The organism is Nocardia sp. NPDC004573, from assembly GCF_053602135.1.
On record NZ_JBSGDA010000008.1, the window covers coordinates 230,341 to 286,992 of the forward strand.

A 56,652-nucleotide genomic window follows, 5' to 3' on the forward strand; every position below is an offset into this window, starting at 1 on the left:
CGCAGTGCGCGACGCCAATCGACCAGCCAATGCCGCGTTCTCCGGCGGCATAGCGTTCAGTCTGGAAATCTCCGCGAAGCCGATCCATTCGGGCTGTTCCAGATTCCGAGCACACCGAAGCCCGGCATCCGCTATCCCTGACGCAAGGTCAGGGAATCCCACACCCTTTACGAGAAACCTGGCATTGAAGGTCAACTCGACGAACTCCGGCCCGCCGAAATAGAAGGCATCCCGCAACAGATCGGCCATGCCCGGCGCGAGTGCGGCGTAGTCGGCGTTATTGCGCAAGATCGTCGATCGGGTAACAGCTTCACGCACGGCATCCCGAGGCCGTTCCGGCTTCCGACGTTCACCGGCGGAGATCTCGAGATAAGCCGACCTGATCTCCGGGATGGCGGCCATGGCCACAGCCTTGGCCGGATCGGTCGGGTCGCCCGGCTGCCCCAGCAGTTGCGCGACGGTGACGTTCAGCGCACCAGCTATGGCGACTTGGGTGGCACGCCGGTCCAACGCACGCTGCCCACTCTCGATCTGCGAGATGTAGCCCTGCGTCAACCCGGCCCGATCCGCAAGCACCTTTTGGCTGATTCCACCCCGCCGCCTGCGCCAGTACCGGATGCGCTGTCCGGTGTGCTCCATACCCCGAGATTAGGTCGTCACGGGGACCGGTACCAGCCCGATCATCGGGCGACCCGCGCCGCCTTCTCCTCTCAGAAGAAATGGCACTGGTCGGGCGGGAGGACACGCACTATGCACAGGCCGACGATGCCGAAGAACAGGACGCTCGCGATGGCCCCTCGGACCGCGTCGACGATGCCCGGCGGCACGTCGACCACCGCGACCGGTTCGGCGGTGATCTCGGCGGCTGCCGCTGCGGGGACGGCTGTCGCGGCCGTCAGGGCAATCGTCGCGGCGGCGATGACGCGCATACCGGCATGCTTCATGGTCGACTCCTCGCTCTCGGCCCCGACCGTCTGACGAGCCTACGTCGGTCGGCGGATCCCGGGCAGCCACCAATTCCGGTGGCTATCGGAGCGCGGCGCCTACCCCACGCCGTTGTCGCTCGTGGAACCGTGCCACAGAGGGCATGCTGGCACACCATGAAGCGGACGACGGTGAAACTGCCGGACGACTTGGACAGCCGAGTCCGGCACGAAGCGGCCCGGCGGCAGATGACCGTTTCCGATTGGACCCGGGAAGCGATCACAGCGCATCTGCCAGGTTCGGGCGAACCCCGCAGCTTCGGGGCCGCCGGAGCGGGACACAGTGGGCGCTCGGACATTTCGGAGCGAGTCGAGGAAATTCCGCGCGGGGAGTGGGACCGATAACCCGGCTACTCGTCGACGCAGGCCCGCTCTATACCTACGTCGATGCCGACGACGCACACCACACTCGCTGCCTGGACTTACTCCAACACCACCGAGGTCCCTGGTGGTTGCGACCCTGGTCATAACGGACGCGGCATATCTGATTGCGACCCGGCTGGGGACGGACGCAGAAGTCCGGTTCCTCGGAGACTTCGCCGAGAAACTGTTCGAGGTCGAGCCGGTGCACCCGAGCGATTGGCTGCGCATTGCGCAATCGACCTCGAAATATCGCAATCTGCCATCGCTGGGGTCTTCCAGCGACCCCGAGCCCCTACCCCACGTCCCGGCGCAGCCAGGTGACCTCGGCTCCGGATTCCGTTCCGTAGCGGTAGATCTCGAGGTCCTCGTCCCACGCCGTGCCCAAGGCGCGGTCGATTTCGGCGGCCAGGTCGTAGGCGGAGTACTTGCCGAGTTCGCGGGTCGCTTGCAGCATGGCGCGCAGGCGCATCTCGCCGATCATGACGTCACCGTTGGCGCTCGTGGAGCCGTGCCACAGACCGAGGCCGGGGACGAAACTGTAGCGCTCGCCGTCCACGCCGTCGCTGGGATCCTCGGTCACCTCGAAGCGCAGAACCGGCCAGGAGCGCAACGATTGAGCGATCTTCGAGGCGGTGCCGACCGGACCGATCCACTCACTGGTGGCGCGCAGTTGACCGTCGGCCGGTTGGGCGGTCCAGCGCAGTTTCGCCGGGGCGCCAAGGGCCGAGGTGAGTGCCCACTCGACATGCGGGCACAGCGCGGCAGGCGACGAGTGGATGTAGACCACACCCGCCGTCGCGTCCGCGAACTGACTCGATGCGCGCACCACCAACACCTCCAGCTTCGACGAGGACCGTCTTCCCCAACGATTCGTCGAACTGGCGTTGCCTGAGTGTACTGGAGTGCCCGAAGTTACACGTGTTACTTCACGACCGTGTTGCGCGCGGCTGTCGCCTCCGCGATCACGGCGTCGCTCAGCGGTGGCCAGGCCGCCCGCGCCCAGTCGCCGAAATTCTCGTCGCTCAAGGCGAGACACGCCAACCCCGTTCTCGGGTCAACCCATAAAAATGTCCCGGATTGGCCGAAATGTCCATAGGTTTGTGGCGAATTCGTGCCACCGGTCCAGTGCGGTGACTTGCCGTCGCGGATCTCGAAGCCCAGTCCCCAGTCGTTGGGACGCTGGGAACCGAAGCCGGGCAGCACGCCGTTCAGGCCCGGGAACTGCACGGAGGTGGCCTCGGCATGCGTCTGCGCCGAGATCAACTCGGGGTTCAGCAATTCGGCGGCGAAGCGGGCCAGATCCGCCGCGGTGGACCGCGCCGCGTGCCCCGCCGGACCGGCCAGCACCGAAGCGGTCATGCCCAGCGGCTCGAACACCGCGTCGCGCAGGTACTCGTCGAATGCGATCCCGGTCTGCGCGGTGAGGAATTCGGCGAGCACTTCGAAACCCGCGCTGGAGTAGATCCGCCGAGCCCCGGGTGAAGCCTGGACGTCGGTGGTGTCGAACGCGAGCCCGGACGCGTGCGCCAGCAGATGCCGCACCGTGGCGCCGGGCGGGCCCGCGGGCTGATCGAGTTCGACCGCGCCCTCCTCCACGGCGACGAGCACGGCGTACGCGACGAGAGGCTTGGTCACCGACGCGAGCGGGAACACCCGCTCGGCATCACCTTCGCTCGCGACATCGCCGTCGGCGGTGACCACCGCGGCCGCCGCGTGCCGGACCGGCCATTCCCGAATCTGCTCGAGTGAACGCACCCCTCGAGCCTACGAGAACCTGGTCGCTACGATCGACTCGCCATGAGTGAAAAGCCCACTGTTCACGGCGACGTAGCACCCGGTTTCGAACCGGTCGCCGACGCCTTTCGCCGCAACTTCGAGCACCACGGCGAGATCGGCGCCGCCGTCGCGGTCTACGCCGGTGACCGCCCCGTGGTGGATCTGTGGGCCGGCTTCCGCGATCGCAGGCGCACGCTGCCGTGGGAGCGGGACACGATCGTGCCGGTGTTCTCCTCGACCAAAGGCATGGCGGCGTTCACCGTGGCCACGGCGGTAGCCAAGGGTCTGCTCGAGTACGAGCAGCCGGTGGCGAAGTACTGGCCGGAATTCGCCGCCCACGGCAAGGACGCGATCACCGTGCGCCAGCTGATCGACCACCAGGCCGGGCTGTCCGGCCTCGGCGAGATCGTCCGCCTGTCCCAGATCGCCGACCTGGACGGCCTCGCATCCATTCTCGCCGCGCAGAAACCGGCCTGGCGGCACGGGACCAGGCACGGCTATCACGCGATCACCCTCGGTCTGTATCAGGGCGAGCTGCTGCGCCGCGTCGATCCGGACCGCCGCACGCTCGGCCGGATCTTCGCCGAGGACATCGCCGCTCCGCTCGGCGTGGACTTCTTCATCGGCCTGCCCGCCGAGCAGAGCATGGACCGCATCGCCGCGATGTCGGCCACCCGCGGTCTGGACGTCGTGCGCTACGAGCGCGATCTGCCGCTGCGGATCGGTGCGGAGATCTACGCCAAACGCGGGTTGTCCTACGCCGCGCTGACCAACCCGCGCTGCGGGGCTCCGGCACGGGCGACTCGGCGCGAGTTCCTCGAGGTGGAGCTGCCGGGGTCCAACGGAGTGGGCAACGCTCGCGCGCTGGCGAAGGTCTACGGCGCGGCCGCCGGTCGCACCGGCGCGCTCCCGATCGACGACGCACTGCTCGACCGGCTCGCCGCGGCCGAGACCGCCGACGACGTCCCCCCCGAAGACCTGGTGCTGCACACCAAGAGCCGCTATCACCTCGGCTTCCGCAAATCGCGCGGAACCTTCCGCTTCGGCTCCGACCAGCGCGCCTACGGCACCACGGGACTCGGCGGCTCGTTCGGATTCGCCGATCCGGCAACGGGTCTCGGCTTCGGTTACACGATGAACCGGCTGGGCCTGGCGGTCCTCGACGACGTCCGCAGCCGGAACCTGCGTTCAGCCCTGCGTCGCTGCCGGATCTGAGCCCCGGCGGCGCGCCGGACTTCGCACGATTCCCCCTCCTGCCTACACTGGCGAAGCCCGGGCCGACAGTCACCGACCGTGGAATCGAGGGACCTCGTGGCAGACCGACCGGCCACCGTCGATGCCTACCTCGCCGCGTTCCCCGCGGACGTGCGGGAGATCCTGGACGCGATCCGGCGTGCGATCCAGACCGCCCTGCCGGATGCCACCGAGGCGATCAGCTACGACATCCCCACCTTCCGCCTGCACGGCCGCAACGTCGTGCACTTCGCGGGCTGGAAGCAGCACGTCAGCCTCTACCCGATCCCGGACGGCGATCCCGCGCTGGAACGCGAGCTCGAGCCGTACCGGGCGGGCAAGGGAACGCTGCGTTTCCGGCTCGGCGAACCGGTGCCGTACGAGCTGATCGCACGGATCGCCACCGCGCTCGCCGAGCGGCGGTGAGGCGCTCTACCAGTCGGCTTCGGTGTACTTGATGATCCCGCGAATGTTCTTGCCGTCCAGCATGTCCTGGTAACCCTGGTTGATCTCCTCGAGGGAATAGCTGCGGGTGACCATGTCGTCCAGGTTCAGCTGACCGGACTTGTACAGCGACAACAGGCGCGGTGCGTCCTGACGGGCGTTGCCGCCGCCGAAGATGCAGCCCTTCACCGTCTTCTGCAGCATCGACAGCAGGAAGCTGTTCAGTTTGACGTCGTTCTCGTCCATCCGGCCCATCGAGGTGACCACCAGGGTGCCCGCCTTCGAGGTGAGGATCAGGCCCTCCTCGATGTACTCGCCGTGCATCTCGCCCATGGTCAGGATGACCTTCTCGGCCATCCGGCCCTCGGTGGCCTCCATCAGCGGCATGATCGCGGCGGCCATGCTCTCGTAGGTGTGCGTGGCGCCGAACTTCTGCGCCTGCTCGCGCTTCCACGGGTTCGGGTCGATCGCCACCACTTTCGAGGCGCCCGACAGCACCGCGCCCTGCAACGCGCTCATGCCGACGCCGCCGATGCCCGCGATCACCACGGTCTCGCCGGGGGCCACCTGGGCCACGTGGGTGGAGGAGCCGAAGCCGGTGGGTACGCCGCAGCCGACCAGGCAGGCGACCTCGAACGGGATGCTCGGATCGATCTTCACCACGGAGGCGTGGTGCACCGTCATGTACGGCGCGAAGGTGCCCAGCAGGCACATCGGGATGACGTTCTCGCCGCGCGCCTGGATGCGGTAGGTGCCGTCGCTGATCGCCTGGCCCATCAGCAGGCCCGCGCCCAGGTCGCACAGTGCCATGTGTCCTGCCACGCAGGCCGGACAGCGGCCGCAGGCGGGGATGAACGACAAGATCACGTGGTCGCCGACCTGCAGGTCGGCCGGGCAGTTCGGGCCGAGCTCGGTGATGACGCCCGCGCCCTCGTGCCCACCCATGACGGGGAAGGACGGCATCGGGGTCGCGCCGGTCACGATGTGGTGATCGGAGTGGCACATGCCGGCGGTCTCCATCCGGATCTGCACCTCGCCCGCGACCGGGTCACCGACCTCGATCTCCTCCACCGACCACGGCTGGTCGATCCCCCACAGGATCGCGCCCTTCGTCTTCATTCCTGTCGACCCTCTCGCATGCACGTGCTTATATGTGACTGCACCCACAGTACGAGAAAAATGTAACGCGTTCTAGTGTCGGTCGGAAAATTCGTCGGCAGAGCGTGACCTTCACGCCGAACGCGTTACAGTTCCGCGACGCGTTTCACCCGCGCACGTCGTGCACGTGGTGCACCAGATCGTGCAGGATGTACCGGGCGAACGACTCCACGGTGAACTCAGCCCCGTCACTGCGCGCACCGCGCAGACCGCGCCGCTCGGGCGGCACCGATTCGAACGATCGCGCCGCCCGCGCCGCCGCCTCGGCGAACTCCTCGGCCACCCGGGCCGGATCCTGCTCGTTGTAGCGGTCGGCTTCAGCGGTCGCGTCCTGATCCCAGTTCTGGAAGCGCGGCGGCTCGCCCTCGGGGTCACCGGCCAGCATCAGGCCGAGGCGAGTGTCGGACATACGGCACACGTCGCGCACGTGCGCGCCGTATTCCAAAGCCGACCAGGTCGATTCGTCCGGCCGCACACGCGCGCCGGGGCGGCCGAGCACCGCGGCGAAGCGGACGGCCGTCTCCCGGATCAGGGCGGGCACGGCTTCGTAGGTGGTCGCGACGGCGTCGAAACCGCATTCGGGACAGGGGCGGCTCAGCACCCAGGTCCAGTCCTTGGCATCGGGAACGATCGGCATGCGCTCAACCTAGGCGTGGCCGGACAGCGCCTTCCACCGATATTCGGTCAACTATCGGGCACATCCCGACAGTTCACTCCATCAGCCGCTGCGCCCGTTCGAAGAGTTCCAGCGTGATGGCGTGCAGGAAATCGCCGACCTGCTTGGGAGCCTTGCCCGCGAACGCGCGGGCATGCGTGCCCTCCAGCACGATGCCGAGCTTGAAGCAGGCCAGCACGGTGTACCAGGACATCGCGCTCAGGTCGCGATCGGAGAACTGCCCGTAGTGCGCGATCATCTCCTCGGCGGTCGGCAGCCCGCCGACCGCGCCGAGCTTGCCCACCAGCGCAGCGCCGGTGGTGCCCGGCTCCGGGCGGGTGGCGATCTGCCAGCCGAGGTCGAGCAGCGGGTCGCCGATGGTGGACATCTCCCAGTCGACCATCGCCGCGACCTGCGGGCCGTCGAAGGAGAACATGATGTTCGCCAGATGGCAGTCGCCGTGCAGGATGCCCGGCGTCCACTGGGCGGGGCGGTTGCGATCCAGCCACTCGCCCACCGCCGCGACACCGGGGATCTCCGGGCCGGGGTAGCCCTCGTTGGACGAATACGACTCCAGTTCACCCAGCCAGCGCGGCACCTGACGCTCCAGGAAACCTTCCGGCTTGCCGTAGTCAGCCAAGCCGAGCGCCCGGTAGTCCAATGCGCCGAGCCGCGCGATGGCCTCGACCGCGGACAGACCCATCTGCCTGCGAATCTCCGGATCGCCCGCGTGCAGTTCGGGCAGTTCGTTCTGCGGATTGAAACCGTGGATCGGCTCCATCAGATAGAAGACCGCACCGAGCACCGACTCGTCGGTGCAGGCGGCGATCACCCGGGGGGCGCGGACCTCGGTGCCGCCCAGCGCGCCGAGCAGCCGCGCCTCCCGCCGGATCACGTCGTTGCTCTTGGCGCGCAGATGCTTCGGGCCGCGGCGCAGCACATACGTCCGGCCGCCGCGCGTGAAGCGGAGCATGATGTTCTGCGTTCCGCCGCCCAGCGCGGTCACGTCCTCGAACTCACCCCCGGACAGACCCTGCTCGTCCATCCACTTTCCGACGACGGCGAAGTCGACGACCGAGGGATCCACATCGACCGGTTGCGCAACAGACATGCCCCACATTGTGCACCACCCGCCGAACCAAACTGAAGGCAGACGACAACAGTTTGCCCCGACCGGCGCGGCGTAGGGTTTCGGGCACCATGCACACGCTGTTGATCGACAACTACGACTCGTTCACCTACAACCTGTACCAGCTGATCAGCGAGGTGAACGGCGTCGAGCCGACGGTCGTGCGCAACGACGAGGCGCGCACGGTCGCCGAACTCGGTCTGGAACGCTTCGACAGCATCGTCGTCTCGCCCGGGCCCGGACGGCCGTCGGTGGCGCGCGACATGGGCATCTCCGCGGCGGTGATCCGCGAGACCGATCTGCCGTTGCTCGGAGTGTGCCTCGGTCATCAGGGCATCGTGGTCGCGGCGGGCGGCACGGTCGCCGAGGCGCCTGCCGCCAGGCACGGGTATCTGGATCGCATCGAGCACGACGATCGGGACCTGTTCGCCGGAATCCCGCAGGGCTTCACGGCGGTGCGCTACCACTCGCTGTGCGCGCTGCGGCCGCTGCCGGACGACCTGGAGGTCACCGCGCGGTCCGGCGACGGCGTCGTGATGGGCGTGCGTCATCGCAGCCGCCCGCAGTGGGGCGTGCAATTCCATCCCGAATCGATCGCCAGCGAGTACGGTGCGGCTCTGCTGCGCAACTTCGCGAAACTCGTCGCCGCGCACCGAAGTGCGCCCGCGTCAGCGATACCGAGGCCGTCGATCGCCCGCGGGCCTGCGGCCGCGGCGGAACCGGCGGCCGAGAGCGCCCCGCTTCCCGCCGCGGCCGCGCCGCTCGCGGCCGAGCAGTTCCCCGCCGCGGCGGTGGAACTCGAGCGCCCTGCCGATCGGGCGTCCTCCTCCGTACGCACCGCTCCGGCCCGGCTCGATTCACTTGTGCCGCGAACCTTCCGGCTCCAGCGCGCCGTCCTGGAGCGGCCGATCGACACCGAGAGCGCGTTCGTGCAGTTGTACGCCAATTCCCCGACGGCGTTCTGGCTGGACAGCGAGCATGTCGAACCCGGAGCCGACCGGTTCTCCTTCCTTGGCGACGCGAGCGGTCCACTCGCCGAGGTGTTGCGCTACCGGGTTGGCGACGGCGAGGTGACCGTGGAGTCGTCGGACGGGCATCGGCGTACCGCACCCGGCGGCATTCTCGATTTCCTGGCCGCCGAGTTGCGCGCGCGCCGGCTCGAAGTGGCCGATCTTCCCTTCGATTTCGCCGGTGGCTACGTCGGCTATCTCGGCTACGAGGTCAAGGCCGATTGCGGCGGCGCTGCGGTCCATCGCGCCCCGACTCCCGACGCCCAGTGGATCTTCGCCGACCGCATGGTGGTGGTCGACCACGTCGGCGGGCGCACGCACCTGCTGGCGTTGAGCGACGACGGGGAGACCGCCCGAGCCGCCGCCGACTGGCTGCGCGACACCCGCGAAACCCTGGACACCCTGCCGACCTGGACGAACCCGCCGCCGCTCGAGCTGCCGCCGGACGGCGACGCCGTCGCGCCGCTGCTCACCCGCGGCCGGGAGCGCTATCTCGCCGACATCGCGGTCTGCCAGCAGCGCCTGCATGCCGGGGAGTCCTACGAGATCACCCTGACCGACAGCGCCACGATTCCCGCCGCCGCGGCCGACGGCCTGGACTTCTACCGCACATTGCGCCGGTGCAACCCCGCCCCGTACGCCGCCTACCTGCGCTTCGACGACCTCGACATCGCCTGCTCGTCGCCGGAGCGCTTCCTGAAGGTCGATCGCCGCCGCATCGTGGAGAGCAAGCCGATCAAAGGGACCGCGCCGCGCGGCGCGACGCCGGAACAGGACGAGCGCCTGCGCCGTGACCTGGCCGACAGCCCGAAGACCAGGGCGGAGAACCTGATGATCGTCGATCTGCTGCGCAACGATCTCGGCCGGGTCTGCGAAATCGGCAGTGTGTACGTCCCGAAGCTGATGGTCACCGAGCAGTACGCGACCGTGCACCAACTGGTGTCGACGGTGCGCGGCAGGCTGCGGCCGGAGGTCGGCGTGGTCGAGTGCCTGCGCGCCTGTTTTCCCGGCGGCTCGATGACCGGCGCGCCGAAGCTGCGCACGATGGAGATCATCGATGCGCTGGAAACCGAAGCGCGCGGCGTGTACTCGGGCACGATCGGTTTCCTGGGCCTCGGCGGCACCGCGGACCTGAACATCGTGATCCGCACCGCCGTGCGCTACGGCGGACGCTGGCGGATCGGCGCGGGCGGGGCCATCGTGCTCGATTCGGACGCCGCCGACGAGTATCACGAGGTCCTGCTCAAGGCGGCCGCCACGTTGCGCGCGGCCGCCGACCACGCGCACCGTTGAACGCGAGCGCCGGTCCTGATCATTTGCGCCGTCTGGCGGGCTTTCGCCGGGGCGGTTCCTCGGCGGGCGGTTCCGGTGCGCTCAGGCCGGTCAGTTTGCCGAGCAGGGCGACGCCGGGCACCTTGGCCAAACGACCGAGCACGTCCTCGCCGAGGGAGATCATCGCCTCCAGCCGGGGCAGCAGCCGGTCGTAGGCCGCGAAGGCGGGATCGGCGAGGGCCAGGGTGCGGTCGAGCCGATCGATGGTGGAGTTGAGCCGATCGATCGCGGTCGTGAGGTTCTCGATCAGTCCGGGCAGTTGCGCGACCAGTTGAGCGGAAGCGGGCGGCAACCGCACCGCCGTGTCGAACGCCGACGTCGCGGTCAGCTGAGCGGCTTCCAGCGCTTGGCCCGCGGCCGTCTGCGCCGCCTCGACCGCCGCTTGGGCGGCGGCCAGGACGTCGGCGGGGCCGGGCACGCGCCCGCCGGGCAACTTGGGGGTCGGCGGCTTACGACCCGGGCGTTTCGGGTTCGTCATGGGGACCACTGTGCCGCACGCCCCGCCGAACGAGGTCCCCTCGCGCGTTCGGCGTGTCGGAGGGCCGTGGCATAGTTCGAGCACCATGAAACTCAGCAAGGGCGCGAACGCAGCGGTACCGACATCCCTTCTAGCCGTGGTTGTTTCATGGCGATCGGAGCACGCTGTGGACGCGCACGCCTTGCTGCTGGATGCCTCGGGAACGGTGCGCTCGGACCGGGACCTGGTGTTCTACAACGCGCCTCGGCACGTCTCGCAGGCGGTGACGCTCGATCAGGAGCCCGTGCCGGGCACCGCGCGGTTGAGCGTCTCGCTTCCGCGCACCGAAGCGGACATCGACCGGATCGTCGTCGCGGGCTCGGTGGCGGAGGGCACTTTCGGCGCTGTCCACGGCTTGACCGTGGCCGTGCACTCGGTCGACGGGGTGCTCGTGAGCTTCGAGATCGATGACGCGGACGCCGTCGCGGCGCTGATGTTCGGCGAGTTCTACCGCCGCGACGGGCAGTGGCGGTTCCGCGCCGTCGGCCAAGGGTGGGCCGGCGGATTGGCGGGGTTGGTCACCGAGTTCGGCGTCCAGGTGGAAGACTCCTCGGCGCCCGCCCGCACCAGCCATCCCACCAACCCGTTCCGGGTGCGCCGGCCGATCGCGGCTTCGACCGCGCAAGAGCGACTTCCGACCTCTGCGGCCGGGTCGGAACCGGCTTCCGCCGACCGGCACGCCCCCGGCGCGCGACGCTTCACACACGGATCGTTCGGGCAGGGCTCCCGGAACGGCGATTCCCGGACCGACCAACCGGACGTCACCGAGGATGTGGCCGCACACCGCGGCGCCGAGACCGGAGCACTGCCGGGGCGGCCGGACGCCCCCACCTCGCCGCGCACCGAATTGCTCGATCGCGCAGGCACCTCTCCCCTGTCGCGGCCGCAGACCGGCCGTCCGGTAGACCTCGAACGCCACAGCCGGAGCACCGCACCGCTCGCTGCTCCCCCGCATCCCGAATTCGCGGACTGGCACCCGGATCCGGACAATCCGCAGGTCATGCGCTGGTGGGATGGCACCGAATGGACCGAGGACAGGTATCTGCGCCCGCCGCCCGACGGACGCCACTGCGCGCGCTGCGGAAACACGCTGCGCCGCAAGCTCTTCGGCGGGTTCGCGCCCTGCCAGCGGTGTGCGCGGGAGATCGAGGAGTACCTCACCCACTGGCACTCGCGCGCGTGGCGGGTGCTCACCGGCCACGGTCCGCGCGGCCCCGAGTGGGCGTCGCTGTGGGCGTCGTTGCGGTATCAGCGCGTCGACGCCGAAGCCGGACGCGCCGCGTTGCGCGACGCGGCGCTGAGCTACGTGGAGCGGCTGGTCACCTTCGCCTTCGCCGACGGCGAGGTCAGGGACGCGGAACTCGAATTGTTCGATCAGGCGGTCACCGAGCTCGGGCTCGGCGGGCCGCTGATCGAGGACCTGCGCAGACGAATGCATCGCGGCAACACCCTCTACCGGCTGCGCACGGGCGACCTGCCCGTGGTCCGCACGCCCGGCCTGCACCTGGACCCCGAAGAGCAGGTCCACCTGGACCTGCCCGCGACGCACGTGCGTCAACTCGCGCGCGGCCCGAAACTCACCGAGGGCAGGCTGATCGGCAGCAACAAGAAGCTGCGTTTCGTCGGCGCCGACACCGGTATCGAGATGCCGTGGTCCCGGGTGGTCTCCGTGCACGCCGAACAGCGGGCGGTGGTGGTGGCGGCCACCTCCGCGCGCGGTGGCGCGACCTTCGCGGTCGACGACCCGGACTATGTCTGCGCCGCGCTGGAAGGCGCGCTGCGGGTGGCGAAGCGCCTCGTCCTCACCCCTGGCCAGCGCGACACCCGCAGTATCCCGCAGGAGGTGAAGGCGCAGGTGTGGCAGCGCGACGGCGGCCGGTGCGTCGAATGCGGCGACGGGCACTACCTGGAGTTCGACCACATCATCCCGCTCAGCCGCGGCGGTGCGACCAGCGCGGCGAACCTGCAGATCCTGTGCCGCGCGTGCAACCGGGCCAAGGGCGCCCGCATATAGCGGATCTCATTGCGCGAGCAGGCCGGCGGTTCGGCCCAGGTCGGCCAACATCGCGTCGAACAGGATCTCCGGGTTGCCCAGCGGGATCGGGTAGTTCCCGAACACCTCGAGCGTGACGTGGCCGTAGAGCCGTGCCCAGATCTGGATCATCAGGTAGGTAACCCCGAGATCCAGCTTCTCTGCGGGGAATTTCTGGCTCGACTCCGACAGCGCGGCCAGCAGTTCGGTCTGGAAGTGCACCAGATCGTCGCGCAGCTCCGGCGGGATGACGTCGGTCGGGGGCGTGACGATGTCGTAGTTCGCCAGCAGCCTGCCCGCCGCGGCCAGGAACACCCGGCCGAACGGCTCGTCGAAACGGCGCAGCGCGCGGGCCTGCCCGGCGCCGGGCGAGGCGAACACCAGGGTGAACTCCCTGGTGTGCGTCAGCGCCCAGCGCCGGAAGCCACGGCAGATGGCGAAGAACTGCGCGGCGCCGTCGTCGGGCAGCGTGGCGAGCTCAGCGGTCAGGTCCTCGGCCAGGTCGGCGCAGAAGTCCAGCCGCAGCCGCTCCAGCAGGTCTTCCAGCGAGTCGTAGTACCGGTACAGCGCGGGCGCGGTGACACCGAGTTCCCGCGCGATGGCGCGCAGCGTGACCGCCTCGGGACCGCGCTCCACCAGCAGCGCGCTGGCCACCCGCCGGATGTCGGTGTCGGTCACCACCGGCGCGCGGCCCCGTGGTCTGGACTGTTGCACCGATCGATTCAAGCGTATTCGACTTCCCAGCGCTTGATCCCGTTCAACCAGCCCGACCGCAGCCGCACCGGATCGGACACCTGCCGCAGGTTGGGCATCACGTCGGCGATGGCGTTGAACATCAGATCGATCTGCAACCGGGCCAGGTTCGCGCCCACGCAGTAGTGCGTGCCGGTGCCGCCGAAACCCACGTGCGGGTTCGGATCGCGCAGCACGTCGAAAGTGAACGGATTCTCGAACGCTTCCTCGTCGAAATTGGCCGAGCTGTAGAACAACCCGAGCCGCTGGCCCTTCTCGATCTCCTGGCCGCCGAGCACGGTGTCCTGGGTCGCGGTGCGCTGGAAGGCGGTGACCGGGGTGGCCCACCGGACGATCTCGTCGGGCGCGGTGCGCGGGCGCTGCTGCCGGTAGATCTCCCACTGCTCGGGGTGGTCGACGAATGCCTTCATGCCGTGGGTGATCGAGTTGCGCGTGGTCTCGTTGCCCGCGACCGACAGCAGGATCACGAAGAACGCGAACTCGTCCGAGCCGAGGTGCTCGCCGTCGATGTCGGCGTTGACCAGCTGGGTGACGATGTCCGCGGCGGGGCAGGCGCGCCGCTGCTCGGCCATGTTCCAGGCATAGCCCATCACCTCGGCGGTGGCGGCGTGATGGTCGCCCTCGAATTCCGGGTCGTCGTAGGAGATCATCTGGTTGGACCAGTCGAAGATCTTCTTGCGGTCCTCCTGCGGGATGCCGAGCAACTCGGCGATCGCCTGCAGCGGCAGTTCACAGGCGACCTGTTCGACGAAGTCGCCGCTGCCGGACTTCTTGGCCTCGTGCACGATCCGCGCGGCGCGTTCGGTCAGCGCGGCGCGCAGGCTCTCCACCGCGCGCGGGGTGAAGCCCTTGGAGATGATCCGCCGGGTCTTGGTGTGTTTGGGCGGGTCGAGGTTGAGCAGCAGCATGTCACCGAGCATGTCGATCTGCTCGCGCGTGGTCTCCTCGTTGAACCGGATGATCGCGGTGTTCTCGTGCGAGGAGAACACCTCGGGATTCTTCGAGATCTCCTTGATGTGCGCGAGCTTGGAGACGACCCAATACCCGCCGTCGTCGAAGCCGCTGGCCCGATCGGGCTGGGCGCACCACCACACCGGGGCGGTGCGGCGCAACTCGGCGAACTCCTCGATGGGCAGGCGGGTGGCGAGCAGGTCGGGGTCGGTGAAGTCGAATCCCGTCGGGATCGACGGCGTCGTCACGGTCACGGCTAACTCCTCCGGCGGTCTGGGCGCAGACCCGCCGACGATGTGCGAACACGGTCAACAGAGATGCAACCACAGAACGCCCCCTCGTGAACACTGTTTAGTAAAACCCGTTTACTTTTTTCGTCGCCACCCCGGATGCTGGTCCGAGGCGAGCACGGATCACAGCACCGGCAGCAGCGGCGGCGGACGCCAACGGCCCTGGATGGCCTCCGCCTTCGGCGCGTACATGCGCAGGGTCAGCGAGAATTGCCCGGACTCCGGGATCGGCAGCCAGTTTCCGGCAGGCACGGCCGGGCCGGGGTCGCCGAACTGCAACGCGATGTCCAAGGAGCCGTCGGGGTTGAGCAGCACCGGATCCGGATGGCCGACCGTGTATATCTCCGCGGGATTGGGCACCAGATAGTTGTCGGCGTCGTATGCGGTCAGCGACCAGAAATTGTCGACGGGCGGCAGTTCGCCCGGCGCGAAGTGCAGCCGGAATCGGCCGGCGCCGTCGCCGGTGGCGGTCGACGCGAACAGCGTCGGATAGAAGGCGTTCTCGGCCAGGCTGGCGCCGAGAGCCACCCGGGCGATGGCGGCGCGCAGCAGGTAGTTGACGCCGTACCGGCCGACGTCCGGGTCGACGAGCCAGCCGTTCTCGTTGACTGTCCGCGCGCCCAGATACACCGGGATCTGCTGCTGGGCGGTGCCCACCGCGGCGGCGAGCTCGTCCTCCGAGAGACCTTCGACCGCGCCGCCCGGCCGGATCCCGATCGTCGCGAAGCGCCGCATGGCGGGCTCGTCCTCGCGTGCGGGCGGGTTCACCGCCAGCAACGCGCACATCCGATCGAAGAACACCTTCGGGTCCATCTCCCCCACCCATTCCGGCGGTGGCTGCACACTCGCCTGCCATGGTGGAGCGGCGGGCGCAGGCGGCTCGGCGCCCGCCACCCACGCACTCAGCGGGACCAGTCGCAACCGCTGCTGGATAGCGCGCACGGCCGGCAGATCGGGCTCGCCGTCGACCTGGATTCGCACGATCAGCCACACCGTAGGCGTGGGCATCGGCAAGGGCGTCAATCCCTCGGGCAATGCCCCCGACCACCCCGGGCCGGTCACCGCGTAGGTGTACGGCGGCGACGCCGACTGCGCCTGCGGACGACGACCACTGGGGTTGTGCACGTTGTTCGTCCAGGCGTCCAGCACCTGCGCCAGCCAGAACCGCCCCCGGTCCATGGCGGGGACGCTCAGCACCATCGGCTCGTTCGCCAGGTCGAGCCACGCGGTCGAACGCAACGTGTCCCGGTCCAGCCGCACCACTTCTCGCTGCGCCGGAGTCGGCAACGCGGCCGCGTGCTCGAACCGGTTGACCGGCGTGGACGCCTCCGCCGCGATGCGGGTGACGTCCATCAGCACCAGCGGATAGCCGAATACATAGGCATCTTTGGCGATCGTCACGGCGTCATGGGGGACGGAGTTGTCGTCGCCGGAACGGCCGCATGCCGCCCAGCCGAACGCGGCCACCGATGTCGCCGCGATGCCGAGCGCCGTGCGCCGCGACATCGTGAGCTTGCCCTCGGTCCTCTCGTCCATAATCCTGCTCCGCTTCCGATCCTATCGGGCACCGCGCGATGCGCGCCGGAGGATAACCGGACATCAGGGCACAACAGCAGGTCAGCGGGCCGATTTCAAGCCGAGGACCGCGGGCGGGCGCTCGGGAAGCCGAGACGACCCGGCACGACGGCCGGATGTCCGGGCGCTCGAGGTCGGCGCGCCTTTCGCGGCATGCGCACGGTCGCGGCGACGACACGCCGGAGGATCGCGCCGCGGTCAGAACTCCAGAACGGTGTTCATGATGGTGCCCGCGCTGGTGGCGACCACCCCGCCGAGCATCGCGCCCGCGATCATCTTCGGCGACTGCAAGCCGCCGCCGCTCCACTTCTCCCAGGCGAATCTGCCGCCCGCGTAGATGATGCTGACGATGCCCGACGCGAGCGCGAACCAAGTGAGATACCGCACGAACTGTAAGAGCTTGTCCGCCAGGGGCGGCGCCTCCGGGGTCGGATTGCCGATCTGCGCCAACGTCGTGAACGAATCGCCGACCGACGCCAGAATGATGCTCACCGTCTACTCCCTCTACGCTCGAATACAACTCTGCCGCCGACCAGCCCCTTTTCGAAAGCTGTTCGACCACCGATGAATTCGGCCACGAACCAGGATACGGGCACGGAGCGCGCCACGGTGGGCGCACTGCGCGGAACCTCCGCCGCCCACGGCGGCACGGGCGGGCGGACCCGGGATCGGGCTACCCCGGCGGGCACACCGGAAACACGAACTTCCCTGCGCTGCACGGACCTGACTGCATCGCGGCGAGCGAACGGATACGATCTTCTCAGCGAATCCCTTGCCCCTGTCCCGAATCCAGAATGAGCGAACGACGATGATCCTGGCCGCCGCTTACGACACCCTGGCGCAGATCGGCAATCCCACTCCAGAAGCACCGCCGATCTCCGACAAGTTCCTCCAACTGGTCCGCTACCTGACGTGGTTCGTACTCCTGTCGGGCATCTGCGGCATCATCTACGCCGGTGGCCGCTTCGCCTGGGAGAAGTGGACCGGCGGCGGGCTCGAGTCGCCGAAGATGGTGGCGGGAGCCATGATCGGCGGGGTGATCGCCACCAGCGCCGGCACCATCATGAACGCCGTCATCGGCTGATCCGCGGGCTGGACCACTCGTCATAGCATTTCGCTATGACGGACGGGGATTTCTCCGTGGGCAAGGCGGCTTCGCGCGAGTGCCGACACGCGGGTCAGCGCAGGATGCCCGCGTTCCGCGCGGCGCGTAACCAGTCGGGGAACTCGCCGAGCAATCGGGCGTAGAGCTGCGCGTCGTCGACCTGATCGATGTCGTCGAGTGCGAAGAACCCCGCGTTGTCCACCGCACGGCCGGACAGCTCGTCCAGGCTCCGCAGCAGACCGTAGTTGGCCCGGCCGAGGCCGACGAACTGCCAGAAGGCAGGCAGCAACGCGGCTTCCCGCATGAGTGCCGCGATCTCGCGCTTCTTGGCGAAGCCGCCGTCGGTGAAGAACAGCACGAGGGTGGGGCGGCCGCCCGGGCGCAACGAGCCGATGATGTCGCGCATGATCGGCAGTTCGTCGTTGCGGCCACCGAGCCGGTCGTAGTCGATGCCCCCGTGGGTTCCGCCCAGATGCAGATAGGTCCGAGCCCACTCGTCACCGTGCTCGACGGCGATGTCGGGCAGCTTGGCGAACGAGACGGCGTAGAGGTACGCCTCCAGAGTCCCGTCGTCGTCGAGCTGCGTGGCCACGGGGATCATGCGCTGCACGACGCGATGCACCACGTGGTCGCGATACTGCCGCTGCATGCTGCCCGTCTTGTCGACGACCAGGACGACACGCGCGCGGATGCCGAAAGCGTCCTTGCCGATGAGGACTTTCGCGACCTCGCGCTTGCGCAGATCCAGCGTCGCGCGCTTCTCGAAGGAGAGCTTCGCCTCGCCGGGAACGGTGAAGACGTCCGGGACCACGCGCGCCGACGAGTCGGGCGCGGCCGGTTCCACGGACGTGACCGCCGACGGAGACGGCTCCTCGTCCACGCTCACGCCGTGATCGGTGACCAGTGCGGCGAACCCGCCCGCATAGCCTTGCCCGACCGCGCGCACCTTCCATCCGCCCTGGCGGCGGTACAGCTCCAGCGCGATCACCACGGATTCGCTGCCCAAACCCTCGATGCGGTATTCGTACAGCACATTTCCGGCCGCGTCGGTCACGGTGGCGACCGGGGGCGCGATCCGGCCGAAGGTCTCGGCCGGATCGTCGAGGGTGAGCACGGCCCGCAGTTGCGCGATGTCCGCGGGCAGGTCGGCGAGCGAAACCGACAGTGCGCCCGGCGTTCCCCGTTCCAGCGACACACCGGGGGCGCTGGGCTGGTTGAAGAACACGAAGTCCGCGTCCGACCGCACGCGACCGGCCTCGGTCACCAACAGTGCCGACACGTCGACCGCGGCCCCGGCGCGCACCGACACCAGCACGCGCGGCACGTCCAACGCCGCGTTCTGACCTTTGACCAATGCCACGCCCACCGAGACTCCCAGCCGTCGACGCTCCGAAACCGCCACCAGGATCAGCGTAAGTCGGGCGCCGGGCGGATGCGGAACCTTCGCCGCGCGATATCGTCCGAGGCTCCGAGCCGGGATAACCGAAGCGCAGGCGACCGGACCGGGTCAGCGCGCGCGGACCGCTTCCGCGGCGCCGGTGATGTTGCGCGCCATCCCGCCGAAGATAGCGGCGTGGAACGGCGCGATCGACTTCCAGTACAGGTGCCCGGCCAGCCCGTGCGGCTCGAACAACGCGCACTGCCGATAGGTGGCGCCGGGGCCGTCCGGCTCGACCGCGAGTTCCAGCCAGGCCCGGCCCGGCACCCGCATCTCCGCGCGCAACCGCAGCATCCGAGGCCGCTCCAACCGCTCCACCCGCCACCAATCCAGCGCTTCGCCCTCGTGCAACCGGTGCGGGTCTCGCCGCCCGCGACCGAGACCGACGCCCCCCGCCAGCCGGTCAATCCAACCGCGCAGAGACCAGGCCAGCGGGAACGAATACCAGCCGTGCTCACCCCCGATCGCCTCGATCACCCGCCACAGCGTCGCCGGGTCGGCGTCGGTGTGCCGTTCCCGCACATCCCGGTACAGCGAGCCGCCCGACCATTCCGGGTCGGTGGGCAGTGGATCCGACGGCGCGCCCGGCGGATGGGCGTCCGACCACCTGGTCGGCACGTCCAGGTCGCGAATCTTCTGCAGCGCCAGCGTCACCGCCCGGCGGTAATCGGTCGGTCCGCCCGGCGGGTCCGGGATGAGGTCGGCGATCGCGTGATCGTGACAGACCACGTCGTTGATCAGCGATTCCATCAGCGGCACGGCGATCGAACGCGGCACCGGCGTCACCAGATTCACCCATTGCGCCGACAACCACGGCGTCAGCACCGGCACCGGCACGATCAGCCGGCGCGGCAGTTGCGCCACTTCGGCGTAGCCGCGCATCATCTGCGCATAGGTCAGCACGTCCGGACCGCCGATATCGAAGGCGCCGCCCGCGCCGTCGGGCAGCGAGGCCGCCTCGGTCAGGTAATACAGCACGTCACGCACCGCGATCGGCTGGATCCGGTTGTGCACCCAGCGCGGGGTGACCATCATCGGCAGCCGCTCGGTCAGATAGCGCAGCATCTCGAAACTGGCCGAGCCGGAACCGATGATCACCGCGGCCCGCAACACCAGCACGGGCACCGTGCCCGCCCCGAGGATGTCGCCGACCTCGGCGCGCGAGGCCAGGTGCCGCGACAGCCGCTGGGCATCCGGGACGATGCCGCCCAAGTAGACGATTCTGGTCAGCCCGGCGTCCGCCGCCTCGGCCGCGACCAGCGTGGCGGCGTTGCGGTCCACGGTGTCGAAATCGGCCCGCGTCAAGGAGTGGACCAGGTAGTACAGCACGTCCTGCCCGGCCAGTGCGGCGCGCACGTCGGCGGCGGAGGTCACGTCGCCGGCCAGCACCTCGACGCGATCGCGCCACGGCGCCTCGGCGAGTTTGCCCGGGGTGCGAGCCAGCACGCGGACCGTGTGACCGGCGCGCAGCAGTTCGGGCACCAGTCGTCCGCCGATGTATCCGGTCGCACCGAACACCACACACCGCACGGCAACCATCCTTCCGATGACTTGCTCAGGTGATGACCCGGGGCTGCGCGGTCAAACAGCGCGCGCCCGGCCTGTGCGCGCCCGGCGGACCGCCGCGCGCTCTGATCGATCGGGCGTCCTCATGCCAGACTGGGCCCGTGAGCGAACGTAGCAAAACCCACGGATCGGACAAGCCGGCACCGCGGGATCGCGGCGACGTCATCGGCGCGGGTCTGGTCTGGCTGGCCAAGTGGGCGGTGTGCATCGTCGCGATCGCGGCGGGCGCGTGGGTGCTCGGATTCCTGGTCGCCCGGCTGTGGGTGGTGATCCTGCCGGTGGCGCTGGCGATCGTCGTCGCCACCGTGCTGTGGCCGCCCGTGCGCTGGCTCACCGCTCGCGGGCTGCCGCCCGCCGCGGCCGCCTCGCTCGCGGTGCTCGGATTCATCGGTGTGCTGGCCGGCATCATCGCGCTGATCGTGCCGTCGGTCGTGGATCAGGCCCCGGAACTCGCCGACAAGGCCAGCGAGGGCGTCAACCGGGTGCGCGACTGGCTGCAAGGGCCGCCGCTCAGAATGCGGGACGAGCAATTGGATTCGGCCGTGGACGCGATCGTCTCCAAGTTGCAGTCCAGTTCGGAGCAGATCGCGACCGGAGTGTTCAGCGGCGTCACCACCGCGACGTCGGTGCTGGTCACTCTGTTCCTGGTGCTCGTGCTGACCTTCTTCTTCGTCAAGGACGGCCCGCGTTTCCTGCCGTGGTTGCACAGCGTCTCCGGCAGCCGCAGCGGCAGGCACCTCGAAGAGGTGCTCAACCGGGTCTGGGTCGTGCTCGGCGGATTCATCCGCACCCAAGCGCTGGTCAGCCTGGTCGACGCGGTGTGCATCGGCGCGGGCCTGGTCATCCTCGGTGTTCCGCTGGCGCTGGTCCTGGCGGTGATCACGTTCCTCGGCGGGTTCGTCCCGATGGTCGGCGCGTTCGTCGCGGGTGCGCTCGCGGTGCTGGTCGCTCTGGTGGGCAACGGCTTCGTGACCGCGCTGATCGTGCTCGGCATCGTCATCGCCGTGCAGCAACTGGAGGGCAATGTGCTGCAGCCGGTGTTGCAGAGCCGCAGCATGCAACTGCACGCGGTCATCGTGTTGCTGGCGGTCACCGCGGGCGGCTCCCTGTACGGAATCGTCGGCGCGTTCCTGGCCGTCCCCGTGGTCGCGATGGCCGCGGTCGTCCTGCGATATGTCGGCGAGCAGATCGACGCGGCCACCGCGCCGACGCCGGAACCGGACAGCGAGCCGGAGCCCGCGGACTGACCGCGTCGCACGAGAAGCCGCCCGCCATCGTTGCACTCAGTCCGAATGTAACTATCGCCGTCGCCCGCCCGGGTTCCTAGCGTCAGTGGACATGACAACTGATGTGGGCGCCACGCTCGACGACATCGCCGACACGACGGCCCGTGCCGTCGCGGACGACCCGGCGAACGCGCTGGTGGTGTTCCGTGCCTCCGGCACCCCGGAGGGGACGGTGGGCAGCGCGATCACTCTCGGCAGGCACACCGTGCGCGTGGACGAGCCGCCCGCGCTCGGCGGCGCGGACACCGCACCCAACCCGGTCGAGGTGTACCTGGCGTCGCTCATCGCCTGTCAGGTGGTGACCTATCGGTTCTGGGCCCAGCGCCTCGGCATCACCGTCGACGAATTGTCGGTGAGCGCCGAGGGCGATCTCGACGTGCGCGGGTTCTTCGGCTTGGATGACAACGTCCGCGCCGGTTTCCAGGCGGTGCGGGTGACCGTTCGCATCGGCGGACCCGACACCGAACAGCGCTATGCCGAATTGCAGCAGGCCGTCGACGCGCACTGCCCCGTGCTCGATCTCACCACCGGGCGTACTCCGGTCGAGACCACCCTGATCACCGAATAGCCGCCGTCGCAACCCGATCGACCCATCACCGAAGGAGGACCACCCCGATGACCGAACCCGACCTGTCCCAGGACTGGAGCTTCGAGACGAAGCAGATCCACGTCGGACAGATTCCGGACGGCACCACCAACGCCCGCGCGCTGCCGATCTACCAGACCACCTCCTACACCTTCCGCGACACCGCGCACGCGGCGGCGCTGTTCGGTCTGGCCGAGCCCGGCAACATCTACACCCGGATCATGAACCCGACCCAGGATGCGGTGGAGCAGCGCATCGCCGCGCTGGAAGGCGGCGTCGCCGCCCTGCTGCTCGCCTCCGGGCAGGCCGCGGAGACCTTCGCGATCCTCAACATCGCAGGCGCGGGCGACCACATCGTCTCCAGCCCCCGGCTCTACGGCGGCACCTACAACCTCTTCCACTACTCGCTGCCCAAGCTCGGCATCGAGGTCTCCTTCGTCGAGGACCCCGACGACCTCGAGCAGTGGAAGGCGGCCATCCGCCCGAACACCAAAGCGCTCTACGGTGAAACGGTCTCCAACCCGCAGAACCACATCCTCGACATCCCGGGGATCGCGGGCGTCGCGCACGACCACGGTGTGCCGCTGATCGTGGACAACACCGTCGCCACGCCGTACCTGATCCAGCCGTTGGCCCACGGCGCCGACATCGTCGTGCACTCGGCCACCAAATACCTCGGCGGACACGGCGCGGCCATCGCGGGCGTGATCGTGGACGGCGGCACGTTCGACTGGACCGGTGGCCGGTTCCCTGGCTTCACCGAACCCGACCCGAGCTACCACGGTGTCGTGTACGCCGAACTCGGCGCGCCCGCCTACGCGCTCAAGGCGCGCGTGCAACTGCTGCGCGATCTCGGCTCGGCGGTCTCGCCGTTCAACGCGTTCCTGATCAGCCAGGGCCTGGAGACGCTGAGCCTGCGGGTCGAGCGGCATGTGCAGAACGCGCAGGCGGTGGCCGAATTCCTCACCACCCGTTCGGAAGTCACCTCGGTGTCCTACGCGGGCCTGCCGTCCTCGCCGTGGTACGAGCGGGGCCGCGCCCTCGCGCCGAAGGGCACCGGCGCGGTGATCGGCTTCGAACTGGCCGGCGGCGTGGACGCGGGCAAGCGGTTCGTCGAGGCGCTGCGGCTGCACAGTCATGTCGCCAACATCGGCGACGTGCGCTCGCTGGTGATCCACCCGGCATCCACCACCCATTCGCAGCTGACGCCGGAAGAGCAACTGGCCGCGGGCGTCACGCCCGGCCTGGTCCGGCTCGCCGTCGGCATCGAAGGCATCGACGACATCCTCGCCGATCTGCGCGCGGGTTTCGCGGCGGCGTCCTGACGCAGCGCGCCCCGGGGTGGTGTGCCCCGGGGCGTTTTGCCTGTCCGCGATCCGGATCGAGCGCGGCCCAGCAGGGCGGCGACCCGTTTCGAAGCGGTTTTCCATGATTTCCGTTGGCAAATAGCGACGCGCCGACGGTGGTCATCGGTTACCCACCGGCGCACGGCTATTCGCCCCCGTGGCGCGGATTCGATTGGCACGGGCGCGGTTCCTCGCGACCGGAAAAGAAATCGAAGTTTCGCGCATCCGTAAGGCTTTGTGAACCGAACTAGAAAGGTAGGTATATGTCCTCTTCAGAATGAGGTGGGTAAGTCCATGGACATAGCGGTACCCGAAACTCCAGCACACCCCTTCTTACGCCGCGCCGCCACTCTGGTCGTCGCGAGCGCCATCCCGTTGTCCGTGGTCGGCGCCGCGACCGCCACCGCCGACCCGCTGCTGCCGGAGATCTCCGTCCAGATCCCGTTCGCCCCGGCGCCCGCCGTCGGCGTCCTCGCTCCGGCGGCCGATCCCGTGGACGACGTCGTTCCGCCCGAGGTCGCGCCGCCTCCGGTCTCCGCAGGCCGCAACGACTTGAGCACCAATCGGCCGATGCCGGACCCGAACGTGCTCGCCCCCATCGTCCCGCAGCGACTGCATCTGCCCAACCCCGCCGCCCCGGCTCCCGGGGTCGCGCCGATCGAGGCGCCGCCCGGGACGCTGCGCGTGGGTTCGGTGGTGATCGGCAGGCCGGACTTCCTGACGCCCGAGCAGGGCAAGATCTTCAACGACGCGATCGCGGGTCCGGAAGCGAGTCTCGCGCAGACCTTGGATTCGGCGGGCTTCGAGCCCTCGCGCTCCGACCGGATCGCCGCCGACCTCCTCGGCTCCACCGCCATCGGCGCCTCGGTGGGCAGTATGGTGGCCTCGCCGGTCGCATCCATCGGAGCCGTCATCGGCGCTGTCTGCGGCGCCATCGCGGGCCTGCCGATGTTCCCGACCGGGACGGTGGCCGTCATGGCTCTCGGCGCCGCCATCGGTTACGGGTTCGTCGCCTCCCCTGCCATCGCCGTCGGCGCGGCTGTCGGCGCGGGCGTCGGTGTGCTTCAAGGCCTTCTCACGCCGCCCACGGTTCCTGCCTCGTAATCCGCTTTCCCGCTGGGTTCCGCGGTGGAAGACACCGCGTGAACTCGTCGTTTTCGATACACACGAATTTCGTGAAGACCCGGTTTCGGCCGGGTCTTCTGCTTTGTTCGGCAATGCCGGACGTTTGGCCTCCCGATAACGGGCTATCGCGTAGAGGACCGGCTGAAGATGGTCGGCCGGTCTCTTCACAAGGAGGTTGTGACATGAGCACAGTCGACAAGGCGAAGAACAAGGCCGAAAAAGTCGCCGGCCAGGCCAAAGAGAAGTTCGGCGAGGCCACGGGCGACCGGGGGAAGCGCGACGAGGGCCGCACCGACAAGGTCAAGTCCGACCTGAAGGACGCCGGCGAGAAGGTCAAGGACGCCTTCCGGCACTGACCACCGTCCGGCGGGCGCGGTCGTGGATTACAGGGGAGCGGACGCTACCCGACGTAAGCGTCCTCCACGGCCGTAGCGACGGCTCGAGTAGGGCGGATGGCCGCACCGAGCGGTCATCCGCCCTGCTTCTTGCGATCAACTGGTCCAACCAGTTGACCTGTTGACCTCGGTGCGCCACACTCGATCGCATGGAATTCGCCGCGGTCGCGCGCACCGCCGTCTCCGATGTCGTCTTCGGCCAGATCATCGACGCGATCCTGAGCGGACGGATCGCCCCCGAGGCGACGCTCCCCTCGGAGCGGGAACTGGCCGAGATGTTCCAGGTGAACCGCCACGCCGTGCGCGAAGCGCTCAAGCGGGTGCAACAGAGCGGGCTGGTGCGCGTCACGCCGGGCGGCAAGACCCGGGTGCTCGACTGGCGCTCACACGCGGGCTTGGACATCCTGACCGCGGTCACTCGTTCGGGCGCGGTACCCGCGCAACGGATTCTGCGCGATATCGCGGTGATGCGGCGTTCCGTCGCCGCCGACGCGGCTCGGTTGTGTGCCGAGCACGCCGACGCCGAGCAGCTGGCGGCGGTGCAGCGCGCCGCCGCCGCCTATCCGGACGCGACCGCGCCGTTCGGCGCCGTGGTGGAGGCCGACTTGGCCTTCTGGGTGGCCATTCTCGACGGCTCGGGCAACCTCGCCTACCGGCTGGCATTGAACACGCTGGTCGCGGGGTATTTCGGGATCGGCATGGAGGTCATCGCCGAACTGGGCCTGAACAAGGAATACATCGATCCGGGCGCGCACCGCACCCTGGCGGCGTGCATCGCCCGCCGCGACGCCGCCGGGGCCTACGACACCGCTTATACCCTGCTCACCCGCCTGGTCGATGCCCAAGCAGTACCGGAAGATTGACCTTTGTTCGACCTGATCGCCCATGCCATACCGGTTTTCGTGCTCTGCCTGGCGCTGGAAGCCGCCTCCTTCCACTTGCTGCCCGACGACGACCAGCTCGGCTACCAGTTCCGTGACGCCCGCACCAGCGTGCTCATGGGGCTGGGCAATGTGGTGGTGAACCTCGGCTGGAAACTCGTCGTCGTCGCGGTCTACGCCGCGGCGTATCTGGCCGCGCCGGTCCATCTCCCGGCCGACCAGCCACTCACCTGGATCGCGCTGTTCTTCGCCGACGAGATCGCCTACTACTGGTATCACCGCACCCACCACACCGTGCGCGTGTTCTGGGCCAGCCACGTGGTGCACCATTCCAGCGAGTTCTACAACCTCTCCACCGCCCTGCGCCAACCGTGGACCCCGTTCAGCTCGCTGCCCTACTGGCTGCCGCTGGCAGTGGCCGGCTTCCCGCCTTGGATGATCCTGCTGCAGCAGTCCGTCAGCCTGCTCTACCAGTTCTTCATCCACACCGAGCGGGTGGGAACGTTGTGGCGACCGGTGGAATTCGTGTTCAACACGCCCTCCCATCACCGGGTGCACCACGGCTCCAACGATCGCTACCTGGACAAGAACTACGGCGGCATCCTGATCGTCTGGGATCGGTTGTTCGGCACCTTCGAGCCGGAGACCGAACGCGTCCGCTACGGGCTCACCAAGAACATCGCGACGTTCAACCCGGCCAGGGTCGCCACCCACGAGTGGATCTCGATCTGGCGCGACTTGCGCGGCGCGTCCTCCTGGCGCGCCAAGGGCGGCTACTTGTTCCGCGGCCCCGGCTGGTCGCCGGCCGACTGATCCGCGTCTGGAGCAGCGCCGTGCTCCTCGACCAGCCGCAGTTCGCTCGGCCACCAGATCCCGCGCCCGATCAGGCTGAACAGCGCCGGGATCACCACCGTGCGCACCACGAAGGTGTCGAGCAGGATGCCGAGGCCGACCACGATGCCGACCTGGGTGAGGGTGATCAGCGGAAGCACGCCGAGCACGCAGAACACGGCCGCCAGCACGATGCCCGCGCTGGTGATCACGGCGCCGGTCACCGAGACCGCCCGCACCATGCCGTGCGTGGTGCCGTGCCGCGGCGTCTCCTCGCGAGCCCTGGTGACGAGGAAGATCGTGTAGTCCACGCCGAGTGCGACGAGGAAAAGGAAGGCGAACAGCGGCACGCTGATGTCCAGCGCGGGGAAGCCGAAGACGTGCTCGCTCATCCAGCTGCCCAGCCCCAGCGCGGCCAGCGCGCTCAACACGGTGACCGCCACCAGCAGCAGCGCGGCGGGCACCGCGCGCAGCAGTGCGAGCAGCACCACCAGCACGACGACGAGGATCAGCGGGATGACCACCTTGCGGTCCCGGCTCGCGGCGGTCTGGACGTCCAGCGCCTGGGCATCGGTCCCGCCCACCATCGCGTCGGCACCCGGCACCGGCGCGACCGACGCCCGCAGCGCCTCGATGGTGTCGAAGGCGCGCGCCGAGGAGGGCGGTGCGTCGATCACCACGGACCACCGGGTCAGCCCGGTCGGCGAGGTGCCCGCTCGCGAGGTCAGCACCACGCCCTCGGTGCGCCGGAACGCCTCCTCGACGCCTGCCGCCGCCTCGCTGCGCGCGAGGATGATCGCGGGATCGGAGGCGCCGGACGGGAAATGCCGCGCCAGAGCGTCGAATCCCTCCACCGATTCCGCGCGGACCCGGAACTGCTCGGTCTGCGACAGCCCGACCTGCGTCGTCAGCAAGCCGGTCGCGCAGACCGCCAGCACCGCGATCGCAGTTCCCGCCACGAGGGCGGGCCTGCGCACCACATGTGCGGCGATCGCGTGCCAGATCCCCTCGTCGGCCGTGTCACGGTCGTCGGCCTGCGGCACGAACGGCCAGAACACCTTGCGCCCGCACAGCGCGAGCGCGGCGGGCAGCGCGAGCAGGACGAACACCACCGCCACCAGCAAGCCGAGCGCGGCCATCACCCCCAGGCTGCGCGTGCTCGGCACCGAGGCGAGCAGCAACACGAGCAGCGCGGCCACCACCGTCACGTTGCTGGCCAGGATCGCGGGGCCGGCGCGCCGCACCGCCTGCCGCAACGCCGCCCGGTGGTCCGGTTCCCGGTGCAGTTCGTCGCGGTAGCGCGACACCAGCAGCAGCGCGTAGTTGGTGCCCGCGCCGAATACGAGCACGCTCGTGACGCCGGAGGTGGATCCGTCGAAGCTGAGTTCGGTCACGCGCGCCAGCGCGGTTCCGGCACTGGTGGCCACCCGGTCGGCCGCGCCGACCACCGCGAGCGGCACCAGCCACAGCACCGGGGACCGGTACGTCGCGATCAGCAGCACCGCGACGACCACCGCGGTCACCGCGAGCAGCGTGACATCGGCGCCGGAGAACGAGTCGGCGATATCGGCACCGAAGGCCGGGCCGCCGGTGACCTGCAGGACGAGTGCGGCGGGCAAGCCAGCGCGCGCGGCGGCGCGGATGTCTGCGATGCGGTCGGTGAGCGCGAATCCGCTCAGATCGGCGTTCACGGGCACCTGCCCGATCGCCGCCTTCCGGTCGGGCGCCGCGATCAGGTCGCCCGGCCCCGGCGCCCGTCCCGCCGCACGGGCCACAGCTTCGGCGGTGGCATTCCAGTCGTCGTCGGTCAGGTCGCCGCCATCGGCGCGCGTGACGACGACGATGGCCGCGGCCGTCCCCGCGTCGGGGAACTCTTCCAGCGCCTGTTCGACCCGCGCCGACTCCGCCGAGGACGGCAGCGCGGTCGGGGCCTGCCCGGCGGACTCGTTCTCACCCACCGCACCGATCAGGCCTATCGAGGCCGCGGCGAGGACCAGCAGCAGCACCCACGAGGTCCGCGCGGTCACCACCGACGCATAGCGATCCCAAGCGCTCACACCGCAACTCTCTCAGAAATTGAAATATTAAGCAATTGAGACATCTGCTGAACTACGCTGATCCCCCGTGTGGAAAAGGATGCGCCGTTGACCGAGGAGCCGAACGCCGACGGGCCGGAGCGTGACGGACTGGAAACCGACATCGCCGCCGACATCCGCGCCCTCACCGCGATCTCCGAGCAGATCGGGCAGGTCTTCGCGCGCACCAACGACCTGCGCGCCAACGATTTCCGCGCACTGATGCATGTCGCGACCGCCGAGCTCGAGGGTGCGCCGCTGACCGCGGGCGGCCTCGGCAAACTGATGGGGATCTCGTCGTCCGCGGTGACCTATCTGGTCGAGCGCATGATCGAATCGGGTCACCTGCGTCGCGCCGCCGACCCGGCCGATCGCAGGCGGGTCATCCTGCACTACGACGAGCACGGCATGGACGTGGCGCGCGGGTTCTTCACACCGCTCGGGCGACGGACCCGCGCCGCGATGGCCGATCTGGCCGACGCGGACCTGCGCGGCGCGCACCGCGTCCTGGTCGCGGTCGTCCAGGCGATGCGCGAGTACCACGACGAGCTGACCGCCGAGTGAACCCCGGCCCGCGGGTCAGTCCCGCAGGGCCTGCTCGCGCAGCGATTTCAAGGTCTTCGACAGAATCCGCGAGACCTGCATCTGCGAACAGCCGATCCGCTGCGCGATCTGCTCCTGGGACATCGAGTCGAAGAAGCGCATCACCAGCACCTGCTTCTCGCGTTCGGGCAGCGCGGCCAGCAGCGGCTTCACCGCCAGATAGTTCTCCACGGTGCTGAAGTCGGGGTCCTCGGCGCCGAGCGAGTCCAGCAGCGAGGGACCGCCGGATTCCGCGTCGTCGGTGTCGGAGGCGGCGTCGATGGAAGAGGTCTGGTAGGCGTTGCGGGCGATGAGCGCCTGGGTCACCTCGTTGAGGTCCGCGCCCAGTTCCTCGGCGATCTCCCGCGCCCGCGGCATCCGGCCGAGCCGTTGCGAGAGGATCTCCACGGTCGGGCCGATGGTGGACTGGATCTCCTTGAGCCGCCGCGGCACTCGCACCGACCACGCGTAGTCGCGGAAATGCCTGCGCACTTCGCCCATGATCGTCGGCACGGCGAACGAGAGGAAGGTCGCGCCGTGTCCCGGATCGAAACGGTCGACGGCGGCGAGCATACCCACCCGGGCGATCTGCAGCAGGTCCTCGAAGCTCTCGCCGCGCCCGCTGAACTTGCGGGCGATGTGTTCGGCCAGTGGGAGACAGCGTTCGATCAACTCGGCGCGCACGGCGTCGCGACGCGGATCGTCGGGAGCCAGCGCGGCCAGTTCGGCGAAGAGCGGCTCGATGTTGTCGTAGCTGTCGCCCCTCGACTTGCGCTTGGCATCGACCTGATTCGGCTCGCTACTCATTATTCGAGCCGCCGCGCACCCAACGGAAGTCGACGACAGTGGGGTATCCGCCCGCGGCGGAGTCGTGCGCGCCGCGCGACGCCGAGACCGAATCCGTCAGCGTCGCCACGATGTGCCAGCCGAAGCCGGACTCGTCCGGGCTGGTGTCCGACGCCGTGACGGTGGAGACCCGCACGTCCACCGCGTCGTCCTCGAAGCCGAAGGCGCACTCCAGTTCCGCCCCGTCCACCGCGTCCAGCACCAGCGCGCTGGCCACCTCGTCGAGCGCCAGCCGGATGTCGGTCACCTCATCGATGCCGAAATCGGCCATGAGCATGACCGTCTCGGCCAAGGCACGCAACATCGCCAGCTGTTCGGACGTCGCGGGCACCCGCACACTGATCGTGCCGGTCCGCGTCGTCGCGGGAGGAGTCCCCTCACCCTTGCTCATGCACAGCTCCCAGAAGTCGCGCCGTCCGTCGGAGCGCCAAGCCTACGCCCTCTCCTCCACGGGCTTCGATCGACCACGGCACAACACGCGCGTCGTCACCAGCGGCGGCGCGCCGAGCAGGCCCGCCGCGCGAGAACGCGCGGATCGCCCTGCCACCGTCGATGACGCTGACCAGCGCATTCGACCGACTCGGTGGCCAGGTCCTGCGCAGCGCGGCACGGATGCCCGCCGCGCCGCCCACGAGGCTTCCGAAGATCATTCCGTCCCCGCTGTCCGTTTCGCCGGGAGACGACGGCGGCCGTCCTCGACGGCACGCACCAGATCCGTGTAGGCGATCTCCAGTTCGGCCAGCCGGGTCCAGGCCGCGTGCATGCGCTCGCCGCCCGGGTCGTCGTTCATCAGCAGATAGAACGCTTCTTCCGCGACCGCCGCCATCCCATCGATCACCTCGCCCAGGCTGGCGTCGTGCAGCCGGACTCCCGGCGCGGCGCGCGGCAGGTGCAACGTCGCCCACGTGTCGATCCGGTCGACCAGCTCGGTACGGCGTCGCCGGATCTCGACCTCGTCGCGCGCGTCGTCGCGGCACTGGCGGTGCAGTTCGGTCAACTCGCGCGCCCACCGGCCGACCGGGCCCTGCACGTGCTGCCCGCCCAGCGCGCACAGCAGAGCGCTCGGACTCGGCAACGCCGCGTTCTCGGACAGCTTCCGCGGTCGAGCACGCTGGACCAGCATCGGCCTACCTCCCCGGCACGACCGCACCGATCGCGCGGCCGGTCGTCCAAGCCTTCATCAGGACAGCGTTCATTCCGGATCCGGCATGCCCGCTGTGGGCGCGCGCAAACTCACAGGGGCGCAGTCAGTTCGAGATGGATACCGTCGGGGTCGGAGAACGACAGGATCGCGATCCCGAAATCCGCCATCTCGGTGATCTCGCCGTGTTCGATGCCTGCCTCGGACAGGCGAGCGGCGGCGGCCACCAAATCGTCCCGCGCGGGAACGGTGAAGCTGAGATGGTCCAGACCCACCCGTTCCGAGTCGAATCGGTCGGTCGGGGCGGCCACCGGCCGCAGGCCCAGCAGCATGCCGTTGGCCTGGAACACCACGCCACCGAACAGCCGCATCGGATCGGTGCGCACCGCCGGATCATCCGGGCTGCCGGGGGATTCGGCGGCGATCGGGAAACCGAGTACGTCTCGGTAGAAGGCACGAGACCGAGCGATGTCGGTCACCGTCAACCGGATGTGGTGGGTTCCGGTCGTTTCGATCATGGTCACGCGAACTCCCAGCAGACAAGGTACGGCGGGCTCGATCGGCTCGCCGGGCAGGTAGTGCCGGTCGCGAGCCGTCTGGCGATGACGGTAGGACAGAATCGCGCCGGAACCGAGTGTCGTGAACGACATCTTCGGTACCGTTTCCGACATGGACGTCGTCGTCTTCGTCGTGGACGGCGTAGCCGACTTCGGTTACGCCGCTCTGCTCGAGACCTTCAACACCGCCAATGCCGTGCGCGCCGAACTCCCCGGCTCACCGGAGCCGTGGCGGGTGCGCAGCGCGTCGTTCGGCGCCACGGTGCAGTCGGGTCACGGCAACACCGTGCCGACCATCCCGCTCGATGAGCTCGGCGACGACTTCGAGCTGATGATCGTGCCCGCGGTGAATGTTCTGGAGGCCGCGGCGCTGGTCGACCTCGTCTCCGCCCCGGCCAGCCGTCCCGTCCTGGACCGGCTGATCGCGGCCCGCGACCGGGGAGCTCATCTCGCCGGCGCGTGCACCGGAACGTTCTTCCTGGCCGAGGCGGGCGTGCTGGACGGCTCCCCCGCCACCACCAGCTGGTGGCTGGGCCCCAGCTTCCGGCGCCGTTATCCGCGGGTCGAGCTGGATGAGGGCCGCACGCTGTGCCGCGGCCGTGGCGTCAGTACCGCGGGCGCGGCGCTGTCGCACATGGACCTTGCCCTGTCGCTGATCGCCGCGACGAGCCCGGCGCTGGCCGAGCGCGCTATGCGCTACCTCGCCGTCGGCGCGGGACGACCGCAACGCGAGTTCATCGTTCCCGAGATCATCGCCCGGGGCGATTCGGTCACCGCCGCCTTCGAACGCTGGGTCCGCGCGCACCTCGGCGACAATTTCCGGATCGCCCAGGCCGCCCGCGCCATCGGCGTCACCGAACGCAGCCTGCAGCGGGCCACACACGCCGAACTCGGCATGTCCCCCACCGAATTCGTGCACGACATCCGCCTGGAACGCGCCGTGCATCTGCTGCGCACCACTTCGCTCACGGTGGACGCGGTGGCCGCCAAGGTTGGCTATCTGAACGCCGGGACCCTGCGCGGTTTGTTCCGCCGCCGACGCGGCATGTCGATCTCCGAAATCCGCATGACGCGCCTGTCGTACTGAGTCCGCGATCGCCCTCGCGGCACCCGAGGCGGAGGCGCTGTACGCCGACGTGGGCCGTTTCGGGCGCCGGTCGATCACCGCGCCCGGCTGATCCCGCTCTTCTCGGCGGCGCATCCTCCGGCGACGGCGACAAGCTCTCGCCGAACGTCGGTAAGGGCGACAGCGGACTTTTAGCACACCTTCTTTTCGAGTAGTTCGCTACTCGTGTGCGGACGACGCCGTGACCCGACGATGGCGAAAGCAGGTGCGACGACGACGTCTCACCACAGCGAACCTCGAACACGGAGTCACCCATGCCTGCGAAAAAGAACTCATCCGCCCGCCGGACGCCCGCCCGGAAAGACGATCTTCGCACCGCACTGCGCAAATTCATCCGCAGCAAAGGCGAGAATTTCCTCGAAGATCCCAATATCTCCTCGATCGGCATCGGCTACAAACAAGTCGACGGAAAGCCGACCGGTGAGATCGCGGTGCAGTTCACCGTGAACGAGAAGGTGTCCGAGCCGGAGGAACTCGAAGCGCTCGGCACGTCGACGATTCCGGAGACCGTCACCGTCGACGGGATCGAGGTGCCGACCGATGTCCTGCAGCGCAAATTCGAGCCCGCCTTCCGGCTGGTCGCCGAAGCGGTGGCGCCGGAGCGCAAGACGCGCCTGGATCCGATCGTTCCCGGAATCAGCGTCGCCCACCCCACCGGCACAGCCGGAACGATCGGTTGCGTGGTCTACGACCGGGACGACGGGACGCCGTACGTACTGAGCAATTGGCACGTTCTGCACACCTCGGCGGGCAGGCTCGGCGACGATGTCGTGCAGCCGGGGCCGCGCGACGACAATCGCATCGACCGCAATCGGCTCGGCAAACTCGTCAGGTCCCATCTCGGTACGGCCGGCGACTGCGCCGTCGCCGTCATCGAGAACCGGCATTTCAGCGGCGAAGTCAGCGGGCTCGGCGTCGTGCCGGACCGCCTCGGAGACCCCGAACTGGGTGACAAGGTGATCAAGAGCGGCCGGACCACCGCGGTCACCCACGGCATCGTGCGGCGCGTGGACGTGGTCGCCAAGATCGACTACCGCGGCGTGGGCAGCAAGAGCATCGGCGGCTTCGAGATCGGACCGGACCCCGGCCGTCCGCCGTCCGACGGCGAGATCAGCAGCGGCGGCGATTCCGGATCGGCGTGGTTGTTCACGCTACCCGACGGCACCACGAGCACCGTCCTGGCCGGATTGCATTTCGCCGGGGAAACGGGCTCCGACACCGACGAGCACGCGCTGGCTTGCCTACCGCAATCGGTGTTCGAGAAGCTCGGCATCACGTTGACCCCGCCCGCCCCGGAAGAAGTCGCGGTCGTCGCCGGATACGATCCGCATTTCCTCGCGTCGCCGATTCCGCTGCCCGAGGTGGACGCCGAGGTCCGCCCCGACGTGGCGACCGCGCTCGACGGCGCGGACGTCCTGCACTACACGCACTTCTCCCTCGCGATGCGCCGCTCGCGCCGCTTCGCCATCTGGGTGGCCTGGAACATCGACGGAGCCTCGATCAAGAAGCTCTCGCGGAAGAAGATCGACTTCGTCAAGGATCCGCGGCTCGACGCGGACGCCCAGGTCGGCAACGAGCTGTACCGCGACAATCGGCTCGATCGCGGCCACCTCGCGCGCCGCGCGGATCTGCTCTGGGGCAGCATGCCCGAAGCGGCGAAAGCCAACAAGGACTCCTTCTTCTACACCAACATCACCCCGCAGATGGACGACTTCAACCAGAGCATGCGCGACGGGCTCTGGGGACGGCTCGAGGACGCCGTCTTCGCCGACGCCACCGTCGACGACCTCAAGGTCAGCGCGTTCGGCGGCCCGGTCTTCACCGCGGACGACCGGGAATTCCGGCAGGTCCGGATCCCGCGCGAGTTCTGGAAGGTCATCGCGTTCGAGGACAACGGCGAACTGAAAGCCCGCGGCTTCCTGCTGAGCCAGAACCTGGATCAGCTGGAGGCGCTCGATCTCGACGAGTTCCGTGTCTTCCAAGTCCCGTTGACCGAGATCGAGCAGCGCGCCCGCTTCCATTTCCCGCAAGCGCTACGGGACGCCGATCTGCAATTGGCGCCGGAAGAAGTCGCCGCTCCGTTGAACACGGCCGCGGACATCCAGTGGTGAGCCCGGACCGGTTCGATACGTGACCGCTATACCGCGCGCGATTGCGGGGGCGCGGTGAATCCTTCGGCGAATTCGATGAAGTTCTGCACGACGGTTTCGCTCTCCCGGCGGACGCTGCGCTTGAGGAGAAGTCCCGGCAGCAACAGGGAGGAGTGCAGCTCGGTGTGATACCACACCTGCGATCCCGTGCGATCGACGGACACTTCGAACCACCCGCCGCCGCCGAGACCGACACAGCTGTCCATGACCTGCCAGGACACACGGTCATCGGTCCAGTCGTATTCGAGCACCTGCAGGTCGGACCGGCCCAGCAGCGTCTCGGCGGTCACGTAAACCCGCTGTGGCCGCCCGGATTCGTCTCGGGTGGCCACGCGCGCATCCGAATACGTCGACCATTCGGGGAGCATTTCGATCGCGGCGACCGCATCGAAGACCTGGCCGGGATCGACGGCGACGGTGAAATGTATATCCGTTTTAACGCGCATAACTCCTCCACCCCCGGTTCCAACCCGGCCGATTCTGCCCGGGGCGGTTCGCCTCCGTCAACCCACTCTTACGCCGCAATCACCGGCTATGCGCGAACGCCGATGTCAGGAGCTCCCCAGGGTTGAAAATAGGTAGTCAGCTACCCGCAGGCTATTGACCGGTAGAATAGTTACCGGCGAGTATCAAAGTAGGTTCCCAGACTTTCGCCGCCGCCACCGCGGCAGCGATATGCCGACCACCGCCACAGCCGTTCGGCGATAGCCGGGAATACGCCGCGGGAGCGCCGAGCGGCCAGGTCCGCACGGCGCCGTCCCTGCCCATTCGCCGGCTCGCAACCCACTCGGCACCTGCCCGACGCCATCGGGCACAGCTTTTACCCGCCCGATTCCGTCCAGGTGACCGGCAATTCGTGGACGCCGTAGATATTCATGTCGGTCCTGAGCCTCACCTCACCCGCGGGGATGGCGAGCTCGAGGGTGGGGAAGCGGCGCAGCAGTCCGGCGAAACCGGCGCGCATCTCGATGCGGGCCAGTTGCTGGCCGAGGCATTGGTGGACGCCGTGGCCGAAGGACAGATGACCACGCGCCTTGCGATGGATATCCAGGGTGTCGGGGTCGTCGAAGCGCTGGGGATCGTGGTTGGCGGCCAGCAACGAGACGACGACGGTCGACCCCTTGCCGATCGTCTCACCGCCGAGTTCGATGTCGTCGGTGGCGTAGCGGTAGAAGATGTCGGCTACGGACAGGTAGCGCATGAGCTCCTCGACGGCGTCGGGGATCAGCTCCGGGTCGGCGCGCAGTTCGGCCAATTGCCCGGGATGCTCCAGGAGCGCGAAGGTGCCCAGTGCGAGCATGTTGGCGGTGGTCTCGTGTCCGGCGAGCAGCAGCAGGAAGGCGATGCCGGTCAGCTCCTCGATGGTGAGGTCGTCGTGGCGAGCCAGATCGGACAGGATGTCCTCGCCGGGTTCGCCGCGCTTGGCCATGACCAGTTGGGCCAGGTAGGTGGTCATCGCACCGTACGCGGCCATCTTCTCGTCGAGCGACTGATCCTTGACCAAGAACTTGGCGGTGTTGATCTGGAAGGTCGCCCGGTCCGCGTAGGGGACACCGAGCAGTTCGCAGATCACCAGCGAGGGCACCGGCAGGGCGAACTCCTGGACCAGGTCGACCGGTGGGGCCAGGCGCGCCATCTCGTCCAGTTGCCGCTCGGTGATGTCGATGATGTGCTCTTCGAGCTGCTTCATGCGCTTGACGGTGAACGCGCCGATGAGCTTGCGCCGCAGCCGCGTGTGGTCGGGGGGGTCCATGGCGATGAACAAGCCGGGCGTCTGCGGGGACGGCTCGGTGGCGACGGGCATGCCGGGCGTCTCGTAAGGCACATGGACGATGCCGATGTCCTGGCGGGAACTGAACCGGGTGTCGGCCATGAGCCTGCGGACCGCGTCGTAGCCGGTGACGAGCCAGCCCTCGTGCCCGTCGGGGAAGACCATCGGACTGACCGGGCGAGCCTCGCGCAGCCGGGTGATCTCGCGGGGCGGGTCGAACGGACCCGCGTCGCGCTCCAGGGGTAGGCCGTGCGGGATGGGAACTGGTCGACTCATCGGTTTTCCTCTCGTGGTGATTGCTCGACGATGGTGATCGCGCCGGACGGGCACACCTGGACGGCCGCACGGACGGCCGCCGCCCGCTCCGGCGCGGGTGTGGCGTCCAGCGGCACCACCCGGCCGTCCTCGGTGTCCTGGTCGAATACTTCGGGGGCGGTCAGCACGCACATACCGGCGCCGATGCAGCGCTCCCGATCCATCCTGAGTTCCATCGGTTACCCCTCCGCCCAGGCGACCTGATGGGAACGCGCGGCGTATCCGAGGGCGTCCGCGTCCAGTGCGAGAATCGTCTTGTCCGCGTATGCCTTCGGCCGCTCCGAAGCGATTGCTGAACTGTTCACCCGAACACTGTCGCCGGCCAAGCTGATACCGGCCTGACACCGGCCTGACACGTCCACTGACACGTGTCCGTCGAAGCGGTTGTCACCGGGGGGACGGGTGGCGCCGCCGACCGTCGATCGTCCACGGCAGAATGGTCCGGTGCTGATCGGGATGCTTGGACCGCTCGAGATCCGACTGGAAGACGGCGGATCGATCGAGGTGCCAGGCGCTCGGCTACGGGCGCTGGTGATCGCCCTCGCGCTCGAACCCGGTCGCGCGGTCCCGAAAACGACGCTGGTCGATCGGATTTGGGGCGAGCAGCCACCCGCCGACACGGCGAACGCCCTGCAGGCACTGGTCTCCCGCCTGCGAAGAGTGCTGCCCGATGGGTCGCTGGACGGGCAGGCGGGCGGATACCGGCTGGCGGTGCAACCCCGCGCCGTCGACGCCGTGCGTTTCGAACAGCTTCTCGACCAGGCCCGTGGCGGTGACGACGCGCATCGGGCCGCACTGCTGCGCGAAGCTCTCGACCTGTGGCGTGGGGCGCCGATGCAGGACGTCGGCCTATCCGACAGCGCAGCGTTCGACGCGGTGATCGCCCGGCTCGAGGGGCTGCGCCTGGCCGCCATGGAAGATCTGTACGAAGCGGAGATCCGTCTCGGCCGGGGCACGGAGCTGGTCGCCGAGTTGACCGAACTGGTGGCCCGGCATCCGGTGCGGGAACGGCTCGTCGCCGCGCTGATGCGTGCGCTCGCCGCCGCAGGTCGTGGCGCCGAGGCGCTGGTCGCGTACCAGCGCGCACGGGAGGCACTCGCCGACACGCTGGGCGTTGATCCCTCTCCCGAACTGTCCGCTCTGCACGTCGCGCTGCTACGCGGCGAAGTGCGAGCGGAGAAGACCGACCCGAAGACGAACCTGCGGGCCGAGTTGACCAGATACGTAGGCAAATACGCCGATATCGCAGCGGTACGCGAACTCATCGCCGACCATCGGCTCACCACGCTGACCGGACCCGGCGGCTCGGGAAAAACCAGGCTGGCCCTGGAAACCGCGCGCACCATGCTCGACGACCTCCCGGACGGGGCCTGGCTGGTGGAACTGGCGTCGGTCGGCGCGAGTGGCGACGTGGCGCAATCGGCGCTCGCCGCGCTCGGCCTCCGGGACGCGCTGCTCGGCGGCGCGCCGAACGCCGAACCGATGGACCGCCTCGTCGCGGCGATCCGCGAGCGCGAGACCCTGCTGATCCTGGACAACTGCGAGCACGTGATCGAGTCCGCCGCGGCATTCGCCCACCGGGTGCTCGGGGAATGCCGGCGGCTGCGGATCCTCGCGACGAGCAGGGAACCGCTCGGCATCACAGGTGAGGCGTTATGGCAGGTCGAGCCACTTGCGTTGCCCACGGAGGACGCGGATCCCGGCGAGATCGAGTCCTCTCCGGCGGTTCAGCTGTTGCGGGACCGGGCCGGGGCGGTGCGCAAGGATCTCGCGGCCGATGCCCGCACACTGTCGACCATGGCTCGCGTCTGCCGGGCGCTCGACGGAATCCCGCTGGCGATCGAACTGGCCGCGGCCAGGCTGCGCACCATGTCCCTCGATCAGCTCGCCAACCGCCTCGATGATCGTTTCCGTTTGCTGACCGGCGGCAGCCGTACCGCGATCCCGCAGCACCGGACCTTGCGCGCGGTCGTCGACTGGAGCTGGGAGCTGCTCACCGACGCGGAGCGGATGGTCCTGCGCAGGCTCGCGGTGTTCTCCGGCGGCGCGAGCCTGGAGGCGGCCGAGCAGGTCTGCGCGGGGATCGGGCCCGAAGAGGACGGAAAGAACGCGGCGGTAGAGCAGTGGGAAGTGCTCGAGCTGCTGACCGCGCTGACCGAGAAATCGCTGCTGCTCACCGCCGGGGACAGCGGGCCGCGCTTCCGGATGCTCGACACGATCAAGCAGTACGCCTTGGACCGGCTCGTGGAAGCGGGGGAATCCGAGCAGGCGCGCCGGGCGCATATCGCCTATTTCACCGAACTCGCCGACGCCGCGGAGCCGCGCCTGCGCCGGGCCGACCAGTTGGCGTGGCTCGCCACGCTCGAGGCCGAACACGACAACATCGCTGTCGCGATGCGCGGCGCCCTTACGGCCGGCGACGCGACCGGGGCGACACGGCTGGCGGCGGCCGCGGGCTGGTACTGGTGGCTCAGCGGGCACAAGGCCGAGGGCATGGAGCTGATCACCGCGGCCGCCGACCTGCCCGGCGAAGTGGACGACGAGATCCGGGCCAGGGTGTACGGGCTGGTCGTGCATTTCCTGGTCTCGGGGCCGAACGACGAACAGCAAGTCGCGGAATGGATCCACAAGGCATACCGGTTGAGCCGACGCAGTGAAAGCCGGTACCCCCTGCTGGGGTTCGTCGTCGCGATGGAACGCATGCTGGAGGGTCCGGACGCGTTGCTGCCCGCCTTCGAGCCGCTGCTCACCGACGACGACCCCTGGGTGCGGGCGCTGGCGCGGCTTCAACTGGGCAAGGCACGGATCGCGCTCGGCCAAGAGGGACGGGAGGCGGACGAGTATCTCGAGACGGCGCTCGCCGAGTTCCGGGCGATCGGCGAGCGCTGGGGGATTTCGTTCGCGCTCACCGAGGTGGCGAATCGAATCGCCATGCGCGGTGCGTTCGCCGGCGCGTGCGAACATCTCGACCAGGCGATCGGGGTGGTCACCGAGGTCGGCGCGATCGAGGACGTCTTCCTGATCCGGGCGCGGCAGGCTCAGCTGTACTGGCTGCTCGGTGATGCCGAAGCGAGCGCGGCCGCCATGGCCGAGGCGCAGCGGTACGCGGACCGGTCCGCCTGGCCGAACGCACTGGCCACACTCGCCCTGACGAAAGCGGAGCTGGCCCGGTGGAGCGGCGACACCGAGCAGGCGTACCGGCAGATCGACCTCGCGACAACCCTGCTCGGCGGTGATGCGGAGCAGAGTTACATCCAAGCGGTGACCCACGACCTGCTCGGCTACCTCGCGGACGATCTCGACGAAGCCCGCGAACAACGAGCCGCGGCCTTCCGGGCGGCATCCGCCACGGGGTATTCGCCCCTGGTCGCCCAGGTGCTCGTCGGGGTCGCGGATCTGGCGCTGCGCGACGACCAGGACGAGCAGGCGGCGCGTCTGCTCGCGGCCAGTGCCCGAGTGCGCGGACTGCCCGATCGTTCCCAACCGGATGTGGGCCGGATCGAGCAGACAGCACGACGTCGCCTCGGTGAGACACGATTCACCGAGGCGACGAGGGAGGGTGCGCAGGCGAGCTGGCGTGAACTGGTCGAGACGACACTCCTTTCTTGATCGTGGCGGAAGCCGGCCACGCGGTGCACGACGCCGTTGGGCGTGTGCCGGCGCTGGGTGCGCTAGGCGGCGGTGGCGTGCCGGATGATGATGTTGCCGTAGGAGTTGCGCGCGTAGACCCGCACGACGTCCTCGTTGTCCTGCGACCGGCCGATCGGTTGCACCTGGTTGTGCACGGTGCCGTGCTCGGCGTTGGTCTCCAGCCATGCCGCGCTGCCCGGGCTGATTCCGACCCGCAGCTCGCCCATGGAGGTTTCCAGCCGGAGCACGCCCCGGGATGCTTCGCCGATGTGGATGTCGCCTTTGGCGGTTTTCGCGGTCACCGAGCCGCGCGGGCGCTCGACAGTGATGTTCCCGGCGGACATCCGCAGATCGCACTCGCCGAGTTCGCCCGAGCCCAGCAACCGGCCCACGGCGGCGGTGCCCTTCAGCTGAGAGCCGGTGGGCACCTCGATGGTCACCTCGATGGACGGGTTACCGCCGAACGGGGTATAGGTGCGCCAGTCCTTGGACGTTCGCACGGTCAGCGTGCCTTCGCGGAAATCGACCTGGGTCTGCTCGGCGGCGCGCACGTCACCCCGCTTGGCCGCATCGGCAGGCCGGACTTCGACGACGGTGTCGGCACGGTCCGAGGCGATCACGGTGACGCTTCCGGAGAGCACGTCGACGGCGACGGTGATCGGGTCCGGTGTCTCGAATGTGGGCATGGCTGTCTCCTTCGGAAAATGGATTCGATATGGGGTGATGCGCGTGACTACACGCGCTTGTCGAACGTGGCTCTCGACCACAGGTATCCGACGATGGCGAACCCGGCGCACCAGGCGAGCGCGGCGGCCGTGTAGCCGCCGGACGGGTGTCCACCGAGAAACCCGCGCAAGGCTTCGATGATCGGCGTGAACGGCTGATACTGCGCGAACTGCCGGATACCCGGTCCCATCTGGTCGGCGGGCACGATCGCGCTGCTGACGAACGGCAGCATGATCAGCGGCACCACGGTCATACCCGCGGATTCCGGAGTCTTCGCGGCCATGCCAAGCGCGACCGTGAGCCAGGCGGCCGCGAACGAGGTCGCCGCCATGACGCCGATCGCACCGAGCCAGTGCAGCGCGGTCGCGGGCGATCGGAATCCCAGTGCGAAGGCCACACCGAGCACGGCCGCGATGGCCACCACGTTGGTCACTACGGTGGCGGCGACGTGGCCGGTCAGCACCGCGCCGCGGGAGACGCTCATGACCTTGAACCGGTTGATGACGCCCTTCGCCATGTCGGAACTCACCGATACCGCGGTGCCGGACAATCCATAGCTGATGGCCAGCAGGATCATGCCCGGCGTCGCGTAATCGATGTACTGTTCGCCGACATCGAACGCGTTCCCGAAGACATACACGAAGATCAACATCATCACGACCGGCATCAGCGCCGCGTTGAAGATCGTGACCGGCGTCCGGGCGATGTGCTTGAAGTTGCGCCGCAGCATGATCGACGAATCGGCCAGCGGTGCGGGAATGGTGCTCATTGTGCGACAACCTCCGTGGTGGCGTGACCGGTCAGGGCGAAGAAGACATCGTCGAGGTCGGGTGTGTGGACGGACACCTCGTCGGCCTCCACCGAGTGCTCGGCGAGCCGATTCAGCAGGTCCCGCAGTGATTTCGTCCCGCCGTCGCCCGGCACCCGCAGGGTCAGGGCCTCGTCGTCACGGGTGGCGGCGGCCAGGATGCGCGCCGCCGCGTCCAGTTCCGTGATGCCTGCGAACCGGAGCCGGATGTGGCTGCCGGGCACTCGGCGCTTGAGGTCGTCGGGAGTGCCTTCGCCGACGATGCGGCCCTGGTCGAGCACCGCGATCCGGTCGGCGAGCTGATCGGCTTCCTCGAGGTATTGGGTGGTGAGGAAGATCGTCACACCGCCTGCCGTCAGTTCCCGCACGATTTCCCACATAGTGCGGCGGCTGCGCGGATCCAGTCCGGTGGTCGGCTCGTCCAGGAAGATGATCTCCGGTTTGGTCACCAGTGTCATCGCCAGATCCAATTTCCGGCGCATACCCCCGGAATAGGACGATGCCTGCTTTCGCGCCGAGTCGACCAGATCGAACCGTTCCAGCAATTCGGCGATCACCCGCTTGCTCTCGTCGGCCCGCAGGTGGTGCAGATCCGCCATCAGCCGCAGGTTCTCTTCCCCGGTCAGCAGGTCGTCCACCGCCGCGAACTGGCCGGTGACCCCGATCGCCGCGCGTACCGCGTCGGGCTCGGTCGCGATATCGCGCCCGGCGACGCGCGCCGTGCCGCCATCCGCCTTCAGCAGCGTGGTCAGCACGTTCACCGTCGTCGTCTTACCCGCCCCGTTCGGACCGAGCAGAGCGAAAATCGTCCCGGCACCGATATTCAAATCAATGCCATCGAGGATCGTTGTGTCCCCGTATGCCTTGCACAGCCCGGAAGCTGCAATTGCTGTGTTGTTCACACGAGCACTGTCACCGGTTCGACTGATACCGGCCTGACACCGGCCTGACATGTCCGCTGACACGGTGCCCGACCGACGAACCGGCGCCTGTATCGACTACCGACGCCGCCACCGCTGACGCCCCTGATCCGGCATCGTCCGCGAGGTGTCATCCCGGCGCGCAGACCGACCCACTCCCTCAGCCCGGGCCGACTGATTCGACCTCGTCACGAGTCCTGGGGCGCACCGGCAACCACTGGGCATGGTCACGGAAGCCAGGGTTGACGACTCGTGGATCCTCCCCGGTGGAGAGAAGATTCCCGATGGACTCGACGTTGGCCTCGAGCATCGCGCGGAAGGACTCTTCGGTAGCACCGGCCGCGTACGGCGTGACCAGAAACTTGGTATTGTCCAACGCGAGCAATCCGAGGGGATCGTCCTGTGCGGCAGGCGCGGGAACGATGTAGTAGCCGTCCATGGCAGCGGCCGCGAGGCGACCGTCCATCAGCGCGGCTCGCAACGACGCCGGATCCACCAGGTCCGCTTCGGAAGTATTGATCAGGATCGCGCCTGGTTTGACGGCAGCAAGCTGCGCATCATCGATTACCCGGTCGGTCTGCGGGCCGTATGAAGCATGAAGGCTGATGACATCGGACTCGGCAACCAGCTCGGACAGCTCGACCCGGCGAGCGGCGATCTCTCGTTCCAGTTCCGGTTTCGCTGTCCGGCTCACGTAGATCACTCGCATCCCGAACCCACTGGCCGCTATCCGGGCGACGATCGTGCCGATGGCCCCCATACCAACGATGCCGAGCGTCTTCGCATGCAGGTTGCGTCCCTTGCTCTCCTGCCACCGACCGGCCTTCGTTTCCATCGCCAGATCCGTGATCCCGCGCCAGGCATCGAGCATGAGCCCGATGGTGAATTCCGCGACCGCACGCGCGTTGGCCCCGGGCGCGTTGGTCACCGCGATTCCCGCCGTAGTCGCCGCAGCGGTATCGATGTACGCGTGATACCCGACACCCAGGAACGCTATGACTTTGAGGTCGTCGGCAGTGGACAACGCGGCGGCGGTCGCCCGTTCCAGACCACCGAGGATGTAGGCATCCTTGCCCACCAGCGCACCCGCCAATTCGCTTTCGGATAGCTCGGAGCCACGAACTTCGACTTCGAGATTCTGTTGCCGCAGCCATTCCATATCGGCTTGCGTCGGTGCGCCCCCGGTGAGCAAGGCGCGATAACGGCTCGATCGAGCGTTCATGGTCGCGCGTCCTTCGCGGCGAGCCGGATCGCGGTGTCGCGCAGCAACTGCGCGCCCTCCCGCACGAGTTGCGGGTCGCGGGCCAAGGCGACGCGAACGAAATTTCGCCCGCGGTCCGGCTGTTTCCAGAAGAAGTTCGTTCCGGGTAGGACGTGCACGCCCGCCCGAATGGCCTCGTGGACGAAGTCACCGCAATCGAGCCCGTCGCGGAGAAGCAGCCAGTCCACCGAAACCGGCGATCGCATGTCGGTGATGAATTCCAACGGTCCGTCCGGCAGGATCGACCGCAGGATGGACCTGTTCTGCAGCACAACTGGCAGGACACTACGCTCCACACCGTTCCTCGAGCTGTCCTCGATGAATTCCGTCAGCACCCGCAGATGGAAAGGAGAGACGCTCTGCAACAGGTCGTCGTGCAGCCGGTACATGTCTTTGTACATATCCGGACTGCATACCGTCAATCCGACCTTGATCTCACTGGTCGGCCAAGTTTTCCCCGTATCTTCGAGCACGATATACGAGATCCCGGATCCCTCCAGCACCTCGTACTGGGACCAGCCGATCGGAACGGGGGAAAAGAAACGAAACGACGAGTCGAGAACCAGGGTGCAACCGCGGTCGGCGCAGCACTGAACCAGTGTCCTGAACTCCGGTTCGGACAGCGTCCACCCGGTGGGGTTGTTCGGCGAGACCAGCCAGACCACCGCGGGTTCCAGCCGGGCAATCGCCCTCGGCAGGTGTTCGACCGTGCAGTCCTGCTCCGACAGCGGCACCAGCTCGACATTCTCGCGGCGCAGGATGGACGAAATATTGTCGAACACCGGCTCGATCAAGGCGACTCGCTTGCCTGCCCGAGCGCAGTGGCTTACCACCATCGTTATCGCGGAGGACGCGGAGTACGACAGCATATACCTGGAGACATCCTGATGCATCGGCTCTCCGGCCAGGCGCAGGAAGGCGGCGAGGAACGCCTCCTCCAACTCGGACTGCGATTGCTTTCGCGCCTCGTAGAACAGCTCTGGGAACCGTTCGACGATCTCGATCTGCGAGGCTGTCAGCGGTTGACGACAATGGGCGTCCGACAGGTTCACCGCTCGATCGAGACTACGTCTCTCGTATGTGGTACTGGTCGTGCGCCCGAGCGGATTCGGAAGATTCGAACAGTGCGTACGAATAGATGTCACGGTTGGTAAACCTTCCAGATGGTAGTTGCAACTAGAACGCATGGCTCGTCGGCCACAGGAGTCGCATTCGCGAAATCACACCGGGCGCCGACTCCATGGCGAGCCCTTGGGCGCACGCGGCGGCGGAATCCTGGTCCACGGTGTCGAAACGCGTCGCATTTCGGAACGCCCCGGCTCGGCGGCTTCGGAATTCGAGGACGATACTGCCGAGAGGTCCGCTCGGTCATGGTCTTCGAGAACCGGCGGATTCGCCGTCTTCTCAGAGGTGCCATTTCCCTCCGGCGTGGCGTCGAGTGAACCATAGAGGTTGTCGCCGAGGGCAGCGTCCAGTATCCGCTTCGTCGCGCGGACGACGAGTGCTCGGCTCACTTCGTCGGGCGCCCCGGGCGTGGGGGCGGCACGCGCCGCGATGCGGCCCAGCCCGATTCCCGCGACGATTCCGATTGCGGCCGAGGACAGGAAGCCTCCCGACGAACCGGCGAAGTCGACGGACTGACTCGCCACGATGCTTCCCAAAGCCACGCCGACCCACATCAGGCTGGCATGAAACCCGAGGGCCTCGCCGAGGGCATCCTCGGACACCACAGCATTCATCCGATCGCCGCTGGCCGGGAATACCGCACCGGCCAGAGCGCCGACGGTGAAAACAGCTATGCCCAGCTCGACGGGCCCGGGTGCGAAGGTACAAGGCAACACCCCGACTCCGAGTCCTACCAGCAGAACATACGGCGAAATGGGTTTGGAGATCGCGCCGTAGCCGTACCCACCGGCCACGGCGCCGGCCGCGCCGATGGCCAGCATCAGTCCGATCGAACTCTTGGCGTCGAAATCGTGCATCACCGTGATGACACTCAGTTCCTCCGCACAAAGGACGGCAGCGGCTGCGGCGTAGCCGAGGCACGGCGCCACGAACCCGGTTTTCAACCAGAGTCGCCGCGGGGCACGCCGTGACACTCCGCTCGGATCGGTGCGCAGCGGCGGGTTCTGTCGCAATAACACGACCCCGCAACCCACGGCCACCAATCGCACCACGAGCAGCACCGCCGTCGTGTCCCACATGGTCAGTGCCGCGACAGCCAGCGGCGGTCCGACCAGAAGCGAGACATCCGCGGTGACCTCGTACGCGGCGAGCGCCGGTCGCCGCTCCTGTTCGGTCGTGGCGATCGTGATGGCCTGTTTCGCGACGTTGATGACCGGTATCTCGAACCACCCCGCCAGCGCCGCGAGCAGCAGCAACACCGGAAACGGAGCGAATGGCGCGATGAGCCAACACATCCCGTTCACCAGGATCGCCGGAGCCATGGTGGCCCGCAAGCCCGATCGATCGAGCCGCGGGCCGCGCCGCAGCTCGGTGCCGGCCATACACAGGTAGACCACCGTACTCAAGAGGCCCGCGGCGCCGTAGGAAAGGCCCAACGTATGCCGCACGTGCATTACCAGCAAAAGGGATTGGGAGTTGAGAACAGTCCGGAACAGTAGACTCAACAGAATCATATTCCGAACTGTCCGATTTCCCAGCAGTTCTCGATAGGCTTTCATTCCCACTCACATCTCGGAGTGGAACCTTCACTCCTGCGGGTGATCGGCGCTGTTGTGCGTCGCTCGGTCACGTAGCTCACTCGGCAGCATGGACACGCGAATGCTAGGCGACGGAGGTCGCCTCGAGCAGGTCGCACAACTCCGGGATGGCGACCGAAATCTCGTGCGCGAACCGGCGCATATCCTGTTCGATGCTCCTGGGTGCGCTGAGAAACATGTCGAAGCCGCCGGGCTGCACGAGATAGCCGATCCCGATGCATCGGTCGCTCGTGGGCCCGAACCCGAAGTATCGAACGTTCACCGACGACACGGCGCTGGTGCTGAGATAGTCGTCCCGCAGAATCCGCCAGCCGGGCGATTCGTAGAGCGGGTGCGGTTTGTCGCCGTGGTGCCGCTGGATTCGCAGCAGCTCCGCCAGATGCCGTTCGGGAGCGCGACCCGCCTGACAGTCTCTGGTGTTCGCGACATGGGCCTGCGCCGCGGCACGTAGCGCTTCGGCCCGAGCGCCGGATGTGGCTTTTGAGTCGCTCATCAATCCCACGAAGCGAACGACTTCGGGGGTGACCGCCCGGAGGGCCTCCGTGCGGCCGTGGCGGTAATGCCGCACGGCAACGGATTCGTAGGTGGAGCCGAGCAGTCCCCTGGACCGTTGATGGGCCAGTTGGTAAGCCACTTGCACCAACGCATCCGGGGAGATTCCGAGACGTTTGGCGGTGTCCGCGCCGAAGTCGTCGAACGTCACGACCTCCGTGGCGGTATCGCCCGCCTGCGCCGCGAAGTCGGCCGAGGCTTGCCGGATCTCCTGCCGCAGCTGCTCGTCGAGCCGGAATTCGATCGGTGTCAGCACCGGCGCTCGGCCGGGCTTACCCGTTGCGACGGCTGTCGTACCGGTCAGGATCGCGTCGCAGAAGCCTGCCACGGTGGTTCCGTCCAGCCCGGACTCCTCGATGTTGACGCCTGCGCGGCCATCGGCGAACACGATGAATGTCAACGCTTTGTCGTACCAGCGGTTCCCGCCGTCCCCATGCATGAGCTGGTCACAAGCCGAGCGTTCGTCTCGCGGCGCGAAGTCCTCGAGCGCCAGGCAGAACAGCGCCGTTTCGATCGTCTCGAGTGCGGCGAGATTGTCCGGATCCTCGACGAGGACCTGCCGGATCCTTGCCCATGCCGCGCGCGGTTTCGTGGTCAGCGCTCCGGGGAACAACTCCCCGTCCGCCTCGGCTGCCTTGATCGCATCCAGTCCGGCGATCACGTCCTCGATGCGATGCGGGGTGCCGTCAGCTGCGAAAATGTCCATTCGGAACGCATGATGCCGGAAGAGGACGACGATGTGCCGGGCCGTCGACGGGCCGGGGTCCGCGGCACTGTAGACGGAGCGCACGGTATCGGATTCGATCCCGGGGATCCTGGTGGTGGAGAACAGACACCTGTTCTGGTGCATGGACTGCGGCCGTCCGCGCAGCAGCACGGGCGACACCATCTCGGCGTCGAGTTCGGATTTGTACGCGGCGGCGCGCACGATCAGTTCGGCGGCACGTTCGAGTTGCCCCCGCTCCGAGTCCCGGAACAGGAAAAAGGAATTCGCGTTGAACGCGATATTGTCCCGGTAACCGAGATGGCGAGACTTCCAGAATGCGTCGAGCCAACTGTGCACGCCCGGCGTCCGATCGAATCGCTCGATTTCACTCTGCCACTTCCGCGCCGGACTGTCCGGCGCGAGGAACTGCTCCACGCAGGCTGCCGTGGCAGCGAATTCCGCATCGGTCAGCAACGGCGAGCACCGCTCGAGAAACCGCTCGCAGGTTTCCGCCAGCCCTGGGATGGGGAGCCGCGGTAATCGATCATCGTAATCCCATGTCCCGACGGACATCTCAGCGGCGAGTCGCTCGTTCACCCGTCAGAGTGTCCCATCGCCATCGCGGCAGCTGACTCCAACACTGGGAATGCCGGGAAGGCTATGACCGACAGGGCGGCAAACCATCGGCTGTGGTCCGGGATTCGAGCACCCCACTCGTTCGAGACACATGGGTCGCTATTCATCGGATGAATCTACCGAATGCGGACAGGCGCCTCGAACACCAGCGATCGCCTATCCCAGGCGTTCATGGCGCAACTCCGATCATGGCAGCGCAGCGCAACGAACGCGGCGCCGACCGATCGAGCCCGGCGGAGCCCGAGAGCGTCCGCCAAGCGTGACCGATCACCCGACGCGCCGGGCGGGCGCAGCCACCCGGCACAATCGAGTCACCGCGTTTCCGAGCATCGCGCCCGAGTGCGCGTTGCCGCGGTCAGGCGCAGACGCGATTGAGTTCGTCGGTGTAGGGGTTCAGGTCGGTGACGTTCTCATCCACCAGCGCGGCGGCGTAAGCGGTGATGACCTCCCGCTCCGCACCTTGGGCCACAACGGCCAGGCCGCTCAGCCGGTCGGACAGCGCTGTCGCGGTCGCGTCGTCCAGGGTGCCACCGCTCGTGTCGATCGCGACGTTGATCAGCTCGATGGCCCTGGCGCATTGGAGGGACTGAGCGTGCGCGGGCGCGGCCGGCAGGAAGAGCAGAGCGGCAGCGGCCGCGGACAGCGCAGCGGCGAAGGACGTCGACTTGATCATCATTTCCTCTCAGAGTGTCGGCGTGATCGTAGCGCCGCGTTGTGCGGATCCGGAATTTTCGGACACAGGGGGTGGGGATCCACCCCCTGGGGGGCCTAGTTGCTGTCCATTTGCTATTCGAGGATGGGGATGCGCGTTCCCCATCGCACCAGCTAGGAAGAACGGATTCCATGCCAATCGCCACCGACCGGACGCTTCTCACCCGCATCGCCGAGCATCCGATTCCCTCGACACCGCCGACGACAGTGCCCGTCATCGCAGCGATCGCGACCGGTGCGCCCGGCCGGGTCCTCGACCAATCCGTCGCAGCGGACTGGATAGCCGAGCGATTCACCGATCCAGAGCAGCAGAACCGGATCAGACGCATCTTCCGCAAAACCATGATCAACACCCGGCACTTCGCAGTCGACCCGCTGGATTACCCGCTTCCCGCATCCGGCGGCGGATCAGCGCTGATCCAGGATCGCATGCACCTGTTCTACCGCCACGCCGCGCCACTGGCGGTCGATGTGGCGCGGCGCGCGCTGGCGGGCATCGACCCGAACGACCTCGGACTTCTCGTGTTCGCCACGAGCACCGGCGTGATCGCCCCCGGCGTCGACGTCGCGGTCGTCGAACATCTCGGCCTGCCTCGTTCGGTCGCTCGCCTGGTGGTCAACTTCATGGGCTGCGCGGCAGCGATGAACGGAATCCGCACCGCCTCGGACTTCGTCCGGGCCAACCCGGACAAGAAGGCGATGGTCCTGTGTATCGAGCTCAACTCGGTGCACGCGGTCCCCGTCGAAGACATCGACGACGCGGTGGTCCACAGCCTGTTCGGCGACGGGTGCGGCGCGGTGGTCATCGGAGCGCACCCAGGGCCGGAGCAGGCCGAAGCGGGGACGATCGTCATCCGGGACAGATTCACCCACCTGTTCGAGGCCACCGAGGACGGCATCGCGGTCGGCGTCAACCACGACGGCATCACCTGCGAGCTGTCGGAGAACGTGCCCAGGTACATCTACGACGGCGTCGCTCCCGTCGTCGGAGAAATGTTGCGCCGCAACAACTTGCGACAGTCCGACATCCAGGCGTGGGCGATCCACCCGGGCGGCCCGAAGATCCTGCTCGAATCCGCGCGATCACTCGGCCTCCCGCCCGAAGCCGCGGCGACGAGCTGGCAGGTCCTCGGCGAATACGGGAACATGTCGAGCGTCTCCCTGATCTTCGTGCTCGAACGGATCGCCGCTCGAACAGAGCCGGACAACCCGACCTCGACCGGCGTCGCCTTCTCCTTCGCACCGGGAGTCACGATCGAGGGATTCCTCTTCGACGTCGTCCATTAGTGATGGCGCTGCCTCTCACCCCACCCGTCCACCGAGCCCCCGCCGCCGACAGCGACCTTCCCGAATTTTCCAGCTCAGAAGTACTTTGCGGGACGGGCGAGGCTCGAACGGGCGGAAGCCTCACCCCGTTCGGTGCCGCGAAGGTCGGCACGAGCGAAGGGGAAGGCCCGAGTACAACAGAACCCCCTCAGCGTCGAATCCGAGAGGATTCTTGCGTCTATCGGGGCCTACAGTCCTCGACGTTCCAACAGCCAATCCGTAGCGGCCTCGACGTCATTGGCTGGAACCTTGCGCGTGTAGTACCTGGGCAGAGTCACCCACCGCAGGCGACGCACGCCCCGCACCGGCCGCCCAGTCCACCCGCCGTACTCACGCCTGAGCGCATACGCCTTTCCGCAGCCCGCAGGAGCTGGCAGTAGCAGGGCTACTTGCTGACGCAGCCGAAACCAGCGACCCGACCACACGGTGCGCCCCCTCGACATCTGCGGTAGATCCATGACGGTCCTCATCGGTTGCAGTTGACACTCGATAGTCGACAAGATCGACATCTCGACCCATCGAAACCACGGCGAGAAGGCCCCTCCTCGGCCGGATAGCGTGAGCCCGGAGCGGTGGTCCTGCGGAGGAAGGGTCAGGGGATGGACAGCCGAGTTGTAGACCGGCTGTAGACGTGGTCCGGAATCAGCCACGGGAAATCACCCTCGCAGCGAGACCCGGTAGGCTCACCTGATCCCGAAACCCTCACGGCGTGTGAGGGTTCCAAGGTCTGCGTGTTCGCTTCTGTCGTGTCCTAACTTTGCCTCAGGAGGTCGTCGTGCGTGTTGGTCGGTTGGCATCGGTTGTTGCGGCGGTGATGCTCGCCGCGTTCGTCGCCGGCGGAGGCACGGCCGCCGGACAGAGCGATTACGCGCAGACCGGGCTCACCCTGCACAACCAGTACCGGGCCAAGCACGGTTCCCCGGCCATGACCTCGACCCAGAACCTGAACAACCTGGCCGACCAATGCGCGAAGTATTACGCCCAAAAGCGCGCGATCGATCACAGCTGCCCCTACAAGAACGGGGCCGGGGAGAACCTCGTCGGGGGCCAGGGCAACTGGGACGCTGTCTCCTTTGTCCAGATGGGCACGAAGATGTGGTACGACGAGATCAAGGACTACGACTTCAACAACCCCGGATTCAGCATGGCAACCGGGCATTTCACGCAGGTCGTGTGGAAGGCCAGCACCCGACTCGGTATCGGGTACGCCTCGGAGAACGGCTGGACTGCCGCCGTCGCTCTCTACAACCCACCCGGCAACGTGCAGGGGCAGTTCCCCCAGAACGTGGCACGCCCGCGCTGAGCCGAGCCTGTCCACGGCGATCCCTCGGCCATAGCGCGACTTCTCTGGTGGATGTTCCCGGGCCCCTGTAGCCACGAAGAAGCCCGGCAGCAATATCGCTGTTCTAGATCGGAACCTCTCCAGAAAAACAAAAACCCGCTGGTCAGCGGGTGTTTGTGGGGCGGGCGGGGCTCGAACCCGCGACCAATGGATTATGAGTCCACGGCTCTAACCGACTGAGCTACCGCCCCGCGCCGCGGGGGACCGCAGGCGTTGGGGATGCTACCGGGTCCGGCGGGTCGGGGACCAGTCGGTGTCGATGGCATAGGGTGGGTGGGTCGGAAACTTACTGGAGGGTCAGGTATGGCCGGTCTGTTCGCGAAGGTGCTGAAGGCGCATCAGTGGGTGTACGAGAACAGCGGTGGGCTGGTGGGGCATCGGCTGCTGCTGGGGAATCCGACGCTGCTGCTGCGAACGGTGGGGCGCAAGTCCGGCAAGGAGCGGACTTCGGCGCTGACCTACGCGCGCGACGGCGGGAACTATCTGGTTACGGCGTCCAACGGCGGGTCGCCGCGGCCGCCGGGGTGGCTGGCGAATCTGAAGGCGCGACCGGAGTGCGAGATCCAGGTCGGGCGGCGGAAACTGACGGTGCGGGCCCGGGCGACACTGCCGGATGATCCCGAGTACGCCCGGCGGTGGGCGCTCGTCGACAAGGTGAACAAGGGTCGCTACAGCGCCTATCAGAAGCTGACCAAGCGGCCCATCGCGGTCGTGGTGCTGACCCCGGCGGAGCGGGGTCAGCCCTCGCGGTAGTCCTCGTCCCAGTCGTCGTAGTCCTCGGCCTCGTCATGGTCGTCCCATGGCTCGGCTTCCTTCGGTGGCCGGCTGGCGAACTGCACGACAGCGACCACGAAGCCGAGGACCACGATGACGATTGCGACGATGAGCAGAGTTTCCACCCCGGCACCCTAGCGCTGTGACCGGGACCGCGCACTACGTCAATTGTCCAGTTCGCCGCTTTATTCACACTGTTAACAAAGTGCGCCCTAATGCTGCCCGCGACTCGATGGCGGCATGTGCCCGATCGGCTGCGTCGAGCGGGAAGGTCTGGCCGACGACGACCTCCAAACGCCCGGCGGCGACCTCATCCTGGGCGCGCCGGGCCAGCGCCTGCCAATCGACGTCCGCGCCGGTGATGTCGAACAGCCCGTAGACGGTGACACCGCGCGCCGCGGCGGCCTCCCGGTCCAGTGCGGCGAATTCGCCTGCGGCAGCGCCGTATCCGAGGAAACGCCCGCCATCAGCGACGACCGTCAGCGCGGCCTCTCCGAGTGCGCCGCCCGCACCGTCGAGCACCACGTGCGCGCCCGTTCCGGTGGCGGCCCGCGCCTTCTCCGCCCAGTCGGGCGCGGAGTAGTCGACCACCGCGGTCGCGCCGAGTCGCTCGGCCAGTTCCAGCTTCTGCGCGCCGCGCGCGGCCGCCACCACGTGCGCGCCCGCCGCCCGGGCCAGCTGGATCAGCAGGACGCCCAACCCTCCGGCCGCGGCGGTGATCAAGACCCACTCCCCCGGCTGGACGGCGGCGCGGTCGAACACGGCCAGCGCGGTCCTGCCGTCGTGGGTGAGCGCGACGGCCTGCGTCGCGGTCAGCCCGTCGGGCAAGGCCATCAGCGTGTCCGCCTTGGCGAGCGCTTTCTCCGCGTATCCGCCGATCGGCAAGCCCCCGCCGATGCCGCTGGCGGCAGTGGGCGTCGACACTCGCTTGCCCACCCAGGCGGGATCGACGCCGGGACCGACCGATGCCACCACCCCGGCGACCGCGCCGCCGGGCACGTAGGGCGGCTCGATCGCGAAGAAATCGGTTCCCCAGCCCGACCGCAGCCGGGTGTCCAGGAACATCACGTCCGCGGCGGCCACATCGATGACCGCCTCTCCCGGCCCGGCCGCCGGATCCGGTAGCTCGCGCACCTCGAGCACTTCCGGTCCGCCGAACTCACTGGCTTGCACAGCCCGCATGACACATCCTTCGTCGTTTCTTGCCGTCTCGGACGAAGATCAGCATGAAACCTGAAGCTGTGTTGAGGTCAAATCCTGCGTCAGGAACCGCCGCCGCAACTGGAACTGCTGCCCCCGCCACAGCTGGAGCTGCTGCCCCCGCCGCAACTGGAACTGCTCCCGCCACCACAGCTGGAACTGCTTCCGCCACCGCAACTGCTACCGCTTCCGCCGCCGCAGCTACTGCCATGGTGATGATGATCGTGATGGTGGTGGCGATGCCCACCGCCACCGCTGTGCGGCTGGTCGAATCCGCCGAACAGACCGGCGCCGCCGGCCGCCCAGAACGGATCTGTGGAGCCCCCCTCGTTGGATCCCCCGCTTCGGTGACCGCCCCACCCACCATAAGGTGGCGGCGGCAGGAACCGGTCACGCTGCGAGCGGATGATGACGACCACGACGATGATCGGCACCGCCACGAGGAGCAGCACCATCAAGAGGACGAACAGAAGGATGAGTGCGCTCATGTCAGAACGGTAGCGGCGCATCGGCGCGCACGTACAGTGAACTGTGGTGAACTTCAGGTTGCGTCGATCCCCGGCGCGCGAGATCGACCTGACGGCCGTCCGCGCCGCCGTCGCCGCGCTGGAACTGCCCGAAGCCGTTTACAAGACCTGTCCGTGGCAGCCGCGGGAATCGGTGGAAACGGGTCTGCGGCAGTGGCTGCTGTGCTGCGGCGCCGCCATGCGCGACGATCGGGTGATCGGCATGCCGTCGCACGCGGTGGACGAGGCATGGCACGGGTTCATCCTCTGCACCAAGCGCTACGCCGATTTCTGCGCTACTGCCTACGGCCGCTTCCTGCATCACTTTCCAGAAGGCGACGGGCCGCCGAACCCGGCGCACGGGACCATGGCCGAGCAGCTCGGCCGCACCGTGGTGGCATGGTCGTTCGTGGCAGCGCCGGGCGAGGAATGCGTGCTGTGGGATCTGGATCGCCGGGTGGGCGTCGAGCACCCGTGGGGCATCGAGCGCGCGCGAGTCGAGGCCGTCGAGGCCGAACTCGCCCGCACCCTCGCCTCCTGATCAGGTCAGCTTCACCCGCGCCGCCAGGAATCGGACGATGCCCGGCGCCAGCCGCCCGAAGTGGTACTGCAAGTGGGCCTCCGGCGTCACCGGCACGATGCTGTGATTGCCCTCGACGGCCCGCACGATCCGCTCGGCCACCTTCTCCGGGCCGTAACGACGCATCCGGTAGAGGTTGTCGTAGCGCTCCTGCTTGCGCTTCTCCTCCTCCGCGCCGACACCGGAGAACCGGGTGCGCCGCACGATATCGGTGTGCACGATGCCGGGGCAGATGGTGTGCACCGCAATGCCGCGTCCGGCCACTTCGGCTCGCAGACAGTCGGAGAACATGAACACCGCCGACTTGCTGGTGGCGTAGGCGCTGAACCCCTGCTGCGGGCTGTAGGCCGCCATGCTGGAGAGATTCACGATGTGCCCGCCGAGGCCGCGTTCGGCCATGGCCGGACCGAACGCGCGACAACCGTTCACCACGCCCCCGAGGTTGATCCGCAGCACCCGGTCGAAGTCCTCCGCCGAGGTCTCGAAGAATCCACCGGCCTGACCGATCCCGGCGTTGTTGATCAGGATGTCCGGCACGCCGTGGGTACGCAGCACCGTCGCGGCGTGCTCCCGCATCGAGCCTTCGTCGGCGACATCGAGCGGATACGCGTGCGCCACCCCGTGTTCGGCGGCGATCAGCTCGGCGGTCTCCTTCGCCGCCGCGACATCGATGTCGGAGACGACGACCTCGGCGCCACGACGGGCCAGGGCGAGCGCGGTCGCACGGCCGATTCCGCTGCCCGCGCCGGTGATGACCACCAGCTGGTCTTCGAACGGCCGCGCGGGGCGGCCGACTTCGGCGCGGCGCAGGGTCCGTGGCGCCGCCGCGCCCCCGAGTGTATCGATCAGTTCGGTGGTCGCGGTGGCCAGCAGTTCCGGATGCGAGAACGGCATCCAGTGCCCGGCGGCCACGTCCCGCCGCCACAAC

General features: G+C 68.1%; 55 protein-coding genes and 1 tRNA gene (2 of these 56 cut by a window edge). 20 read left to right on the top strand and 36 right to left on the bottom strand.

The features are described 5' to 3' along the window. The 4 genes from ACWEKR_RS15885 to ACWEKR_RS15900 form a co-directional block, all read right to left on the bottom strand. A protein-coding gene (locus ACWEKR_RS15885; RefSeq protein ID WP_452355068.1) for a helix-turn-helix domain-containing protein crosses the window boundary here: on the bottom strand, positions 1-639 show its 5' portion. Its footprint begins 537 nt before the window's first position; the window shows 639 of its 1,176 coding nt (coding positions 1-639); the start codon lies at positions 637-639; its stop codon lies beyond the left edge, outside the window. A 71-nt stretch (positions 640-710) separates the two neighbouring features. Then, entirely contained in the window at positions 711-944 is a 234-nt protein-coding gene (locus tag ACWEKR_RS15890; RefSeq protein ID WP_452355069.1) for a hypothetical protein, read from the bottom strand. Between the two features lie 694 nt (positions 945-1,638). After that, positions 1,639-2,172, bottom strand: coding sequence for a DUF3145 domain-containing protein (locus ACWEKR_RS15895; protein ID WP_039796858.1), 534 nt, complete (start codon positions 2,170-2,172; stop codon positions 1,639-1,641). A 95-nt stretch (positions 2,173-2,267) separates the two neighbouring features. Then, positions 2,268-3,101 (bottom strand): serine hydrolase domain-containing protein, encoded by an 834-nt coding sequence (locus ACWEKR_RS15900; RefSeq protein WP_452355070.1) that lies wholly within the window; start codon positions 3,099-3,101, stop codon positions 2,268-2,270. Between the two features lie 42 nt (positions 3,102-3,143). Here ACWEKR_RS15900 and ACWEKR_RS15905 point away from each other — a divergent pair, with 42 nt between their 5' ends. Both ACWEKR_RS15905 and ACWEKR_RS15910 read left to right on the top strand, forming a co-directional pair. Continuing rightward, positions 3,144-4,337, top strand: coding sequence for a serine hydrolase domain-containing protein (locus ACWEKR_RS15905; RefSeq protein WP_452355071.1), 1,194 nt, complete (start codon positions 3,144-3,146; stop codon positions 4,335-4,337). A gap of 96 nt (positions 4,338-4,433) precedes the next feature. Continuing rightward, positions 4,434-4,781 carry an iron chaperone gene (locus ACWEKR_RS15910; RefSeq protein ID WP_452355072.1) on the top strand — a complete coding sequence of 116 codons (348 nt, stop codon included), beginning with the start codon at positions 4,434-4,436 and terminating at the stop codon, positions 4,779-4,781. A gap of 6 nt (positions 4,782-4,787) precedes the next feature. Here the strand turns inward: ACWEKR_RS15910 and ACWEKR_RS15915 are convergent, their stop codons facing one another. From ACWEKR_RS15915 to ACWEKR_RS15925, 3 genes are all read right to left on the bottom strand, one after another. Further along, positions 4,788-5,918 carry an NDMA-dependent alcohol dehydrogenase gene (locus ACWEKR_RS15915; RefSeq protein ID WP_452355073.1) on the bottom strand — a complete coding sequence of 377 codons (1,131 nt, stop codon included), beginning with the start codon at positions 5,916-5,918 and terminating at the stop codon, positions 4,788-4,790. A 145-nt stretch (positions 5,919-6,063) separates the two neighbouring features. Beyond that, positions 6,064-6,594 (bottom strand): DinB family protein, encoded by a 531-nt coding sequence (locus ACWEKR_RS15920; RefSeq protein WP_452355074.1) that lies wholly within the window; start codon positions 6,592-6,594, stop codon positions 6,064-6,066. Positions 6,595-6,667: 73 nt separating this feature from the next. Next, entirely contained in the window at positions 6,668-7,723 is a 1,056-nt protein-coding gene (locus ACWEKR_RS15925) for a phosphotransferase family protein (protein WP_452355075.1), read from the bottom strand. A gap of 89 nt (positions 7,724-7,812) precedes the next feature. Here ACWEKR_RS15925 and pabB point away from each other — a divergent pair, with 89 nt between their 5' ends. Further along, a complete protein-coding gene (gene pabB / locus ACWEKR_RS15930) occupies positions 7,813-10,044 on the top strand; it encodes an aminodeoxychorismate synthase component I (RefSeq protein WP_452355076.1) in 2,232 nt (743 codons plus the stop codon). Between the two features lie 19 nt (positions 10,045-10,063). Here the strand turns inward: pabB and ACWEKR_RS15935 are convergent, their stop codons facing one another. Continuing rightward, positions 10,064-10,561 carry a hypothetical protein gene (locus ACWEKR_RS15935; protein ID WP_452355077.1) on the bottom strand — a complete coding sequence of 166 codons (498 nt, stop codon included), beginning with the start codon at positions 10,559-10,561 and terminating at the stop codon, positions 10,064-10,066. Between the two features lie 85 nt (positions 10,562-10,646). Between ACWEKR_RS15935 and ACWEKR_RS15940 the strand changes: the two genes are divergently transcribed. Beyond that, positions 10,647-12,614 (top strand): TerD family protein, encoded by a 1,968-nt coding sequence (locus ACWEKR_RS15940; RefSeq protein ID WP_452355078.1) that lies wholly within the window; start codon positions 10,647-10,649, stop codon positions 12,612-12,614. 6 nt (positions 12,615-12,620) lie between these two features. Here the strand turns inward: ACWEKR_RS15940 and ACWEKR_RS15945 are convergent, their stop codons facing one another. The 4 genes from ACWEKR_RS15945 to ACWEKR_RS15960 form a co-directional block, all read right to left on the bottom strand. Then, positions 12,621-13,346, bottom strand: a complete 726-nt coding sequence (locus tag ACWEKR_RS15945) for a TetR/AcrR family transcriptional regulator (RefSeq protein ID WP_452355079.1) — start codon at positions 13,344-13,346, stop codon at positions 12,621-12,623. Positions 13,347-13,354: 8 nt separating this feature from the next. Beyond that, positions 13,355-14,584: a cytochrome P450 gene (locus ACWEKR_RS15950; RefSeq protein WP_195087251.1), complete on the bottom strand. Its 1,230-nt coding sequence runs from the start codon at positions 14,582-14,584 to the stop codon at positions 13,355-13,357. 165 nt (positions 14,585-14,749) lie between these two features. Beyond that, complete coding sequence (locus ACWEKR_RS15955; RefSeq protein WP_452355080.1) at positions 14,750-16,162, bottom strand: DUF1254 domain-containing protein; 1,413 nt, start codon at positions 16,160-16,162, stop codon at positions 14,750-14,752. Positions 16,163-16,399: 237 nt separating this feature from the next. After that, positions 16,400-16,693, bottom strand: coding sequence for a hypothetical protein (locus ACWEKR_RS15960; protein WP_040865713.1), 294 nt, complete (start codon positions 16,691-16,693; stop codon positions 16,400-16,402). A gap of 316 nt (positions 16,694-17,009) precedes the next feature. On the opposite strand from ACWEKR_RS15960, the gene ACWEKR_RS15965 reads away from it, so the two are divergent. Continuing rightward, complete coding sequence (locus ACWEKR_RS15965) at positions 17,010-17,285, top strand: hypothetical protein (RefSeq protein WP_039796837.1); 276 nt, start codon at positions 17,010-17,012, stop codon at positions 17,283-17,285. Positions 17,286-17,379: 94 nt separating this feature from the next. On the opposite strand, the gene ACWEKR_RS15970 is transcribed toward ACWEKR_RS15965, so the two are convergent. Further along, on the bottom strand, positions 17,380-18,708 hold the full coding sequence (locus tag ACWEKR_RS15970; RefSeq protein WP_452355081.1) for a vWA domain-containing protein: 1,329 nt from the start codon (positions 18,706-18,708) through the stop codon (positions 17,380-17,382). Positions 18,709-18,813: 105 nt separating this feature from the next. Next, the gene (locus tag ACWEKR_RS15975) at positions 18,814-20,283 is read right to left on the bottom strand and encodes an SDR family oxidoreductase (protein WP_452355082.1); all 1,470 of its coding nucleotides are present in this window, start codon (positions 20,281-20,283) and stop codon (positions 18,814-18,816) included. A gap of 128 nt (positions 20,284-20,411) precedes the next feature. Here ACWEKR_RS15975 and ACWEKR_RS15980 point away from each other — a divergent pair, with 128 nt between their 5' ends. From ACWEKR_RS15980 to ACWEKR_RS16010, 7 genes are all read left to right on the top strand, one after another. Beyond that, positions 20,412-21,557: an AI-2E family transporter gene (locus tag ACWEKR_RS15980; RefSeq protein ID WP_452355083.1), complete on the top strand. Its 1,146-nt coding sequence runs from the start codon at positions 20,412-20,414 to the stop codon at positions 21,555-21,557. A 91-nt stretch (positions 21,558-21,648) separates the two neighbouring features. After that, the gene (locus ACWEKR_RS15985) at positions 21,649-22,164 is read left to right on the top strand and encodes an OsmC family protein (RefSeq protein WP_195086859.1); all 516 of its coding nucleotides are present in this window, start codon (positions 21,649-21,651) and stop codon (positions 22,162-22,164) included. A gap of 47 nt (positions 22,165-22,211) precedes the next feature. Continuing rightward, a complete protein-coding gene (locus ACWEKR_RS15990) occupies positions 22,212-23,507 on the top strand; it encodes a bifunctional o-acetylhomoserine/o-acetylserine sulfhydrylase (RefSeq protein ID WP_452355084.1) in 1,296 nt (431 codons plus the stop codon). Positions 23,508-23,822: 315 nt separating this feature from the next. Further along, positions 23,823-24,632 (top strand): hypothetical protein, encoded by an 810-nt coding sequence (locus tag ACWEKR_RS15995; protein ID WP_452355085.1) that lies wholly within the window; start codon positions 23,823-23,825, stop codon positions 24,630-24,632. A gap of 203 nt (positions 24,633-24,835) precedes the next feature. Next, the gene (locus tag ACWEKR_RS16000; protein ID WP_452355086.1) at positions 24,836-25,009 is read left to right on the top strand and encodes a CsbD family protein; all 174 of its coding nucleotides are present in this window, start codon (positions 24,836-24,838) and stop codon (positions 25,007-25,009) included. Positions 25,010-25,197: 188 nt separating this feature from the next. Next, positions 25,198-25,911 carry a FadR/GntR family transcriptional regulator gene (locus tag ACWEKR_RS16005; protein WP_195086867.1) on the top strand — a complete coding sequence of 238 codons (714 nt, stop codon included), beginning with the start codon at positions 25,198-25,200 and terminating at the stop codon, positions 25,909-25,911. A 3-nt stretch (positions 25,912-25,914) separates the two neighbouring features. After that, positions 25,915-26,742: a sterol desaturase family protein gene (locus tag ACWEKR_RS16010; protein ID WP_452355087.1), complete on the top strand. Its 828-nt coding sequence runs from the start codon at positions 25,915-25,917 to the stop codon at positions 26,740-26,742. On the opposite strand, the gene ACWEKR_RS16015 is transcribed toward ACWEKR_RS16010, so the two are convergent. After that, positions 26,703-28,787: an MMPL family transporter gene (locus tag ACWEKR_RS16015; RefSeq protein ID WP_452355139.1), complete on the bottom strand. Its 2,085-nt coding sequence runs from the start codon at positions 28,785-28,787 to the stop codon at positions 26,703-26,705. The genes ACWEKR_RS16010 and ACWEKR_RS16015 overlap by 40 nt on opposite strands. A gap of 117 nt (positions 28,788-28,904) precedes the next feature. Here ACWEKR_RS16015 and ACWEKR_RS16020 point away from each other — a divergent pair, with 117 nt between their 5' ends. After that, positions 28,905-29,399, top strand: a complete 495-nt coding sequence (locus ACWEKR_RS16020; protein WP_159840104.1) for a MarR family winged helix-turn-helix transcriptional regulator — start codon at positions 28,905-28,907, stop codon at positions 29,397-29,399. A 15-nt stretch (positions 29,400-29,414) separates the two neighbouring features. Here ACWEKR_RS16020 and ACWEKR_RS16025 read toward each other — a convergent pair whose 3' ends face one another. The 4 genes from ACWEKR_RS16025 to ACWEKR_RS16040 all read right to left on the bottom strand — a co-directional run bounded on the left by ACWEKR_RS16025 (position 29,415) and on the right by ACWEKR_RS16040 (position 31,922). Further along, positions 29,415-30,224, bottom strand: coding sequence for an RNA polymerase sigma factor SigF (locus tag ACWEKR_RS16025; RefSeq protein ID WP_452355088.1), 810 nt, complete (start codon positions 30,222-30,224; stop codon positions 29,415-29,417). Continuing rightward, positions 30,217-30,654 (bottom strand): ATP-binding protein, encoded by a 438-nt coding sequence (locus tag ACWEKR_RS16030; RefSeq protein WP_195086873.1) that lies wholly within the window; start codon positions 30,652-30,654, stop codon positions 30,217-30,219. Before ACWEKR_RS16030 ends, ACWEKR_RS16025 begins: the two co-directional genes overlap by 8 nt. A 255-nt stretch (positions 30,655-30,909) precedes the next feature. Continuing rightward, positions 30,910-31,386 (bottom strand): DUF4254 domain-containing protein, encoded by a 477-nt coding sequence (locus tag ACWEKR_RS16035; protein WP_452355089.1) that lies wholly within the window; start codon positions 31,384-31,386, stop codon positions 30,910-30,912. 110 nt (positions 31,387-31,496) lie between these two features. Then, entirely contained in the window at positions 31,497-31,922 is a 426-nt protein-coding gene (locus tag ACWEKR_RS16040; protein WP_452355140.1) for a VOC family protein, read from the bottom strand. 151 nt (positions 31,923-32,073) lie between these two features. On the opposite strand from ACWEKR_RS16040, the gene ACWEKR_RS16045 reads away from it, so the two are divergent. Together ACWEKR_RS16045 and ACWEKR_RS16050 are read left to right on the top strand one after the other, a co-directional pair. Next, positions 32,074-33,048: a GlxA family transcriptional regulator gene (locus ACWEKR_RS16045; RefSeq protein ID WP_452355090.1), complete on the top strand. Its 975-nt coding sequence runs from the start codon at positions 32,074-32,076 to the stop codon at positions 33,046-33,048. A 293-nt stretch (positions 33,049-33,341) separates the two neighbouring features. After that, complete coding sequence (locus ACWEKR_RS16050) at positions 33,342-35,198, top strand: DNA/RNA non-specific endonuclease (RefSeq protein ID WP_452355091.1); 1,857 nt, start codon at positions 33,342-33,344, stop codon at positions 35,196-35,198. A 26-nt stretch (positions 35,199-35,224) separates the two neighbouring features. On the opposite strand, the gene ACWEKR_RS16055 is transcribed toward ACWEKR_RS16050, so the two are convergent. The 4 genes from ACWEKR_RS16055 to ACWEKR_RS16070 form a co-directional block, all read right to left on the bottom strand. Beyond that, entirely contained in the window at positions 35,225-35,683 is a 459-nt protein-coding gene (locus ACWEKR_RS16055) for an SRPBCC family protein (protein ID WP_452355092.1), read from the bottom strand. Between the two features lie 374 nt (positions 35,684-36,057). Then, on the bottom strand, positions 36,058-37,284 hold the full coding sequence (locus tag ACWEKR_RS16060; protein WP_452355093.1) for a cytochrome P450: 1,227 nt from the start codon (positions 37,282-37,284) through the stop codon (positions 36,058-36,060). After that, positions 37,281-37,499: a ferredoxin gene (locus ACWEKR_RS16065; protein ID WP_452355094.1), complete on the bottom strand. Its 219-nt coding sequence runs from the start codon at positions 37,497-37,499 to the stop codon at positions 37,281-37,283. Before ACWEKR_RS16065 ends, ACWEKR_RS16060 begins: the two co-directional genes overlap by 4 nt. Positions 37,500-37,502: 3 nt before the next feature. After that, positions 37,503-37,628: a hypothetical protein gene (locus tag ACWEKR_RS16070; RefSeq protein WP_452355095.1), complete on the bottom strand. Its 126-nt coding sequence runs from the start codon at positions 37,626-37,628 to the stop codon at positions 37,503-37,505. Positions 37,629-37,767: 139 nt separating this feature from the next. Between ACWEKR_RS16070 and ACWEKR_RS16075 the strand changes: the two genes are divergently transcribed. Continuing rightward, complete coding sequence (locus tag ACWEKR_RS16075; protein ID WP_452355096.1) at positions 37,768-40,932, top strand: BTAD domain-containing putative transcriptional regulator; 3,165 nt, start codon at positions 37,768-37,770, stop codon at positions 40,930-40,932. Positions 40,933-40,994: 62 nt separating this feature from the next. On the opposite strand, the gene ACWEKR_RS16080 is transcribed toward ACWEKR_RS16075, so the two are convergent. From ACWEKR_RS16080 to ACWEKR_RS16115, 8 genes are all read right to left on the bottom strand, one after another. Beyond that, positions 40,995-41,639, bottom strand: coding sequence for a DUF4097 family beta strand repeat-containing protein (locus tag ACWEKR_RS16080; RefSeq protein ID WP_452355097.1), 645 nt, complete (start codon positions 41,637-41,639; stop codon positions 40,995-40,997). 47 nt (positions 41,640-41,686) lie between these two features. Continuing rightward, the gene (locus ACWEKR_RS16085; protein WP_452355098.1) at positions 41,687-42,448 is read right to left on the bottom strand and encodes an ABC transporter permease; all 762 of its coding nucleotides are present in this window, start codon (positions 42,446-42,448) and stop codon (positions 41,687-41,689) included. Beyond that, on the bottom strand, positions 42,445-43,440 hold the full coding sequence (locus ACWEKR_RS16090) for an ATP-binding cassette domain-containing protein (RefSeq protein ID WP_452355099.1): 996 nt from the start codon (positions 43,438-43,440) through the stop codon (positions 42,445-42,447). The genes ACWEKR_RS16085 and ACWEKR_RS16090 overlap by 4 nt, the downstream gene beginning before the upstream one ends. A 127-nt stretch (positions 43,441-43,567) precedes the next feature. Then, positions 43,568-44,629, bottom strand: coding sequence for a 2-hydroxyacid dehydrogenase (locus ACWEKR_RS16095; protein ID WP_452355100.1), 1,062 nt, complete (start codon positions 44,627-44,629; stop codon positions 43,568-43,570). After that, positions 44,626-45,720, bottom strand: a complete 1,095-nt coding sequence (locus ACWEKR_RS16100) for a pyridoxal phosphate-dependent aminotransferase (RefSeq protein ID WP_452355101.1) — start codon at positions 45,718-45,720, stop codon at positions 44,626-44,628. The genes ACWEKR_RS16095 and ACWEKR_RS16100 overlap by 4 nt, the downstream gene beginning before the upstream one ends. 168 nt (positions 45,721-45,888) lie before the next feature. Then, positions 45,889-47,307, bottom strand: a complete 1,419-nt coding sequence (locus ACWEKR_RS16105) for an MFS transporter (protein ID WP_452355102.1) — start codon at positions 47,305-47,307, stop codon at positions 45,889-45,891. A 148-nt stretch (positions 47,308-47,455) separates the two neighbouring features. Further along, positions 47,456-49,246, bottom strand: a complete 1,791-nt coding sequence (locus ACWEKR_RS16110) for a choline/carnitine O-acyltransferase (RefSeq protein WP_452355103.1) — start codon at positions 49,244-49,246, stop codon at positions 47,456-47,458. Positions 49,247-49,640: 394 nt separating this feature from the next. Further along, the gene (locus ACWEKR_RS16115; RefSeq protein ID WP_452355104.1) at positions 49,641-49,958 is read right to left on the bottom strand and encodes a hypothetical protein; all 318 of its coding nucleotides are present in this window, start codon (positions 49,956-49,958) and stop codon (positions 49,641-49,643) included. 170 nt (positions 49,959-50,128) lie between these two features. Between ACWEKR_RS16115 and ACWEKR_RS16120 the strand changes: the two genes are divergently transcribed. Both ACWEKR_RS16120 and ACWEKR_RS16125 read left to right on the top strand, forming a co-directional pair. Then, on the top strand, positions 50,129-51,283 hold the full coding sequence (locus tag ACWEKR_RS16120; protein WP_452355105.1) for a type III polyketide synthase: 1,155 nt from the start codon (positions 50,129-50,131) through the stop codon (positions 51,281-51,283). Positions 51,284-52,097: 814 nt separating this feature from the next. Further along, positions 52,098-52,625, top strand: coding sequence for a CAP family protein (locus ACWEKR_RS16125; RefSeq protein ID WP_452355106.1), 528 nt, complete (start codon positions 52,098-52,100; stop codon positions 52,623-52,625). A 156-nt stretch (positions 52,626-52,781) separates the two neighbouring features. On the opposite strand, the gene ACWEKR_RS16130 is transcribed toward ACWEKR_RS16125, so the two are convergent. Next, positions 52,782-52,855: transfer RNA gene (locus ACWEKR_RS16130), tRNA-Ile, on the bottom strand. Between the two features lie 112 nt (positions 52,856-52,967). Here ACWEKR_RS16130 and ACWEKR_RS16135 point away from each other — a divergent pair. Further along, the gene (locus tag ACWEKR_RS16135; protein ID WP_452355107.1) at positions 52,968-53,417 is read left to right on the top strand and encodes a nitroreductase/quinone reductase family protein; all 450 of its coding nucleotides are present in this window, start codon (positions 52,968-52,970) and stop codon (positions 53,415-53,417) included. Here ACWEKR_RS16135 and ACWEKR_RS16140 read toward each other — a convergent pair. From ACWEKR_RS16140 to ACWEKR_RS16150, 3 genes are all read right to left on the bottom strand, one after another. Continuing rightward, positions 53,402-53,563, bottom strand: coding sequence for a hypothetical protein (locus ACWEKR_RS16140; RefSeq protein WP_452355108.1), 162 nt, complete (start codon positions 53,561-53,563; stop codon positions 53,402-53,404). The two genes, ACWEKR_RS16135 and ACWEKR_RS16140, sit on opposite strands and share 16 nt — an antisense overlap. A 64-nt stretch (positions 53,564-53,627) precedes the next feature. Next, positions 53,628-54,620 (bottom strand): zinc-binding dehydrogenase, encoded by a 993-nt coding sequence (locus ACWEKR_RS16145; RefSeq protein ID WP_452355109.1) that lies wholly within the window; start codon positions 54,618-54,620, stop codon positions 53,628-53,630. Positions 54,621-54,700: 80 nt separating this feature from the next. Continuing rightward, a complete protein-coding gene (locus tag ACWEKR_RS16150; RefSeq protein WP_452355110.1) occupies positions 54,701-55,126 on the bottom strand; it encodes a hypothetical protein in 426 nt (141 codons plus the stop codon). A gap of 46 nt (positions 55,127-55,172) precedes the next feature. On the opposite strand from ACWEKR_RS16150, the gene ACWEKR_RS16155 reads away from it, so the two are divergent. Beyond that, positions 55,173-55,685, top strand: a complete 513-nt coding sequence (locus ACWEKR_RS16155) for a hypothetical protein (protein ID WP_452355111.1) — start codon at positions 55,173-55,175, stop codon at positions 55,683-55,685. Here ACWEKR_RS16155 and ACWEKR_RS16160 read toward each other — a convergent pair whose 3' ends face one another. Further along, positions 55,686-56,652: the 3' portion of an SDR family oxidoreductase gene (locus tag ACWEKR_RS16160; protein WP_452355112.1), read on the bottom strand. The gene runs 815 nt beyond the window's last position; the window shows 967 of its 1,782 coding nt (coding positions 816-1,782); its start codon lies off the right edge, out of view — the gene reads right to left on this strand; its stop codon occupies positions 55,686-55,688.

What these genes read in the sequence shown, in the direction of transcription:
- ACWEKR_RS16120 (WP_452355105.1), top strand. Translation starts at nt 50,129, where the DNA reads ATGCCAATCGCCACCGACCGGACGCTTCTCACCCGCATCGCCGAGCAT.
- ACWEKR_RS15985 (WP_195086859.1), top strand. Translation starts at nt 21,649, where the DNA reads ATGACAACTGATGTGGGCGCCACGCTCGACGACATCGCCGACACGACG.
- ACWEKR_RS15905 (WP_452355071.1), top strand. Translation starts at nt 3,144, where the DNA reads ATGAGTGAAAAGCCCACTGTTCACGGCGACGTAGCACCCGGTTTCGAA.
- ACWEKR_RS15965 (WP_039796837.1), top strand. Translation starts at nt 17,010, where the DNA reads ATGATCCTGGCCGCCGCTTACGACACCCTGGCGCAGATCGGCAATCCC.
- ACWEKR_RS16040 (WP_452355140.1), bottom strand. Translation starts at nt 31,922, where the DNA reads ATGATCGAAACGACCGGAACCCACCACATCCGGTTGACGGTGACCGAC.
- ACWEKR_RS16000 (WP_452355086.1), top strand. Translation starts at nt 24,836, where the DNA reads ATGAGCACAGTCGACAAGGCGAAGAACAAGGCCGAAAAAGTCGCCGGC.
- ACWEKR_RS15990 (WP_452355084.1), top strand. Translation starts at nt 22,212, where the DNA reads ATGACCGAACCCGACCTGTCCCAGGACTGGAGCTTCGAGACGAAGCAG.
- ACWEKR_RS16145 (WP_452355109.1), bottom strand. Translation starts at nt 54,620, where the DNA reads ATGCGGGCTGTGCAAGCCAGTGAGTTCGGCGGACCGGAAGTGCTCGAG.
- ACWEKR_RS16005 (WP_195086867.1), top strand. Translation starts at nt 25,198, where the DNA reads ATGGAATTCGCCGCGGTCGCGCGCACCGCCGTCTCCGATGTCGTCTTC.
- ACWEKR_RS16115 (WP_452355104.1), bottom strand. Translation starts at nt 49,958, where the DNA reads ATGATCAAGTCGACGTCCTTCGCCGCTGCGCTGTCCGCGGCCGCTGCC.
- ACWEKR_RS15995 (WP_452355085.1), top strand. Translation starts at nt 23,823, where the DNA reads ATGGACATAGCGGTACCCGAAACTCCAGCACACCCCTTCTTACGCCGC.
- ACWEKR_RS15920 (WP_452355074.1), bottom strand. Translation starts at nt 6,594, where the DNA reads ATGCCGATCGTTCCCGATGCCAAGGACTGGACCTGGGTGCTGAGCCGC.
- ACWEKR_RS16065 (WP_452355094.1), bottom strand. Translation starts at nt 37,499, where the DNA reads ATGGAACTCAGGATGGATCGGGAGCGCTGCATCGGCGCCGGTATGTGC.
- ACWEKR_RS16030 (WP_195086873.1), bottom strand. Translation starts at nt 30,654, where the DNA reads ATGAGCAAGGGTGAGGGGACTCCTCCCGCGACGACGCGGACCGGCACG.
- ACWEKR_RS16090 (WP_452355099.1), bottom strand. Translation starts at nt 43,440, where the DNA reads ATGTCAGGCCGGTGTCAGGCCGGTATCAGTCGAACCGGTGACAGTGCT.
- ACWEKR_RS16080 (WP_452355097.1), bottom strand. Translation starts at nt 41,639, where the DNA reads ATGCCCACATTCGAGACACCGGACCCGATCACCGTCGCCGTCGACGTG.
- ACWEKR_RS15955 (WP_452355080.1), bottom strand. Translation starts at nt 16,162, where the DNA reads ATGGACGAGAGGACCGAGGGCAAGCTCACGATGTCGCGGCGCACGGCG.
- ACWEKR_RS16135 (WP_452355107.1), top strand. Translation starts at nt 52,968, where the DNA reads ATGGCCGGTCTGTTCGCGAAGGTGCTGAAGGCGCATCAGTGGGTGTAC.
- ACWEKR_RS15935 (WP_452355077.1), bottom strand. Translation starts at nt 10,561, where the DNA reads ATGACGAACCCGAAACGCCCGGGTCGTAAGCCGCCGACCCCCAAGTTG.
- ACWEKR_RS16095 (WP_452355100.1), bottom strand. Translation starts at nt 44,629, where the DNA reads ATGAACGCTCGATCGAGCCGTTATCGCGCCTTGCTCACCGGGGGCGCA.
- ACWEKR_RS16150 (WP_452355110.1), bottom strand. Translation starts at nt 55,126, where the DNA reads ATGAGCGCACTCATCCTTCTGTTCGTCCTCTTGATGGTGCTGCTCCTC.
- pabB (WP_452355076.1), top strand. Translation starts at nt 7,813, where the DNA reads ATGCACACGCTGTTGATCGACAACTACGACTCGTTCACCTACAACCTG.
- ACWEKR_RS16055 (WP_452355092.1), bottom strand. Translation starts at nt 35,683, where the DNA reads ATGCGCGTTAAAACGGATATACATTTCACCGTCGCCGTCGATCCCGGC.
- ACWEKR_RS15890 (WP_452355069.1), bottom strand. Translation starts at nt 944, where the DNA reads ATGAAGCATGCCGGTATGCGCGTCATCGCCGCCGCGACGATTGCCCTG.
- ACWEKR_RS15915 (WP_452355073.1), bottom strand. Translation starts at nt 5,918, where the DNA reads ATGAAGACGAAGGGCGCGATCCTGTGGGGGATCGACCAGCCGTGGTCG.
- ACWEKR_RS16025 (WP_452355088.1), bottom strand. Translation starts at nt 30,224, where the DNA reads ATGAGTAGCGAGCCGAATCAGGTCGATGCCAAGCGCAAGTCGAGGGGC.
- ACWEKR_RS16050 (WP_452355091.1), top strand. Translation starts at nt 33,342, where the DNA reads ATGCCTGCGAAAAAGAACTCATCCGCCCGCCGGACGCCCGCCCGGAAA.
- ACWEKR_RS16045 (WP_452355090.1), top strand. Translation starts at nt 32,074, where the DNA reads ATGGACGTCGTCGTCTTCGTCGTGGACGGCGTAGCCGACTTCGGTTAC.
- ACWEKR_RS16105 (WP_452355102.1), bottom strand. Translation starts at nt 47,307, where the DNA reads ATGATTCTGTTGAGTCTACTGTTCCGGACTGTTCTCAACTCCCAATCC.
- ACWEKR_RS15925 (WP_452355075.1), bottom strand. Translation starts at nt 7,723, where the DNA reads ATGTCTGTTGCGCAACCGGTCGATGTGGATCCCTCGGTCGTCGACTTC.
- ACWEKR_RS16085 (WP_452355098.1), bottom strand. Translation starts at nt 42,448, where the DNA reads ATGAGCACCATTCCCGCACCGCTGGCCGATTCGTCGATCATGCTGCGG.
- ACWEKR_RS16060 (WP_452355093.1), bottom strand. Translation starts at nt 37,284, where the DNA reads ATGAGTCGACCAGTTCCCATCCCGCACGGCCTACCCCTGGAGCGCGAC.
- ACWEKR_RS15975 (WP_452355082.1), bottom strand. Translation starts at nt 20,283, where the DNA reads ATGGTTGCCGTGCGGTGTGTGGTGTTCGGTGCGACCGGATACATCGGC.
- ACWEKR_RS15940 (WP_452355078.1), top strand. Translation starts at nt 10,647, where the DNA reads ATGAAACTCAGCAAGGGCGCGAACGCAGCGGTACCGACATCCCTTCTA.
- ACWEKR_RS16035 (WP_452355089.1), bottom strand. Translation starts at nt 31,386, where the DNA reads ATGCTGGTCCAGCGTGCTCGACCGCGGAAGCTGTCCGAGAACGCGGCG.